Origin of the sequence: Dankookia sp. GCM10030260, from assembly GCF_042666655.1 — a bacterium.
Lineage (GTDB): Bacteria > Pseudomonadota > Alphaproteobacteria > Acetobacterales > Acetobacteraceae > Paracraurococcus.
This window is the reverse complement of the sequence record NZ_JBHTDE010000001.1, coordinates 880344-935006: the sequence shown is the minus strand read 5'-3', so window position 1 is coordinate 935006 and position 54663 is coordinate 880344. Positions and strand designations below refer to the sequence as shown.

Here is a 54663-nt window from a genome sequence, read left to right as displayed (position 1 = left end):
GGCGTTCACCACCTGCAGCAGGGTGGCGTCCGCGGCCGGGCGGCGGATGCCGGTGGCTTGGGCGCGGCCATCCAGCAACAGGCCGAAGCAACGGGTATTCGGGTCGCTCCAGTGCTCGGCATCCATCTCGGTGCCGTCGGGGCAGAGCCAGGTCGCGTCCTTGGTCCCGGTGACCTCGTCATGCGCCCCGGTCAGGAAGCGCGCGCGGCGCAACACCGCGAAGCCCTGGCGCAGCGCGATCAGCTTGCGGGCGAAGCCGGCAAGGCCCTGCCCGGCCGCGTCGATCCCGGTCCAGTCGACCCAGTTGAGCGCATTGTCCTGGCAATAGGTGTTGTTGTTGCCCTGCTGCGTGCGGCCGAATTCGTCGCCGGCCAGCAGCATGGGCGTTCCCTGGGCCAGCAGCAGCGTCGCCAGCATGTTGCGCTTCTGCCGCTCGCGCAGCGCCAGGATCTCCGGGTCGTCGGTCGGGCCTTCGACGCCGCAGTTCCAGGACAGGTTGTGGTCGTGGCCGTCGCGGTTGTCCTCGCCGTTGGCCGCGTTGTGCTTCTCGTCGTAGGAGACCAGGTCGTTCAGCGTGAAGCCGTCATGCGCCGCGATGAAGTTCACGCTGGCCCAGGGCTTGCGGCCGCGCCGGTTGAACTTGTCGCCCGAGGCGGTGAGGCGCGCGGCGAGCTCGGCGGCCTGGCCCTCGTCGCCCTTCCAGAAGGCGCGCACGGTGTCGCGGAAGCGGTCGTTCCATTCCGCCCAGCCCGGCGGGAAGCCGCCGACCTGGTAGCCGCCAGGGCCGATATCCCAGGGCTCGGCGATCAGCTTGGCGCGGGACAGCACCGGGTCCTGCCGGCAGGTGTCGAGGAAGCCGCCGCCCTCGTCGAAGCCATGCGTCTCGCGGCCGAGGATGGTGGCGAGGTCGAAGCGGAAGCCGTCGACCCGCATCTCGGTCGCCCAGTAGCGCAGGCTGTCCGTGACCAGCTGCAGCACCCGCGGATGCGAGAGGTTGAAGGTGTTCCCGGTGCCGGTGTCGTTGATGTAGTAGCGTGGGGTGTCGGGCAGCAGCCGGTAGTAGCTGGCGTTGTCGATGCCCTTGAACGAGAGGGTCGGGCCCTTCTCGTTGCCCTCGGCGGTGTGGTTGTAGACGACGTCGAGGATGACCTCGAGGTTCGCATCGTGCAGCCGCGCCACCATCTCCTTGAACTCGGAGAAGGCGAAGGCCGGGTTGCGGGCATAGCGCCGGGCCGGCGCGAAGAAGCTGATGGTGTTGTAGCCCCAGTAGTTGGTCAGCCCCTTGTCCAGCAGCTGGCTGTCGTTGACAAAGCTGTGGATCGGCAACAGCTCGACGGAGGTGACGCCGAGCCCGCGGAGGTAGGCGACCACCTCGGCCGAGGCCAGCCCGTCATAGGTGCCGCGCATGTCCTCGGGCAGGCCGGGATGCAGCTTGGTGAAGCCCTTCACATGGGTTTCGTAGAAGATCGTCCGTTCCCACGGCACCTGCGGGCTGCGCTCGCGCCCCCAGGTGAAGGCGGGGTCGATGACCCGGCAGCGCGGCATGTGGTGGATGCTGTCGCGGGTGTCGAAGGTCAGGTCGTCGCCGGTCTCCAGCTTGTAGCCGAACAGCTCCGGCCCCCAGGTCAGGTCGCCGACGATGGCGCGGGCATAGGGGTCGAGCAGCAGCTTGTTCGGGTTGAAGCGGTGGCCAACCTCCGGCGCGTAGGGGCCGTGCACCCGGTAGCCGTAGATCGTCCCGGGCCGGGCTTCCGGCAGATAGCCGTGCCAGACCTCGTCGGTGTACTCGGGCAGTTCCAGCCGTTCCAGCTCCTGCTCCCCGGCATCGTCGAACAGGCAGAGTTCGACCTTGGTGGCATTGGCGGAGAACAGCGCGAAATTCACCCCCAGCCCATCCCAATTGGCGCCGAGCGGAAAGGGCGAGCCCTCCCGGATGCGTGTGCGCCGCATCACGCGCGGCTTTCCTATCTCCGAACCCGCATCCATCGTCGAGGCCCCTCCGGCTTTGCTGCGTGACAACAAAGCCGGGGCGTCTTCGTTTCCGCGGTGCAGCGGCGAAACCTGACTCCGCCTATTCCTCGAAAAACGGGGTCTCCTCTGCCGGCGCGCCGCGCAACCGCAGGTCGAACCGGAAGGTGCGCATTCCCTCCAACTCGCCATCCGGCCGTGCCACCAGCCCGGCCCGCCGCGCCGGAGGCACCAGCGCCAGCACCGGGTCCGCCGCATTGGCCGCGGCGAAGTCGGGGAAGAACAGCGCCGTCCCCAGCATCCGCATCAGGCCCGACGCCATCACCACCAGGTCGACATGCGGCGCGCGCGGCCCGGCCGCCTCGGTGAAGCCGCCCGGCAGCACCGTGCGGAATTCGTAAGCCCCCGCCGCATCCGTCCAGGCCCGGCCCCAGCCGAGGAAGTCCGGGTCGGCCAGCGCCGCCTCCGGGTCCGCCGGGTGGGCGAAGCGGCCGGCGGCATCGGCCTGCCAGGCTTCCATGATGGCATTGACGCAGGGCACGCCGCCCTCCCGCGTCACCGTGCCGCGAAGCACGATGCGCTCGCCGCGCGCGGTCGGCGCCGCCTCCGGCGTAACCCGCGTCAGGTCGTTGTCGCCCGGGCGGAAGAAGGTCTGCGGGAAGAAGGGCCCGATGGTATGGGCGGAGGTGGGGAGACGCCGGGTCATCGCCGCCGCCTCACGCCTGCACCGGCGTCGCGGCCCGGCCGCGCAGCACGATGTCATGGGCATAGCCGAGCCAGCCGAGCCCGACCTCGACCGGCGGGATCGGCCGGGCGATCAGCCGGTCCCGCGCCGCGGCGTCGGGCACCGACATGAAGATGCGGTCGAGCGGGTTCAGCGGGTCGCCGGGGAAGTACATCTGCGTCACCAGACGCGACAGCGTGGCCGGGCCGAGCACCGAGAAATGCACATGCGGCGGCCGCCACCAGGCGCCGGGAGCCGGCACCGGGTAGGCGCCGGGGCGGATGGTGAAGAAGCCGTATCGGCCTTCGTCATCCGTGCGGATTCGGCCGTTGCCGATGAAATTGGGGTCCAGCGGCGCGTCGCGCGTGTCGTTCGCATGGAAGTAGCGGCCGGCGGCATTGGCCTGCCAGAGCTCGACCACCGCGCCGCGCACCGGCCTGGCATCCTCGTCCAGGATGCGGCCGGCGATGTGAATCAGCTGGCCCATCGCCAGGCGGCCCGGCCCGGCCACCGCCAGGTTGTCGTCGCCGCAGGGCAGCTTGCGCCACAATGCGACCGGTCCGGTCACCTCGGTCCGCAGCGCCGGGCGGCGGATCGCCGGCTGGGCCGGGGTGTGGCTGAAGGTGTTGGCATAGCCCTCGATCGGCACCGCGGGCTGGATGCCGGCGGGCCAGTGGTCGAAGCGGTCGGGCAGCGTGGCGCCGTCCATGGGTCGGATCCTCCCTTTCCCGCCAGCCTAGCGCCTCGGCGGGCGGCGCGGGATAGTCCCGAGACGGGAGGACATGGAATGGAACAGCGGATCGTGGCGCGCGGGCCGGCGCGGATCGGCTATCTGGCGGCGGGCCGGGGGCCGGCGGTGCTGCTGCTCGCCTCGCTCGGCCGCGGCGCCGAGGATTTCGCCGAGGTCGCCCCGCTGGTGGCCGCCGCCGGCTTCCGCGTGCTCTGCCCGGACCCGCGCGGCATCGGCCGATCCGTGGGGCCGATGGCGGGGCTGACCTTGTACGACCTGGCCGAGGATGCCGCCGCGGTGCTGGACGCCGAGGCGACGGGCCCGGCCGTCGTCGCCGGCCATGCCTTCGGCAATTGGGTCGCACGCGCCCTGTCCGCCGCCCGGCCGGATCTGGTCCGCAGCGTGGTGTTGCTGGCCGCCTCGATCAGCCAAGCGCTCGACCCGGCGGTACGCGCTTCGATCGACGGTAGCTTCGACCCGAGGCTGGGCGAGGCCGAAAGGCTGGCGCATCTGCAGCGCGGCTACTTCGCCCCGGGCCATGACGCGCGGGTCTGGCTATCCGGCTGGCATCCATCGGTGGCCCAGATGCAGAGGGCGGCGACCGCCGCGACCGACGAGCGGTGGCGTCGGGTGGCGGAACGCCACCCGACGCATTATGTCGCTGCCGCCGCCGACACCATCGCGCCGGTACCGACGCGGGACGCGTTGCGGGAGGCACTGGGCGGGCCGGTCGGCCTGACCGTCATCGCAGAGGCCGGCCATGCGCTGCTGCCGGAGCAGCCGGCGGCGACGGCGGGGGCGCTGGTCAGGTTCGCTATCGAGCAGAGCTAAGGAAGGTTGGGGAGGGAATGGCATTCCCTCCCCAACCTTCCTTTTTGCGGGCTTGGCACCTGCCGCGCGGCGAGTGCCAAGCCCGGAAAGACAGAGGAGAATCCAGGCAGGGTACTTCCTCCCTGGCCTTGCCTCCCCCTACCGACAAGCACCGAACGCCTTACCCGCCCGGCGGCGACAGCGGACCCTGGCCGGGACCGGCCTGCATGCCGGGGACCGCACCGGGCTGCGCGCCTTCCGGCAGGGAGGTGAAGGGCTTGCCGGCCATCATGGCGGGCCGGCTGTTCACCACTACGCCGGGCGGCAGCGGCCGGAAGGCGGGGCCGGCATTCATCCCTGGCACGTGACCGACGATGGAGCCCCATGGCAGCGGCGTGAAAGGCTTGCCCGCATCCATCCGATCGGGATCGGCCAGGGTGTTCTGATGGGTTTCGACCGGGTCGCCGTTGCGGTCGAGCCAGACGGGCATCGGCACCACCGCGCCGGCCTCGCGCGGCCGGATGGCCGGCGGCGCCGCATCCGGCACCGCGGCGGGGGCCGGGGTGGCGGCGGGCGAGGTATCGGTGTTCGCGGCGCTCTGCGCCCAGGCGGGCGCGGCGAGCAGGGTCAGGCAACCGGCGATGACGGCGGCCCGGGCTTTCGGGATGGGCATGGACGCTCCTCGCTGTCTCGGTCCCGGCCTGGCCGGAACGGTCTGGGTAGAACCCGGCGCGGGCGCCGCGGTTGCGCCTGGGCGGCCCGACTTTCCGCCGCCCGGGGGGCGCGATACACCGGGAGAAACATCCTGGGGAAACGCGCGAATGGCCTTCCGAGTCGGCTACCTCTCCCATGTGCCGCACCCGTCCTTCCTGGACACCGCGGCGCAGCATCCCGAACTGGAGATCATCCGGATCCCGCTGGACCAGCCGGAGGCCGCGGTGCTGGAGGCGCTGCGCGGGGTGGATGGCTACTATTGCATGGCGTCCCGCGACGAGCTGCCGAAGCCCTTCCACGTCACCGCGGCCTTGCTGGCGCAGCTGCCCGGGCTGCTGATGGTCGGCAGCACCGGCGCCGGCTACGACCCGATCGACCCGAAGGCCTGCACCGAGGCCGGCGTGCTGCTGGTGAACCAGGCCGGCGGCAATGCCGAGGGTGTCGCGGAGCATGCGGTTGGCATGATGCTCGCCCTGCTGAAGCGGATGCCGGAGGCGACCGCGGCGATGCGCGAGGGCCGCGCCAAGGACCGCAGCGCGCTGATGGGGCGGGAGCTGCGCCACCGCACCGTCGGGCTGGTCGGCATCGGCAACGTGGGCACGCGGGTGGCGGAGATCGTTCGCCTGGCCTTCTCCTGCCGCGTGCTGGCCTGCGACCCCTATCTGGACGCGGCGACCATCGAAGCGCGCGGCGCCCGCAAGGTGGAAATGGCGGAGCTGCTGGCCGAAAGCGACGTGGTCAGCCTGCATCTGCCGCTGTCGCCCGAGAGCCGCAACCTGATGGACGGCGCGTCCTTCGCGCGGATGCGGCCGGGCGCGATCTTCGTCACCACCGCGCGCGGCAACATCCACGACGAACCCGCCTTGCACGAGGCGCTGCGCAGCGGCCATCTCGGCGGGGCGGGGCTCGACGTGTGGGAGCAGGAGCCGCCGGACCCGGACCATCCGCTGCTGGGCATGGCGAATGTCATCGTCACCCAGCACACCGCGGGGGTGACGCATGAAAGCCGCGCCAACATCACCCGCATCGCCGCCCTGGCCTTCGCGGATGCGGCCAAGGGCAGGCTGCCGCCGCGGATCATCAACCCCGCGGTGATCCCGCGCTTCGCAGTGCGCTACGCGGAGAAGCTCGGGCGCAGCATCGCCTGAGCGCCGTCGCCGAGCCTTGCGCCGGCGGCGGTGGCGTCGCAGCATCCCGGCGACGCGAGGCATGGGGGCGGGCTATGGTCGATCTGGTCATCACCGGGGATTGCGTGGTCACGCCGCACAGCATCGGCCCGGCCGACGTGGCGATCGCCGGTGGCCGGGTGATCGCGGTGGCGGAACGCGGCGCCTTCCCGATTTCGGCCGGCGCAAGGCTGGTGGACGCCACGGGCAAGATCGTCATGCCCGGCGGCATCGACCCGCATACCCACTGCCTCTGGCCCGTGGTGGTGCCGAGCGGCGAGCCGACCCTGACCCAGGGGCCTTCGGTGGTGGGCAAGGCGGCGCTGTTCGGCGGCACCACCACCATCATCGACTTCACCCGGGTGATGCACGGCCAGACCGTGCAGGGCGCGATCGAGCAGCGCATCGCCGCCTGGACCGGCGACGGCTGCCCCTGCGACTGGGCGCTGCACACCATGGTGGAGGGCGACCTCGGCCCCGATGTGCCCGGCCAGCTCGGCGAGGCAATCGAGGCCGGGCATGCATCCGTCAAGATCTTCACCACCGACATCACACCGTCCCGCAAGGGACGCATGGTCGATTTCGGCGACATCTGGGAGGTCTTCCAGGTGCTGGCGAGGAAGGGCGGGCTCGGCGTCATCCACGCCGAGGACAACGACATCGTCATGCACATGTACGCCAAGCTGTTCCGCGAGGGCCGCGCCGGCTTCGAGAACATGGCGGAAGTTCACAACACCCTGTCGGAGGACCTGTCCTTCCGTCGCGTGCTCAAGCTGGCGGAGCACGTCCCCGGCACGGCGCTGTACATGCTGCACGTCTCGGCCGGCAACGGCGTCCGCGCGATCCGCGAGGCGCGCAGCAAGAACCTGCCGATCTATGGCGAGAGCCTGCACCAGTACATGCTGTACACGCAGGAGGACTACAAGCGGCCGAACGGCCAGATGTACCACACCTACCCTTCCCTCAAGTCGCAGGCCGACCAGGACGAGCTGTGGCGCGGCGCCATGGACGGCACCATCGGCTGCATCGCCACCGACGAGCTCTGCTGCTCGCTGTCCGTGAAGACCCAGGGCAACCGGATCGACGACACCACCGGCGGCAATTCCGGCGTCGAGCCGCGCGTCGCGCTGATGTATTCCGAGATGGTCGGCAAGCGCGGCTTCACCCTGCGGCAATTCGTCAACGCGGTCTCGACCAATGCGGCACAGGTGATGGGGCTGTATCCGCGGAAGGGCGCCATCGCGCCGGGCGCCGATGCGGATATCTGCATCCTTGACCCCGCGCTGAAGCGCACCGTGCGGGCCGAGGCGATGCACGAGGCCGACTACTCGCCCTGGGAAGGCCGCCAGGTCGATGCCTGGCCCTGCATGACCATCCTGCGCGGCAAGGTGGTGGTCGAGGGCGACCGCTGGCTGGGCGATGCCAAGGGTGGCACCTGGCTGCCGCGCCGCATCCCGGCCGAGATTCGCGCCGGCGCCGCGCTGTAGCGCATGACGCCACCGGAGCTGCGCGACCTGGTCGCCGACAGCCTCGCCTTGTGGGAGGTACCGGCGCGGCCGAAGGTCGCCGGTGCGGGTGTGGCGCTCAGCGCGCCCGACGGGGCGCCGCTGTCCATCCGGCCGGCCGATGCCGCCGACCTGCCGATCCGCTGGTGGCTCGAACGTCCAGGCCAGCGCCGCCCCTGCACCTCCGTGCTCGGCCTGCTGCGCACGCTGCGCAACGCGGTCGGCGCCGGCGAGGGCGAGGCCCGCCGGCTGCGGGTGGCGCGGCCGGAACCATGATCCCGATCTCGGTCGTCACTGGCTTCCTCGGCGCCGGCAAGTCCACCCTGCTGCGCCGCATCCTGCGCGATCCCGCCTGGGCCGACAGCGCCGTCATCGTCAACGAATTCGGCGAGATCCCGCTCGACCACGACCTGATCGCCGCCAGCGAGGAAAGCTTCGTCAGCGCCTCCACCGGCTGTCTCTGCTGCGTGGTGCGGGACGACCTGACGCAGACGCTGCTCGACCTGCTGCAGCGGCGGGAGGCCGGCGCGGTGCCGCGCTATGCCCGCGTGCTGATCGAGACCTCGGGCCTGGCCGACCCCGCGCCGATCCTGCATGCCCTGATGACGAACGAGGCGCTCGGCGCGACCCATGCGCTGAGCAGCGTGGTCACGCTGGTCGATGCGCTGCACGGCGCGGCGACCCTGGCGCGGCACCCGGAGGCGCAGCGGCAGGTGATGCTGGCCGACCGCATCCTGGTCACCAAGCCCGACCTGGCCGCAACGCCGACGGATGCGATCCGCGCGCTGAACCCGGCGGCGCCGCTGCGCGAGGCGGTACAGGGCGCGGCCGACCCGGACTGGCTGTTCGCCGCCGCGCCACGCCCTGCCGACTTGCCCGACTGGGCGGCGCGCCATACCGCCGGCCTTGCCTCCATCGTCATCGAGCGCGAGGCGCCGGTCCCGGCCCTGGCGCTGACGCTTTGGCTGCAAGGTCTGGCGGAGCATGCCGGCGCCCGCCTGCTGCGGCTCAAGGGCCTCGTCGCCCTGGCCGAGCAGCCGGACCGCCCTGCCGTGCTGCACGCCATCCAGCACATGGTGCACCCGCTGGAATGGCTGGAGGCCTGGCCGGGCGCCGACCGCCGCAGCCGCATCGTGCTGATCGGCGAGCGCATCCCGCGCCACTTCCCGGCCCGGCTGCTGGCGGCGATCGAGGCCGAGGTGATCTCAACCCGGAGCTAGCGCCTCCGCGACGATGCCGTTGTCCGCCGTCATGCCGAAGCCCGGCTTCCGGGTGATGGCGCCGGCGGTGAACATCGCCATCTCCAGCCGGGTGAAGGCCTCCTCCGGGTAGAAGGGGTCGGCGGTCCAGAGGCCGACCGCCTCGTAGCGCGCGAGGCAGCGCGCCAGCAGCGGCTGCGGCATGTCGGGGAAAAACTCCGCGATGCAGGCCGCCAGAGCCTCGGGCGGGTTCGCCGCGACCCAGGCCAGGGTCCGCGCCAGGCCGCGCAGCATCGCCTTGAACTCGGTGCGCTTCGATTGCAGCAGCGCGGTGGTGGTGGTGAAGGTGGTGTAGCCGGTCACGCCGCGACCGGCCGCCGCGTGCCACACCGCGGCGCCGGCCTCCTCCGCCTGGGTCACGAAGGGCTCGAACAGCTGCGCCACGTCCAGGCGCCCTTCCAGCACCGCGGCCAGGTTCGCCGCCATGCCCTGGTCCGTCACCCGGCGGATTGTCGCCGGGTCCAGCCCCGCCCGGCGGATATCCTCCTGCAGGGTCCACCAGGGCGTCGGCACCTCCGACACCGTGCCCAGGGTCAGCCCCGCCAGGTCGCCCAGCGCGAAGCCCGGCCGCGGCGCGCGTCCGACCAGGAAGAACGGATCGCGCATCACCACCGCGCCGAAATTGCGCAAGGGGCTGGCCGGGTCGGCCTCATGCGCCAGCAGGATGCGCATCGGCCCGCCCCAGGCGAGGTCGGCGACGCCGGCCAGCACCGCATCCTTGGCATTGGCCGGGATGGTGCCGGTGCGCAGCGTCACCGCGACGCCTTCCGCCGCATAGTCGCCGCGCGCCAGCGCCGCATAGAAGGGTGCATAGAAGACGGCGCGGAAAGGCTCCTGCAGGGTGATGGGGGACATCGCGGATTCCTATGCCTTCGCCTATCGTGGCGCGCGGCTTGCAATGCCGGCAAGCCCGCCCGGATACTCGCCTCATGCCAACCCGCCGCGTTTTTCTTGCCACGCCCTTCCTGGCTGCCTCCGCCCTGGCGCAGGACCGCTTCCCCAGCCGCCCGATCCGGCTGGTGATCCCGGTCGCGGTCGCCGGCGTGACCGACATCGTCGGCCGCATCCTGGCCGATTCCATGAGCCCCCTGCTCGGCCGCCCGGTGGTGCCGGAGAACATCGCCGGCGCCGGCAGCACGGTGGGCGCCCAGGCTTTCCAGCGCGCCCCGGCGGACGGCCATACGATCTTCCTCGGCACCAACAACCATGCGGTGATGAAGACCATCTACCCGCAATTCCCGCATGACCCGGTGGCGGATTTCATCCCCGTAGCGCTGGTCGCGCGGCAGCCCTTCGTCCTGGTGGTGCATCCGGACGTGCCGGCGCGCGACGTGCCGGAACTGCTCGCCTGGCTGCGGACGAAGGGCGATGCGGCGAATTACGGGGCGGCCAACCCGGGCGGCAGCAACCACATGGCCGGCGAATTGCTGCGCCAGCGCGCCGGTGTCGGCTTCACCATCGTGCCCTACCGCGCCGCCGCGGCTTCGGTGCAGGATGTCGTCGCCGGCCGGCTGCAACTGACCATCGACAGCCCGACCATGCTGCTGCCGCTGATCCGCGACGGGCGGGTGCGCGGCCTGGCGGTCTCCACCGCCGGGCGCTCCGCGGTGGCGCCCGAGCTGCCCTCGCTGGCCGAGGCCGGGGTCGCCGGCTACGACATCACCATCTGGCAGGTGCTGTTCGCCCGCGCCGGCACCCCGCCCGAGGTCGTGGCGACGCTGAGCGATGCCGCCCGCCGCGCGCTTGCGGACCCGGCGGTGCAGCAACGCCTGGCCGCTGCCGGCTGCGAGGGCTGGCCCGACACCTCGCCTGCCGCGGCAGGGGCGCTGGTACGGGCGGAGATCGCCCGCTGGACGCCGATCGTCGCGGCGATGAACCTCAATCCTGGCTGACTTGCCGGGCCGGGCCGCCGGGTGTCAATTGCCGGCCCGCAACCCAACAGGGGAGGAAACGGGGCGCAGGCCCCGGCAGCATGATGGACCCGGCCCAGCTTTTCTCGCTCGGCGGCGCGACCGCGCTCGTCACCGGCGCCTCCGGCGCGCTCGGCGCGCATTTCGCCCGCGTGCTGCACGCAGCCGGCGCGAATGTCGTTCTCGCGGCGCGGCGGACGGAGGCGCTGGAGGCGCTTACCGCCGAACTCGGTGCCCGCGTCGCCGCGGTCCCGCTGGACGTGACCGACGGCGCCGCCGTCGCCCGCGCCTATGACGCGGCCGAGGCCGCCTTCGGCGCGCCTTGCGACATCATCGTCAACAATGCCGGGATCGCGGTATCCCGGCCCGTCCTGCAACAGACCGAGCAGGACTGGGACAGCGTGCTGGACGTGAACCTGCGCGGTTGCTTCCTGGTGGCGACCGAGGGCGCGCGGCGCCTGGTCGCGGCGAAGCGCGGCGGCAGCATCGTCAACATCGCGTCGATCGGCGGCCTGCGCATCCTGCAGGGCGTGGCCGGCTACACCGCGTCGAAGGCCGGGCTGGTGCAGCTGACGAAGCAGATGGCGGTCGAGCTGGCCCGCCACGGCATCCGCGTCAACGCGCTCTGCCCCGGCTATGTCGAGACACCGATCAACACCGAATTCTTCGCCTCCGAAGCCGGGCAGGCGGTGGTCAGGCGGGTGCCGCAGCGCCGGCTCGGCCAGCCCGAGGACCTGACCGGCCCGCTGCTGCTCCTCGCCTCCTCCGCCGGCACGCACATGACCGGCGCGGCGCTGGTGGTGGACGGCGGCCATTCCGTGAACCCGCTCTAGATCGGATCGCCGGAGGTCGGAACGACCGAAGGCGTGACTCCGGTCGCCAGAACACAGGACGACGCATATGGACTTCGCCCTTTCCCCCGAAGCCGACGAGCTCCGCCTGCGCATCCGCGCCTATGTCGAGGAGCGCATCATCCCGCTGGAAGCCGACCCGGCGAGCTACGATGCGCATGAGAACATCGCCAAGCCGCTGCTCGACACCTTGCGGGCGGAGGTCAAGGCCAAGGGCCTCTGGGCGCTCGGCATGCCGCAGGAACGCGGCGGCGGTGGTCAGAATATGGTCACGCTGGCCGCCTGCTACGAGGAGATGAACCGCTCCATCTTCGGGCCGGTGGTCTTCCACGGCGCCGCGCCGGACGACGGCAACATGCGCCTGCTGAACATGGTGGGGACCGAGGCGCAGAAGGAGCGCTGGCTGCAGCCGATCATCGACGGCACGGTGCAGAGCGCCTTCGCCATGACCGAGCCCGACGGCTGCGGCAGCGACCCCTCGATGACCTATACCCGGGCCGAGCGCGTCGGCGACCGCTGGCGCATCTACGGCCGCAAGCACTACATCACCGGCGCCGAGACGGCGAAGCACTTCATCCTCATGGCCCGCACCGGGGAGGACGACCGCAACGGCCTGACCGCCTTCCTGTTCCATGCCGACCAGCCGGGCTGGCGCATCCTCCGCCGCATCCCGATCATGGGGCCCGAGGAGCACGGCGGCCATTGCGAGCTGGAATTCGACGGGCTGGAGATCACCGACGACAACGTGCTGATGAAGGTCGGCGACGGGCTGCGCGCCACCCAGATCCGCCTCGGCCCCGCCCGGCTGACGCACTGCATGCGCTGGACCGGCATGGGCCGCCGCGCGCTCGAGATCGCCATGGCGCGGATCGAGACCCGCAAGGCTTTCGGCGCCACCCTGATCGACAAGGAAAGCGTGCAGCAGATGATCGGCCAGGCGGCGATGGAGCTCGATATCGGCCGGCTGCTGACCATGCGCGCCGCCTGGCTGCTGGACAACGGCAGCCTGGCGCGGAAGGAGGTCTCCATGGCCAAGGTCGTGGTCGCCGATGCGCTGCACAAGGCGGTCGATACCTCGCTGCAATTGCTTGGCGCGCGCGGCTATTCCAAGGACACGCCGGTGGAGTGGATGTACCGCTATGCCCGGCAGGCGCGGCTGGTGGATGGCGCATCCGAGGTGCATCGGATGGTGCTGACCAATTTCCTCCGACGGCAGGGCAAGGACTTCTTCAACTGGGGTGCCTGGCGTGGATGAAGCCGCCCGCGCGCGGCTCGCCGCCTGGCTGAGCACGGCGGCGGGCGCGCCGGTCGTCATCACCGGCATGGTGCTGCTCTCGGGCGGCGCGGTGCAGCAGAACTGGGCGCTCGACGCGACGCTTGGCGGCTCGCCGCAGCGCTGGGTGCTGCGCACCGACAATGCCGCGGTGCTCGCCGTCTCGCATTCGCGCACGGCGGAATTCGCGTTGCTGCAGGCGGCGCATGCCGCCGGCGTCGCGGTGCCGGCGCCGCTGTTCTGCTGCACCGCGCGCGACGTCACCGGCGCGCCCTTCTTCGTCATGCAGCGGGTGGAGGGCATCGCCGCCGGCCACCGCCTGGTCCGCGCCGCGCAGGGCAACGCCCTGGCGGACGGCCTCGGCCGCGAACTCGCCCGCATCCATGCCATCCGGCCGCCGCGCACCGACCTGCCCTTTCTCGGCGAGCCGCCGGCCGATGCGCACATCGCCTTCATCGCCGCGCAGCGCGCCGCACTGGACACCGCCGGCACGCCGCGGCCGGTGCTGGAATGGGGGCTGCGCCACCTGGAACGCACCGCGCCGCCGCCAGGCGAGACCGTGCTGAACCACAATGATTTCCGCACCGGCAACTACATGGTGGAGGGCGACCGGGTCTCCGCGGTGCTCGACTGGGAGTTCGCCGCCTGGGGCGACCCGCATGCCGACCATGGCTGGTTCTGCGCGCCCTGCTGGCGCTTCGGCGCGCTGGCGCAGGAAGCCGGCGGCATCGGCCCACGCGCGGCCTTCTATGGCGGCTACGAGGCCGCCAGCGGCCGTGCCGTGCAGCATGACCGCGTGCTGTGGTGGGAATTGGCCGCCACCATCCGCTGGGCCGTCGTCGCCGCCGACCAGGCCGGTCGGCACCTGTCCGGCGACACCAGCCTCGAGCTCGCGCTGACCGGCCATATCGTGCCGGAACTCGAGATGGACGTGCTGCGCATGACGGGAGTCGCCTGATGCTGGAACGCCCGGATGGCGGCAACCTGCTGGACACCGCGCGCGAGGTCTTGCTGAAGGAGCTGCTGCCGCATCTGCCGGAGGCGCAGCGCTTCCACGCGCGCATGGTGGCCAATGCCATGGTGATTGCCCGGCGCGAGGCCGTGGCGGACCAGGGCCCGGCGCTGGCCGCGCTGCGCGCGTGCATGGACGCGCCCACGGCCGACCCCGGCGACCTGCTGCAACGCCTGGCGCACGCCATCCGCGCCGGCGCCCATGACCCCGGCGCACCCGCCCATGCCCCGGTCGCCGCGGCGCTGCTCGCGCTGACGCGGCTGCGCTGCGGCATCAGCGCGCCCAAGGCACTCGGCAAGGCGGGCTAGGAGAATTCCGATGGACGACCCGAACACGCTGCCGCAACTGGCCGCCAACCACGTGCCGCTCTCGCCCATCTCCTTCCTGCAGCGGGCGGCGCGGATCTACCCGAAGCGCGTCGCCGTCATCCATGGCGCGCGGCGCATCACCTATGCTGAGATGGCGGATCGCAGCCGCCGCCTGGCCTCGGCACTGCGCGGCGCCGGCATCGCGCCGGGCGATGTCGTCGCCGTGCTGGCGCCGAACATCCCGGAGATGCTGGAGGCGCATTACGGCGTGCCGATGGCCGGCGCCATCCTGCTGACCATCAACATCCGGCTCGACGCCGCGGCGATCGGCTTCATCCTGCAGCACAGCCAGGCCAGGCTGCTGCTGGTGGACCGCGAATACACCGGCGTCGCCGGCGTGGCCCTGGCCGGGATGGCGGCGCCGCTCCCTGTCGTGGACATCGTCGATTCCGAAGCCCCGGAAGGGCCGGCGCTGGGCCCGATCGACTACGAGGCCTTCCTCGCCGCCGCCGACCCGCAGCAGCCGCCGCGCCTGCCCGAGGACGAGTGGGAGGCGATCGCGCTCTCCTATACCTCGGGCACCACCGGCAACCCGAAGGGCGTCGTCACGCATCATCGCGGCGCCTACCTGAATGCCTGCGGCAACGCGCTGGCCTTCGGGCTGAACCCGCGCAGCGTCTATCTCTGGACGCTGCCGATGTTCCATTGCAACGGCTGGACCTACACCTGGGCCGTCACGCTGCAGGGCGGCACGCATGTCTGCCTGCGCAGCGTGCGCCCCGACGCGATCTTCGCCGCCATCGCCGAGCACGGCGTGACCCATATGTGCGCCGCGCCCGTGGTGCTGACCATGCTGATCCACGCGCCCGATGCGGTGAAGCGCCGCCCGGCCGAGCCCGTCGCCATCGCCACCGGCGGCGCCGCGCCGCCCTCCCCCGTCATCGCGCAGATGGAGCAGATGGGCTTCGCGGTGACGCATCTGTACGGCCTGACCGAATGCTATGGCCCGGCCACCATCTGCCTGTGGCAGCCAGGGCTGGAGGAGATGCCGCTGGCCGACAAGGCCGCGTTCATGGCGCGCCAGGGCGTCAATCATCCGATGCTGGAGCAGGCGACGGTGCTGGATCCCGGCACCATGGCGCCGGTCGCGCGCGATGGCGCGACGCTCGGCGAGGTCATGCTGCGCGGCAATACCGTGATGAAGGGCTACCTGCGCAACCCGGCAGCGAATGCCGAAGCCTTCCACGGTGGCTGGTTCCACACCGGCGATCTCGGCGTGGTGCACCCGGACGGCTATATTGAGGTCAAGGACCGCGCCAAGGACATCGTGATCTCGGGCGGGGAGAACGTCTCGACGCTGGAGGTCGAGGAAGTGCTCTACGCCCACCCCGCCATCATGGAAGCGGCCGTCGTCGCGCAACCCGACGAGAAATGGGGCGAGGTACCGCATGCCTTCGTCACCCCCGCGCCCGACAAGGACCCGCCGACCGAGGCCGAGGTGATCGCCTGGTGCCGCGAGCGCCTGGCGCATTTCAAGTGCCCGAAGCGCGTCAGCTTCGGCCCGCTGCCGAAGACCAGCACCGGCAAGATCCAGAAATTCGAACTGCGGCAGCGCCTGCGATCGGTGTAGCCTGCCCGGCAACACCCTGGGAGGAACGAATCGATGCGCGTCGCCCGCCGCTCGCTGCTGGCCGCCCCTGCCCTGCTCGCGCTGCCGGCGCGCGCGCAGTCCTGGATGCCTGACCGGCCGGTGCGCATCCTGATCCCCTATACACCGGGCGCGATCAACGATTCGCTCGGCCGGCTGATCGGCGAACGCTTCCAGGATTTGCTGGGCCAGCCCGGGCTGGTGGAGAACCGGCCGGGCGCCAGCGGCTCGCTCGCCCTGGCGGCGACGGCACAGGCGGCACCGGATGGCGGCACCATCGTCGTCGCCAACACCGCCAACCTCTGCATGAACCCCTTCCTGTTCGCCAATACCGGCTATGATTCGCGCAAGGACCTGGCGCCGATCGCGGTGGTGGCGCGGGTGATGAACGCACTGGTGGTGCGGGCGGACAGCCCGATGCGCAGCGTGGCGGACCTGGTCGCGGCGGCGAAGGCGAAGCCCGGGCAGCTCAGCTTCGCCAGTTCCGGCGCCGGCAGCAGCCCGCATCTGGCAGCCGAGCTGTTCAAGGTGCGCACCGGCATCGACATCACCCATGTGCCCTACCGCGGCAGCGCGCCGGGGCTGGCGGACCTGCTCGGCGGCCGGATCACCCTGGCGATCGACAACCTGCCGAACGTCCTGCCGCATGTGCAGGACGGCCGGCTGCGCGCCCTGGCCGTGACCGGGACCGAGCGCGACCCGGCCATGCCCGATGTGCCGACCTTCGCCGAGGCCGGCTTTCCCGGCGTCGAGGTCTATGTCTGGTTCGGCTTCGTCGGCCCCGCCGCGCTGCCCGCGCCGATCCGCGACCGGCTCGCGGCCACCATCATCCGCATCGCCGAAAGCCCCGGGACGGCGGAGCGCATCCGTCGCGCCGGCGCCACGGTCTGGACCCGCGGGCCGGCGCAGATGGCAACGCTGATCGAGGACGAGTTGCAGAAATGGGGCACGGTGATCCGCGCCGCCAACCTGCGGGTGGAATAGGGAGGCGCCAGCATGCCCGAGTCGGAACCGAACGAGACCCAGCGCCTGCTGGTCGAGCTCAACGCGTTGCTGCGGCTGAAGACCACGGTCATCGGCATGAAGCTGTTCGAAACGGCGGCGGAGATGGAGGCGATCCCGCGTATCCGCCGGCCGAAGACCAAGCATACCACCGACCAGATCGTCTCGATGGCATCGCGGCTCGGCTGGACCGTGGGCATCACCGCGGCCGACCTGGTCGGCGCGCAGTGCCAGGCGGTGATCGGCCTGGCGCCGCAGGACCAGGACTGGCGGCGGGGCGAGAAGTATGTCGGCGTCTGGCACGGCACGCAGCAGGATGCCCAGGCCCGGCAGGAAGCCTTGACCTGCGTGCCGCATGGCCGCTTCCAGGCCATGGCGGTCAGCCCGCTCGACAGCGGCCGGCTCGACCCGCCGGACATCGCCATGGTCTATGCGACGCCGGGGCAGATGATCATCCTCATCAACGGCTTGCAGTACCGCAACTACCGCAAGTTCGAATGGTCCGTGGTGGGCGAGACCGCCTGTGCCGACAGCTGGGGCCGCGCGCTGGCGACCGGCGAGCCGAGCCTCTCGCTGCCCTGCTTCGCCGAGCGGCGCTATGGCGGCGTGCCGGACGAGGAGATGCTGATGGCGCTGAAGCCGGCCGACCTGCGGCAGGCGGTGGACGGCATGAAGGCGCTGGCGAAGAACGGCATCCGCTACCCGATCCCGCCCTACGGCATCCAGAACGATCCCTCGGCCGGCATGGGCATCAGCTACGCCAAGGGCTGACGGAGCCGCTCCCGCATCGCCCGCGCGCGCTGCACCACTGGCCCGGCTTCCGCCGCGAAGGGCGCGAGCGCGGCGTCGAGCACGCCGCGCGCCTCGGCGGCACGGCCTGCCCCATCGAGCAGCGCGGCGAGCGATATCGCCGCATGCAGGCCGAACAGCCCGGCCCGCTGCGCCGTGGCCCGGGCCACGGCCGCGCGCAGCTCCGCTTCGGCCTCCGCCGCCCGGCCGGCACGGCCGAGGATCTCGCCGCGCTGGCGCAGCAGCACCGCGGCCTCCCAGGCGGCACCGCTCTCGGCCATCAGCGCGAAGGCCTCCGTCATGCGCTGCAGCGCGCCGCCGGTGTCGCCGGCCCGCGCCATCAGTTCCGCCTCCATGCCGAGGTAGTTCGGCACGAAGGTCAGCGCCTCCGTCGCCCGGTTCCAGGCCACCGCCTCCCGCACCAGGGCGAGGCCGCCTTCGATCTCGCCGCGGCGGCCGAGCAGCAGCCCGACGATCGCCTTCGCCGCCATCGCCAGGTATTCGATGTCGTGCTCCTCGCAGAGCGCGATGGTGGTGCGGAGCCGGGCGATGCAGGCCTCCTCCGCCCCGGTGTCGTAATCATAGCGCCCGAGCGCGTAGTGCGCGTTGGCGATGGCGAAGGGGAAGGCGGCAGCCTCGGCCGCGGCCAGCGTCGCCTCGAGGTCGCGCCGCGTCTCGCCCAGGCGCCCCATGAAGGTGCGCGCCCAGGCGGCGTAGCAGCGCGTGCTGATCACCGTGGCCTGCAGCGCCAGCCCGTAGCGCCGGTCGCGTTCGGTGCGCGCGTCGTAGTCCAACCCCCGCTGCAGGCTTTCCAGCGCCGCGGGGAAGCGTCCGAGGATGAATTGAGAGTGCCCCATCGCGCTCCAGGCGATGGCCAGGCCACCATGCGACTCGCGCGCCTCGGCGTAGTCCAGCAGCGCTTGCGCCCGTTCCAGCGCCAGGCCGATATGGCCGCGCATCCAGGCATGGCTCCACTGGCCGTGCATGGCGTTGCGCAATTGCGGCTGGCCTGGCAGCGTCTCCGCCAGGTGGCGGGCGCGGTCGTAGGCCCGGCCGGTCTCCAGCGCGCTGTGGCCGCGCAGGCTCAGCAGCGCGTTGCCGACCAGCAGCTGCATGTCGAGCTCTACCTGCGCATGCGCCGGGTCCTCCGGCAGGGCCTGCAGCAGGGCGATGCCGCGGCGCAGCTGCGCCAGGGCTTCCTCCATCGCGCCACGGCGCATCGCCTGCTGCGCCCCGCGCTGCCACCAGGTCACCGCCTGGTCCGGCTGCATCGCCTCGCTGCGGTGATGCGCGATGACCTGCGGCTGCGCCGCCGCGCTGTCCGGGAAGCGCGATTCGATGATGTCGGCGACCCGCGCATGCAGCGCCCGGTAGCGTTCCCGCGGCAGCATGCCCAGCGCGGCATCCTGGATCAGCGCATGGCTGAACCGGTAGGTGCCGCCGCGCCGTTGCAGCACGCGGGATTCGACCAGCCGTTCCAGCATCGGTGCGAGCTCCGCCGCGTCGCGGTCGAGCACGGGGCCCAGGAGGGCGGCATCGAATTCACGGCCGATGACGGAGGCGACCTCGGCCACCGCCCGGGCCTCGCCCAGCCGGTCGAGCCGCGCCAGCAGCGAGGCGTGCAGCGAGACCGGCACGCTGGCGCGGTCCGTCGTGCGATGCGGCGCACGGTCCCCGGCGCCGCCGCCTTGGGCGATCTGCTCGGTGACGGCTCGGGTCAGCTCCTCCAGGAACAGCGGCACGCCGTCGGCGCGGCGCAGGATGTCGCGGGCGATCGCCGGCGGCAGCGGTACGTCGCGGGCGATGCCGCGCACCAGCTCCGCCGCCTCGGCCTCGGCCAGCGGCGCCAGGGCCAGGCGCTCGACCCCCGGCAGGCCGAGCCAAGCCGGGACGAATTCCGGCCGCGCGGTGACGACGGCGAGCACCCGCAGCCGCGGCACCTGGTCCATCCACAAGGCGAGGAGTTCGCGCGTGGTCGGATCCGCCCAATGCGCATCCTCCAGCACCATCAGCACCGGCCGAAGCCGGGTGGTGGCGGCCAGCCCCTGCGCCAAGGCCTGCAGCAGCCGCTCCCGCCGCCGCTGCGGCGGCATCGGCGGAATCGAGCCCAGCCCATGTCCCTGCAGCGAAAGCTGCTCGGCGATCAGCGCCAGGTCCACCGCCGGCAGGTCGGGCAGCAGGTTGCGCAGCTTCTCGACCCGCTGCGCCGGGCCATCCGAGGGATGCATCCGTCCGTCGCGTTCCAGCTGCTGCAGCACCGGCTGCAGCGGCATCCCCTGCTGATGCGGCGCGGCGAAATAGCGCAGCGCGATCCTGCCCTCGGCCTCCTTCAGCAGTTGCGCCACCAGGCGCGACTTGCCGATGCCGGCCTCGCCCGAGACCAGCACCGCCCGCCCCTCGCCTGCCTGGGCCGAGCGCCACAGCGCCAGCAACCGGTCGAGCGCCGCGGCGCGGCCGAGCATCGGCAGCACGCTGCCGGCGGCGCGGGCGGCGAAGCGGTCGGCGCTGCGCGAGACACCGAGCACCTGCCAGACCGGGACCGGGTCGGGCCAGCCCTTCATCGGATGCGCGCCGAGATCGCGGAATTCGAACAGCGCGCCGACCTGCCGCTTGACGCTCTCGGACAGCAGCGCGGTGCCGGGTTCCGCCAGCGCCTGCAACCGCGCGGCCAGGTTCGGCGTCTCGCCGAAGACGTCGAGGTTGCGCGGGTCGCCGGTATCGGCGACGTCGGCGATGACCACCAGGCCGGTCGAGATGCCGATGCGCACCGCCAGGCGCTGGCCCGTGCGCATCGGCAGCGCCGCCACCGCGTCGAGGATACCGAGCGCTCCGCGCACCGCCCGCTCGGCATCGTTCTCCTGCGCCATCGGGTAGCCGAAATAGACCAGCACGCCATCGCCGACGAGGCGGCCGAGATGTCCGCCATGCGCCGCGACCACGTCCGCGGTGACGCGATAGAAACGGGCGATCGCCTCGGTGAACTCCTCCGGGTCCGTCCCGGCGGCCATGGCGGCGGAGCCGACCACGTCGCAGAAGAGCACGGTCATCGGCCGCAACTCGCGGGAGCGCGGCGCACCATGCCGCGGCGACACGGCACCGCCTTGCTGGCGCAGGCCGCATTCGCTGCAGAACCGCGCGGAGGCCACGAGCGCGGCGCCGCAACCGGCGCAGGTCACCTGCGCGGCCGGACCGTCGGTCCCAGAATTGCGTTCCGCCGGCTGTGCCAATGCGACGGTGCCTCTCTCCAATGCGCCGGGCCGCGTCGCAGGAGTCAGTCATCGTCGGCTGCTGGCCCGACGGTACCGTCTCGTTGCCTTGCTGGGCCGATTCGCTTCGCCGCTTATGCCATGCGGCGCCGGCCCTCGCCATGCCGCGCCGGCACCGGCGCCGAATTCCAGCGGGACGCGCAGGCCGCGGCCAGCGGGCACGCCAACGGCGAGAGCCCGCCCGGCGCAACAGCCGGCCCGGTGCCGCGTTGTGCCGAACCCATCCGGAGCACGAGGAACGCATGCCCCCATCCGATCCAATCGCCCCGCCCGGCTTCCCCGGGCCGGAAATTCCGCCGATGCCGCCGGGCCCGGCTTCGCCGTCGCCGGGGCCCAGCCCGTTGCCGCCGGGACCGGGGCCGGAACTGCCGCCGCAGAATCCGCCCGGCCCGCGCGAGATGCCGCCGCCCCAGGCAGGACAAGGCTAGCCGGGCAAGGCTGATCCGGCGGCGCATCTTCCGCTGCCGGGACCGGCGGCGACGCATCCCAGCGGCGCCGCCGGCGTTGTCCCCGCGCCGGCGGTGATCGCATCGCCGGCACCAACGGGAGCAAATGGAAGGACAGCTTCATGGCGGGTTCCAGCGGCGAGGCGCCGCAGGGCGGCAACCGGAACAACAATCCGGGCAACTTCGCCAACAACCGGGAAAAGGCATCGCGGGCCGGCCAACTCGGCGGCTCGCGCCAGGGCGCAGCGAGCAATCCTGGCAATTTCGCCAACAACCGCGACCGGGCGCGCGAGGCCGGGCATCTCGGCGGCGTGCACCAGGGCAAGGCGAACAATCCTGCGAATTTCGCCAACGATCCGGCCAAGGCGCGCGAGGCCGGTCATATCGGCGGCACGCATCAGGGTCGGCAGAACAATCCGGCCAATTTCGCCAACGACCGCGGCAAGGCGAGCGAGGCGGGGCGCCTGGGCGGGCAGCAGCGTGGCAATGCGCGCAACGGCCAGGCGGAATCCGCAAGCGGCAGCGCCAAGGACTGACGTCCCGGCGCTGGCAATGCGGGCGGCGGCTGCTAGTCTCCCTCCAGATGGAGGGAACGAATGGGACCGCTCAAGGGCCTGCGCATCCTGGAATTCGCCGGTATCGGGCCTGGCCCGTTCTGCGGCATGCTGCTGGCCGATCTCGGCGCCGAGGTGGTGCGCATCGACCGGGCCGAGGGACCGCCCGGCGCGCGGGAGGATTTCACCGGTCGTGGCCGCCGCTCCATCGCCCTCGACCTCAAGTCCCCGGCGGCGATCGAGGCCGCGCTGCGGCTGGTCGAGGGCGCCGATGCGCTGATCGAGGGTTTCCGCCCCGGGGTGATGGAACGGCTCGGCCTTGGGCCCGAGCTTTGCCTCGGGCGCAACCCGCGGCTCGTCTACGGCCGCATGACCGGCTGGGGGCAGGATGGACCGCTGGCGCAGTCCGCCGGGCACGACATGAACTACATCGCGCTGACCGGCGCGCTCTGGGCGATCGGCCGGCCGGATGAGCGGCCGGTGCCGCCGCTCAACTTGGTCGGCGATTACGGCGGCGGCGGCATGCTGCTGGCGGTCGGCCTGCTGGCAGCGCTGCTGAGCGCGAAATCCACCGGCCGCGGCCAGGTGGTGGATGCCGCCATGGTGGACGGCGCGGCGCTGCTGATGGCGCCGATCTATGCCATGAAGGCACGCGGCCGCTGGCGCAACGAGCGCGGCGTCAACATGCTGGACGGCGCGGCGCCCTGGTATGACACCTATGCCTGCGCCGATGGCCGCTGGCTCTCGGTCGGGCCGATCGAGCCGCAATTCTTCGCCCTGCTCTGCGAAAAGCTCGGTCTGGACGCGCGGGATTTCCCCGACCGCATGACTCCGGCCGCCTGGCCCGGGCTGAAGGCGAAGCTCGCCGGCATCTTCCTGACCCGGACGCGGGACGACTGGGCGGCGCTGTTCGCCGGCACCGATGCCTGCGTCGCGCCGGTGCTGGACATGGAGGAGGCGCCGGCGCATCCGCACAACGCGGCGCGCGGCACCTTCGCGGTGCGGGACGGCGTGGTGCAGCCCAGCCCGGCGCCGCGCTTCAGCGCAACGCCCGCCGGGATCGGCGGCCCGCCGCCGCTGCGCGGCGAGCACACCGAGGCGGTGCTGCGCGACGCCGGCTTCTCGGCCGCCGAGATCGACACGCTGCGCGCCGCCGGCGCGATCTGACGCATCGCAGGGAGAGACGCCATGGACACGATTCCCGCTTCGGGCAGCGCCCGCCTGACCGGCCCGCGCACCGTCTACAACACTGACCACGAGATGTTCCGCGACCAAGTGCGCCGCTTCTTCGAGAAGAACGTGGTGCCCCACCACCGCCAGTGGGAACGCGACGGCATCGTCTCGCGCGAGGTGTGGCGGCAGGCGGGCGAGGCCGGCATCCTCTGCCCGATGCTGTCCGAGGAATACGGTGGCGCCGGCGCCGATTTCGGCTACAGCGCCATCGTCATCGAGGAGATCGCCCGGACCAATTGCACTGGCCCCGGCTTCCCGCTGCATTCCGACATCGTCGTCCCCTATATCGAGGATCTGGCGACGCCGGAGCGCAAGCGCGAATGGCTGCCGAAGATGGCCTCCGGCGAGATCATCGGCGCCATCGCCATGACCGAGCCGGGCATGGGCAGCGACCTCAAGGCCATGCGCACCACGGCGAAGCGCGACGGCGACCACTATGTCATCAACGGCTCCAAGACCTTCATCAGCAACGGCCAGTTGGCCGACCTCGTCATCCTCTGCGCGAAGACCGATCCGGCGGCGGGGCGGAAGGGCATCTCCCTCATTTGCGTCCCCGCCGGCACGCCGGGCTTCACCAAGGGGCGGAACCTGGAAAAGATCGGGCTGCATGCACAGGACACCTCGGAGCTGTTCTTCGAGGATGTGCGGGTACCGGTCGAGAACCTGCTCGGCGAGGAGAACAAGGGCTTCTCCTACCTCATCCGCAACCTGCCCCAGGAACGCCTGGTGATTGCCGTGCGTGCGGCGATGGGGATGGAGGTGATGCTGCAGAAGACCGTGGACTACGTGAAGGAGCGCCAGGCCTTCGGCCAGCCGGTCATCGACTTCCAGCACAACCGCTTCAAGCTGGCCGATGCCAAGGCGCAGGCGGCGATGTACCGGGTCTTCGCCGACCATTGCCTGGCGCTGCACCTGCGGGGCGAGCTGACGGTGGAGCTTGCCGCCACCGCCAAGCTGCTCGGCGCCGAGATGCAGAACAAGCTGTTCGACGATTTCCTGCAGCTGCACGGCGGCTACGGCTACATGGCGGAGTACGAGATCGGCCGCGCCTGGGCCGATGCCCGCGTCGGCCGCATCTACGGCGGCAGCAGCGAGGTGATGCGCGAGATCATCGGCCGGACGCTTTGACGAAGACGCCGCGAATGATCGCCTCCCGCCGCGCCCTGCTGGGCGCGGCAGCCGCAGTCGTGGCCCCGACCGTCCTGCGTGCCCAGCCTCGCTTCCCTGACCGGCCCATCACCGTGCTGGTCCCCTTCCCGCCCGGTGGCGCCACCGACGTGCAGATGCGTGGCCTGGCGGAAGCGGCAACCCGCGCCTTCGGCCAGACCGTGCTGACCGAGAACCGCCCCGGCGCCGGCAGCACGCTGGGCGCGGCGGCGGTGGCGCGGGCCAAGCCGGACGGCTATCTCGTCTCGCAGATGACCCTGCCGGCGCTGCGGCTGCCCTTCATGCAGAAGATGGCCTACGATCCGCGGCGCGACTTCACGCCGGTGCTGCACCTGACCGGCTACACCTTCGGTGTGCTGGTCCGCGCCGACAGCCCCTGGAAGACCTGGCCGGAACTGGTGGCGGATGCCCGCGCGCGGCCGAACAGCCATCGCTGGGGCAATACCGGCGCCAACGGCACGCCGCATCTGACCATGATCGACCTGGCCGAGCGGGAGAAGCTCGAGGTCGAGCACATCCCCTTCCGCGGCGAATCGGAAGGCACCACCGCCCTGCTCGGCGGCCATATCGAGGTGCAGGCGGCCGGCACCGGCAGCGCGCCGCTCGTCGCCGACGGCAAGCTCCGCTACCTGAATGTCTGGACCCGCGACCGCGTGGCGCGCTTCCCCGAGGTGCCGACGCTGCTGGAGCTCGGCTACAAGGACATGGTCGTCACCTCGCCCTACGGCCTGGTGGCGCCGGCCGGGCTCGACCCGGCGATCCTCGCCGTGCTGCACGAAGGCTTCCGCCGCGCGCTGCACGACCCCGCGCATCTCGCGGTGCTGGCGCGGTTGGACCAGCCGGTCGAATACCTGGACAGCGCCGACTATGCCCGCAGCATGGCCGCGACGATCGACCTCGAGGAAAAGCGCGTCGAACGGCTCGGGCTGCGCAGCGGGTAAGCGGCAGCGGCATCCTGTGCGCCGCGCCACAGCCACCGGCCGCGGCGCGGCGCATATCGCCTGCAGGCAATCCGCCATGCAGGAGAACGACAATGGTCCCGGCCTTCAAGCGGCGACGGCACCAATGGGAAGACGCTGCCGCCGTCGTGCTGGTCATCGGCTATATCGGCGGCTTCCTGGCCGCGATGGAATTCGCCCTCGCCCGGCTGGTCTTCCTCAGCAGCTTCTGAGCCGGGCGGGCCATCGGTAGGCAGGCCACGTGAGCCACGGTTTCAGATGATCCAGCCGCGGACGATCATGTCCCCGCCGGCAGGTAGCGCTCCTTCAGGATCCGCCGCAGCAGCTTGCCGGCCTCGCTCCGCGGCAATTCCTCGGCCACCTCCCAGCTGCGCGGCCGCTTCATCCCGGCGAGGCGGTCGCGGCACCAGCCGTCCAGCGCGGCGGCCTCCAGCGCCTTGCCGTGACGCGGCACCACCACGGCATGCACCTGCTCCCCCATCTCCGGATGCGGGACGCCGACCACCGCAACCTCCGCCACATCCGGGTGCTGCGCCAGCACCGCCTCGATCTCCGCCGGATAGAGGTTCACCCCGCCCGACAGGATCAGGTCGGCCCGGCGGTCGGACAGGAACAGGAAGCCGTCCTCGTCCAGCCAGCCCAGGTCGCCCAGCGTCGCCCGGCCGCGCGCGTCGTAGCAGGCGGCCGTCTTCTCCGCCGCGTTGTGGTAGGCGAAGCGCGGCGCGCCGCTGAAGCGGATGGTACCGGTCTCGCCCGGAGGCAGATCGGCGCCGTCCTCGCCGGTGATGTGCACCGCCACGCCGTTCACCGGCCGGCCGACGCTGCCCGGCTTGCGCAGCCAGTCCTGCGGCGAGATCACCGTGGTCCCGATCCCCTCCGACCCGGCATAGTATTCCCAGAGGATCGGCCCCCACCAATCGAGGATCGCCCGCTTCACCGCCTGCGGGCAGGGCGCCGCCGCATGGATGGCGGTGCGGTGGGAGGAGAGGTCATGCGCCCGCCGTACGTCCTCGGGCAGCGCCAGCACGCGCACGAACATGGTCGGCACCCATTGGCTGTGGGTGATGCGGAAGCGCTCGATCGCCGCCAGGCACTGGGCCGGATCGAATTTCTTCAGCACCACCACGGTGCCGCCCTCGGTCAGCGTGCGATAGACATAGCGGTTGGGCGCGGCGTGGTAGAGCGGCGCGGGGCAGAGATAGACCGTGTCCTCGCCGAAGCCGTAGAACGACTTCCACGTCATGTCCCATTCCGGCGCGTCGCGGTCGGCATGGGGGATCAGCGGCCGGCGGATGCCCTTCGGCAGGCCCGTGGTGCCGGAGGAATAGAGGAATTCGCGGCCCATCGGCCGCTCCGGCAGCGGCGCCGCCGGGTCCTGCGCGGCAACGCCGTCCTCGTAGCTGGCATAGCCGGGGATGCCTTCGGCCAGCGCGTAGCGCGGCCGGTCGCCGACCGCGCCCTCCGCCACCAGGTCCTGCGCCAGTGCCGCCAGGGCCGGGCTGGCGATCAGCAGCGTCGCGCCGCTGTCCTGCAGCACATAGGCGACCTCGTGCGGCCGCAGGTGGATCGACAGCGGCGTGTAGTAGAGGCCGGCGAGCCGGGTCGCCTCGGCGATCTCCAGGAACTCCGGCCGGTTCTCCAGCAGCAGCGCGATGCCGTCGCCGGGTCGCAGGCCGAGGCCGATCAGCCAATGCGCCACCTGCCGCGCCCGCGCATGCAGCTGCGCATAGGTGATGGCCTGCCCGGACTCGGGGAAGTGCGCGGCGATCTTTTCCGGTTGGCGATCCGCCCAGTAGGCCAATTGCGGCATGCGCGTCCTCCTCTTGCCGGCAGGGTGGCGGCAGCCAACCCCGGACGTCAATGCGGCCATGCGGGCCGGAAATTGCACGGGACACCCGCGGCGGCTGTGGCATGCTGCGCTTCCGCGCCACGCCGCGGAGTCCCATTGGGGGAGGAGAAATTCCATGTCCACCATCAGCCGCCGCGGCCTGCTCGGCGCGGCTGCCGCAACCGCGGCCGCATCCCTGCTGCCGGGCCTGCCTGCCATGGCCGCCGCACCCTTCCGCAACGTGCTGCCGCCCGCCTGGCAGCGGTTCAGGATCGGTGAGTTCGAGGCGACCGTCGTGTCCGACGGATTGTTGCCGATCGGCAAGCCGGAGCCGGCCTTCCCGTCGGCCCCGGTCGCCGAACTGCGCAGCCTCCTGACCAGCAATTTCCTGCCGCTCGACGATACGCCGCTCGAACAGAACATCCTCATCCTCAACACCGGCCGGCAACTCATCCTCTTCGATACCGGCATGGGCGAGAGCATGGGGCCCGCGAGCAAGATGTTCGGCCCCACTGCGGGACGCATGCTGCAAAACATGCGCGCGGCCGGCATCGAGCCGGAGCAGATCGACCTCGTCGTGCTGACCCACGCGCATTGCGACCATTGCTGGGGGCTGGTGGATGCCAGCGGCAACCGCGTCTTCCCGAACGCGCAGGTCGCCATCAGCGAGACCGACCTGAAGTTCTGGACCGACGACGCCAACAAGAAGGGACCGGAATTCATGGTCACCTTCATCGACGGCGCCAAGAAGAACCTCCTGGCCTATCGTGACCGCATGGTCATGGTGAAGGACGGGCAACCGGTCGCGCCCGGCGTCGTCGCCATCGCGACGCCCGGCCATACGATGGGGCATCATTGCTACGCCGTCACCTCGGGCAACACGACCGTCGTGAATACCGGCGACCTGGCGCATCATCCGGTCCTGCTGCTGCGCCGGCCGATGTGGGAATTCGCCTATGACAGCGACCCCAAGCTGTCGGCGCAGACCCGCACCCGCATGCTCGACCGGCTGGCGACCGACAAGCACCAGATCCTGTCCTACCACTTCCCCTGGCCCGGCCTCGGGCGGGTGGTGAAGGAAGGCGAGGGGTTCGGCTGGTACGCGACGCCGATGAACGTCTCCGTGCTCTGATGGCCGCGGCGGCGCTTCCCGAACTGCGCGAGGCGGAGGCGCCGCCCGAAATCGCCGCGATCTATGCGGCCTTGCGGGCGGCCAGCGGCGTGCCGCTGGTCAACCTGATCCACCGGCACCTCGCCACCCTGCCCGGCGTGCTGCCCTGGGTCTGGCAGGCGATCCGCCCGCCGCTGGAGGATGGGCGCCTCGCCGGCGCGCGGGACAGGCTGGCGGCGGCGCTGCCGCTGCCGGCCACCACGCCGCTGCCGGACGGCGCGCTGGACGCGGCGGAGCGCCGGGATGTCGCCGCGCTGGTCGAGACCTACAACCGCGGCAACCTGACCAACCTGATCCTGCTGACCGCGCTGCGCCGCGCGCTGGAAGGCGCGCCCACCGAACCCGGCCCGCCGCCGCCGGCGATCGCCGCCTTGCCCATGCTGCCGCCGCCGCCACCGCTGCCGAAGCTGGCCGAGTTGCCGCCGCCATTGGCCGCGGCGGTGCTCGGCCTGGCGGCGCGGCATGGTGCGGGCGGCGTGGTACCCAGCCTCTATCTTCATCTCGCCCACTGGCCGGCCATCCCGCCGGCGCTGCCCGGCTGGCTCGGCGCCGCGCTCGACCCCGCGGCGATCGCGGCCGGGCGGGATGCCGCGGTGCGGCTGGCGGAACGCGAGGGCGATGCGCTGCGGCCCGCCCTGGCGCTGCAGGGCGAGGTGCCGGACGGCCGGCATGCGGCAGTGCTGACCGTGGTCGGCCACTTCACCCGCCAGGTCATTCCGGCAATGGTGCCGATTGGCCTCGCGCTGCGCCGGGTCCTCGCCCAGGGTTGAAGAGGGCGCACGCAGCGGCCTGCACGGCAGCATTGTATACTGACGGTCCGCCTAATGGGAGGAGGCCACCGCCCTGCCCAACTTTGCCGTGTCGCAGGACGCCACCGGCACAGCACCCCTCCTCGCGGACTTCGAACGCGGCTGGGTTGTGCTGCCGCGGGTCGTGATCGGCGGCAGCGCCGCGTCCCCCATCATCATCGATGTCGTGCTGCTGCATCCCGCGCGGGGCGTGGCGCTGCTGGAAGCGTCGCCGCGCTGGACACCGGATGCGCCGGCGCGGCTGCGGCAGCGGCTGGCGCAGGGGCATTTCGCGGCGATCTTCGCCGGTTACTTACCGGTGGTGCATGCGCCCCTGCCGCGCGACGCACTGGACGCGCTGCCGCAATTCCTGGCCGCGGCCTTCGCGGCGCAGCCACCGCTCGAACTGGCCGGCGGCGATGGCTGGATGCCGGCGGTGCGACGCGCGCTGCAGGCGGGGGCACCCGATCCGGCGCCCAGGTCCATGCTTCGTGGCCGGGTCGCCGGGCTTGCCGGACTTGCCCTGGCCGGGGTGCTGGGGGCGGTCTTCCTGATGCAGCGGCAGGCCTCGGTGCCTCCGGGCGATCTCGCCGGCGTGCCGGCAAGCCTGGCGACCGGGGCGGAGGTCCCGATCGAGGCCGCGGCCAGCAACGCCCCGCGGAGTGCCGAGCGGAGGCAGGCAGAGATCCTGCACACCGTGCTGAACCTGCCTGACCCCACCCAGATCGCCGCGCCATCGGCCGAGGACGCCAGGGCCGTCGACAGTGCCGAGGCATTGCCGCCCGCCGTGCCACCGCCGCCCGCCGTGCCTGCCACCCCGTCAGACCCGCCGGCGATCGCCGCGTTGCCGGGGCCGCCCCTCGCCGATCGGCCGGCCCCGGACCGTGAGGCGGCCGCCGCGTTGTTCCAGCCGGTGGCTGAGCCGGCGAATCCGACCGCGGCAACCTCGCCGCCGGGAGCCCCGGAACCGGCAGGGGCAACCCTGCCACCCGCGCCCCCCGAACCTTCTCTCGTGCAGGAGCCGACGGTGGCCGCGTCTCCGACCTCGGAGCCGGTGCCGGCAGCTTCGTCGCCCGTGGCCCCCGAGCCCTCCCCGGCGCAGGAGCCGACGGTGGCGACCTCGCCGCCCGCGGCCGAGGACCCGTCTCCGACCACGGGACCGGTGGTCGCAAACCCGCCGTCCCCGGCTCCCACGCCCTCTCCGGCGCAGGAACCGACGATGGCGACCTCGCCGCCGGCGGCCGAGGATTCGTCTCCGACCCCGGGACCGGCGGTCGCAACCTCGCCGCCACCGCCTCCCGCGCCCTCTCTGGCGCAGGAACCGACGCTGGCGACCTCGCCGCCTGCGGCCGAGGACCCGTCTCCGACCCTGGGGCCGGCAGTCGCAAACCCGTCGCCCCCGCCTCCCATGCCCTCTCCGGCGCAGGAGCCGACGGTGGCGACCTCGCCGCCTACGGCCCGGGACCGATCCCCGGCGCCGGATGCGGCGGTGGTGACCGCGCCGACGGCGCCCCCCGAGCCTGCCGCCATGCCGGAACCAGCGGTAGCAGCCTCACCGCCTGCGGGCCCGGACCCAGCCCCGGCAGCAGCAGCCGCAACCCCACCACCCGTGCCCCCGTCCCCGGCGCAGGCGGGCGCGGCCTCGCCGCCGGCGAACCCGGTTCCATCCCCCGCGCCGGAGCCGGCCCTGGCGACAGCGCCGCCGCGCCGGCCGCCGGCCGATCCGGCGCTGCTCGCCGGCCTGCTGCGGCGCGGCGATGCGCTGCTGGCACTCGGCGATGTCTCCGGCGCCCGCCGCTTCTACGAACGTGCGGCGGAGGCCGGCAGCGCCGCCGCGGCGCGGGCTGCCGGACGGACGCACGACCCGGCGGTGCTCGCCGGCCTCGGCGCACGCGGCATCCGTCCCGATCCGGCGGCCGCGGCCGAATGGTACCGCCGCGCCGACACCCTCGCTGCCCAGGAGCGCCCATGACCCTGCCCCGCCGCAGCCTGCTGATGGGCGCCGCCGCTGCCGGCCTCGCCGGCCCCGCCCTCGCCCAAGGCATCACGCCGACGCTGAACGCGCTCGCCCTCCGGGCCAATGCCGGTACGGTCGGCATCATCTCCGGCGGACCGGACGGCACCTATGTGCGCATCGCCGCCGACCTGGCCGCGGTGCTCGACGACGGCGACGCGCTGCGGGTGCTGCCGATCATCGGCAAGGGCTCGCTGCAGAACATCGCCGATATCCTGGTGCTGCGCGGCGTCGACATCGGCATCGTCCAGTCCGACGTGCTGGCCTTCGCCCGGCGGGAGAGGCTGCTGCCGGGCGTCGACAGCCTGATCCAGTACATCGCCAAGCTCTACGACGAGGAGGTGCATGTCCTGGCCCGGCAGGACGTCGCGCGGATCGAGGACCTGGCCGGCAAGCCGGTCAATGTCGACGTCCGCGGCAGCGGCACGGCGATGACCGCCTCGCTGCTGTTCGATGCGCTCGGCATCCCGGTAGCCGCCACGCACGAGCCGCAGGACACCGCGCTGGAACGGCTGCGGCGCGGCGAGATCGCCGCGCTGGTCTATGTCGCCGGCAAGCCGGCCCGGCTGTTCGGCGGCATCCCGGCCGAGAGCGGGCTGCGGCTGCTGCCGGTGCCGGCGACGCCGGCGCTGCTGGAGACCTACCTGCCCGCGGAATTCCGCTCCGCCGACTACCCGGCCCTGGTGCCGGAGGGCGGCACGGTCGAGACCATCGCGGTCGGTGCCGTCATGGCGGTCTATGCCTGGCCGGCCTCGACCGAACGGCACCGCAAGGTCGCCCGCTTCGTCGAGGCCTTCACCGCCAAATTTCCCACCTTCCTGCAGCCGCCTCGGCATCCGAAATGGCGCGAGGTGAACCTGGCCGCCCAGGTGCCGGGCTGGACCCGCTTCACGCCGGCCGCTCCCACCCGGCCGCGCCCCTTCGCGGAACGCTGACGCCGGACGGAACGTACACCCGACCGGGTGACCGATGGAGAGAGCACGCGCATGCCCAGCATCACCGCCAAGGACGGCACGGAGATCTTCTACAAGGACTGGGGCAGCGGCCCGGCGGTGGTCTTCTCGCATGGCTGGCCGCTCAACGCCGATGCCTGGGACGAGCAGCTGGTCGCCATCGCCTCGGCCGGCTTCCGCGCCATCGCGCATGACCGCCGCGGTCATGGCCGGTCCGGCCAGACCTGGGACGGCCACCACATGGACGAATATGCCGACGACCTGGCCTCGCTGATCGAGACGCTGGCGCTGCAGGACGTCAGCCTGGTCGGGCATTCGACCGGCGGCGGCGAAATCACCCGCTATGCCGGCCGGCACGGCACCGGGCGGATCGGCCGGATGGTGCTGCTGGGCGCGGTGCCGCCGCAGATGGTCAAGTCCGCGACCAATCCGGAAGGCCTGCCGATGGAGGTCTTCGACGCCATCCGCGCCGGCGTCGCCGGCGACCGCTCGCAATTCTACCAGGACCTCAGCGGGCCCTTCTACGGTGCCAACCGGCCGGGGACGAAGGTCTCCCAGGGGCTGCGCGACGCCTTCTGGCTGATGAGCATGCAATGCGGCCTCAAACCCGCGCTCGACTGCATCAAGGCCTTCTCCGAGACCGACTTCACCGAGGACCTGAAGCGGATCGACCGGCCGGTGCTGGTGGTCCATGGCGACGACGACCAGATCGTGCCGATCGACCGCGCCGGGCGGGCTTCGGCGAAGCTGCTCAGGCATGCGGAGCTGAAGGTCTACGAGGGCGCGCCGCACGGCATCGCCAGCACCCACCGGGACCGCTTCAACGCCGACCTGCTGGCCTTCCTGAAGGCGTAGCGTCGGCGATCCGCCCTACCCCATATCCTCCAGCCCCAGCGCCCGGATGCGCCCGCGCTCCTCGTCCCAGCCGGGCCGGTCCTTGACGTTGAGGAAGAGGTGCACGCGGCGCTCCAGCAGCGCCTCCAGCTCCCGCCGTGCCGACTGGCCGATCGCCTTCACCTTGGCGCCGCCATCGCCGATCAGGATCGCCTTCTGGGTGGCGCGGCCGACATAGATGGTGCAGTCGACGCGGACGCTGCCGTCCTTGCGCTCCTGCCAGTTCTCGGTCTCGACCGTCGCATGGTGCGGCACCTCCTCATGCGTCTGGCGCAGGATCTGCTCGCGCACGATCTCCGCCACCAGCATGCGGTTGGGCAGGTCGGAGAGCTCGTCCTCGGGGAAGAGATAGGGGCCGGGGGGCATGTCGGCCGCCATACGCTCCAGCAGCCGGTCGAGCCCACGCGATTTCTCGGCGGAGATCATGAAGGTCTCCTCGATGGTCAGCATGGCGTTCAGCTCGGCGGCCAGCGGCAGCAGCCGCGGCGGTTCGACCAGGTCCACCTTGTTCAGTGCCAGCCAGATCGGCTTCGGCGACTTCGCCAGGCGTTCGACGATGGCGCGCACCGCATCGGTCAGCCCGGCCCGGGCGTCGACGATCAGCAAGGTACGGTCGGCATCCTGCGCCCCGCCCCAGGCGGCGGCGACCATCGCGCGGTCCAGCCGGCGGCGCGGCTGGAAGATGCCGGGGGTGTCCACCAGGATGATCTGGGCGCCGGCATGCATCACCACGGCGCGGATGCGGAATCGCGTGGTCTGCGGCTTGGGCGAGACGATCGTCACCTTGCTGCCGGCCAGCGCATTCACCAGCGTCGACTTGCCGGCATTCGGCGCGCCGACCACGGCGACCAAGCCGCAGCGCGTCGGTCCCGGTGCGGGGCGGCTGTCCTCGGGGGGGTGGGGCAGGTCCTGGTCCTCGTTCATGTCCGTGTCAGCCCCAAGAGCCAGGCCTCCGCCGCCGCCTGCTCGGCGGCCCGCTTGGTCGCACCCGCCCCCTCCGCCGCGCGGCCCGCCGCGGCGACGACCACCTTGAAGACCGGGCTGTGCGGCGGCCCCTCGGTGGAGGTGAGGGTATAGACCGGCAAGCCGAGTCCCCGCCCCAGGGTCCATTCCTGCAGCCGGCTTTTCGCCGGCAGGGGCGGCTTGTGGTGGCCTTCCAGCAGGTCGTGCCACTCGCGGCGGACCAGCCCGCGCGCCGCATCCAGCCCGGCATCGAGGTAGAGCGCGCCGAGCACCGCCTCCAGCGCATCCGACAGGATGTTCACCCAGGTGCGGAAGCCCTGCTGCCGGTAGCTCTCCGGCATCTTCAGGGCGGCGGCGATCTCCAGCCGCTCGGCGATGCCGGCCAGGGTCTCGGCCGAGATCAGGAAGGACAGCCGCTTGCCGAGGTCGCCCTCACGCTCGCTCGGGAATCGCTCGATCAGCCATTCCGCCATGAGCAGGCCGAGCACCCGGTCGCCGATGAATTCCAGGCGCTCGTTCGAGGAAAGCCGTGCCCCTTGCGTGGAAGAGGAATGGGTCAGCGCCTGCCGCAGCAGCTCCGGCCGCGCGAAGTCGTGCCCGAGCTTGGCGGCGAGGGCGGCGTGGGCGGCCTCCTCGCTCATGCAGGCTGGCTCATCGAACGCCGGAGAAGAGCCGGTTCCAGCGGATCGCCATCGGCCAAGTCCATGGCTTGAACAGGCTGGCCTGCAAGCCGTCGATCGAGAAGAAGATGAATTCCGCCCGGCCGACCAGGTTGTCCACCGGAATGAAGCCGACGGCGTCGAGGTAACGGCTGTCCTGGCTGTTGTCGCGGTTGTCGCCCATGCCGAAGACATGGTTGGCCGGGATGCGGAATTCGATGGTGTTGTCGGCGCTGCCCTGGTCGGTGCATTCGAGGATACCGTGCACCCGGCCCTCGGGCAGGGTCTCCCGGTAGTACTTGGCCGGCTCGCGGTAGCAGCGGTCGAGCTCGGAATCCCCCACCAGCTCGCGCTTCACCGGCTGGCCGTTGACATGCAGGATGCCGCCCTTGACCTGGATGCGGTCGCCCGGCAGGCCGACGATGCGCTTGATGTAGTCCTGGCTGGGGTCGCGCGGCAGCTTGAAGACGGCGACATCGCCGCGCTTCGGCACGGACCCGAAGATGCGGCCGGAGAACAGGTTCGGCCCGAACGGCATCGAGTAGCGGGAATAGCCGTAAGAGTACTTGGAGACGAAGAGATAGTCGCCGACCAGCAAGGTCGGGATCATCGAGCCCGAGGGAATGTTGAAGGGCTCGAAGGCGATGGTCCGGATACCGATGGCGATCAGGCCGGCATAGAGCATCGTCTTGACGCTCTCCAGCCAGCCGCCGGACTTCTTCTTCGCCATGGATGTGCTCAAGGAAAACCACCGCAGGGTTGGGCGCCCGCGGAGCGGCCCCCAAGCAGGGTCGGCGCGTCAGGCGCCGGGATGAAGCCTGCCGGGGGGTGGGGTGTCAAGGAATGGACCGTGGCGGTCCATTTGCCGCCGGCTAGGGCATGAAACTGCCGCCGCCGACATCGATGGTGGCGCCGGTCAGGTAGCCGGCGGCGTCCGAGGCGAGGAAGGCGGCGACCTCGGCCACGTCGGCCGGCGTGCCGACCCGGCCCATCGGCACCTGCGCCAGGAAGGCGGCATTGGCCGCATCGGTGGTGCCGCGGGCCATCGGCGTGTCGATCCGGCCGGGGGCGATCGAGTTCACCGTGATCCCGTCCGGGCCGCACTCCACGGCCAAGCTGCGGGCGAAGCCCATCAGCCCGGTCTTGGCGGCGGCGTAATGGGCGCCGGCGATCTGGCTTTTCGCCCGCGCGGCCTGGCTGGTCAGCATGATGATCCGCCCCCAGCGCCGCACCCGCAGCGGCGGCAGGCAGGCCTGCGAGACCAGGAAGGCGCCGGTCAGGTTGACCGCCAGCACCCGGCGCCATTCCTCGGCCGGCATGTCGCGGATCTTCCGCGCCCGGCCATCCGCCGCCTTGGGCGAGATGCCGGCATTGTTCACGACGATGCCCAAGCGCTGCCAATCGGCGCCGAGGGCGATCGGCAGGGCGGCCACCGCCTGCTCGTCGGCCACGTCGAGCCGGATGGCGCGGGCCTCATACCCCTGGGCGCGGAGGCCGGCGGCGGTGGCCTCGACCTCGTCGATCACGTCGGCCAGCACCACGGGGTGGCCGTTGGCGGCGAGCTTCGCGGCGATGCCGGCGCCGATGCCGCGGGCGGCACCGGTGATCAGGGCGAGGCGGTGCTGCGGCGCGGTCATGGCGTCAGGATCACCTTGCTGGCGGCGCGCTGGCGGGCGAGCTCGAAGCCCTCGATCCCGCGGTCGAGCGGCAGGCGGTGAGTGATCATCGGGCGGAACGCCTCCGGGTCGCGGGAGAGATGCGCCAGGACGCGGTCCCAGGTGCGGCGCTCGGCGCCGTGCGAGGCGCGGAGTTGGTGGCGCATGCGGACGAAGTCGGTCAGCGGCAAAGTGAGCGGGGCGGCGTGGATGCCGGCGGCGACGATGACGCCGCCCTTCTTCAGCACCGACATGCCCTCGACCAGGGTCTGCGGCACGCCGGTCGCCTCCAGCACCACGTCGACGGCGCGGCCGCCGGTCAGCGCCAGGACCTGGTCCTGCAGCGGGCCGTCGGCGACATCGACCAGCTCGGTGAAGCCCAGCGCCCGCAGCACGTCGAAGCGCGGCGCATCGGCGCGGCCGGCGACGATGACCCGGGCGGCGCCGGCCAGCCTTGCGAACAGGGCGATGGCCTGGCCGATGGTGCCGGGGCCGAGCACGAGGACCGTGTCTCCGAGGCCGACCGCCCCGGTCAGTACCGCCTCGGCGCCGACGCCGAGCGGTTCGGTCAGCGCCGCCACTTCGGCATCCAGCCCTTCCGGCAGGGCGACGCAGCAGCGCGACGGCACCCGGACCTCGGCCTGGAAGCCGCCGTCCCGCGTCAGGCCGATACCCTGGCGGTTCAGGCAGTTGCGGGTGTCGCCGGTCCGGCAGTTGGCGCAGGCGCCGCAGAAGACGAAGGGGATGACGGTGACCCTGTCACCCTCGGCGAAGCCGGAGCCGGTGCCGTTGCGGATGATGGTGCCGGCGAATTCGTGCCCCATGCTGAAGGGCAGGTGCGGGACCATGAACTCGTAGCCCGCCGTCCATTCGTAGGCATGGACGTCGGAGCCGCAGATGCCGACCGCATCGACCCGCAGCACCACCTCTCCCGGGCCGGGCGGCGGCGGGTCGGGGACATCCTGGAATTCGAGGCCGAATTCGGCCCGGGTCTTCCTCAGCGCCAGCATCAGAAGGGCTCCGGATAGTGGCCGGCATAGAAGGAGATCGGCGGCTTGGCGTCCGGGTCGGTCACCATGTCGATCAGCGTCGGGTGGCCGGCGGCCAGGGCGGTCTCCAGCGCGCCGCGGATCTCGCCGCTGTGCTCGAGCCGGACGCCCAGCACGCCGCAGGCCCGGGCGATGGCGGCGTGGTCCACCGCGGTGAAGTTGACCGCCTTGGTGTGCTCGCCGAATTTCACCTCCTCGGCATGCTTCTGGTAGCCGAGGATGCCGTTGTTCAAGACGATGGTGACGATCGGCAGCGCCATGCGCCGCAGGGTCTCCAACTCGGCCCAGGAATGGGCGAAGCCGCCGTCGCCGCAAAGGCAGACCACGCGGGCGCCGCTGCCCGCCTCCTCCGCCGCGATCCGGGCGCCGATCGCCATCGGCAGGCCCCAGCCAAGGCCGGCGAGGCCACGCGGGGTCAGGAAGCGCTGGCCGGGGCGCTTGGCGGTCAGGTAGTTGGCGATCCAGATCGAGGAGTAGGAGGCATCGGCGACGACGATGTCCTCCGGCCGCAGCATGGCATCGAGCTCGGCCATCAGCCGTTCCGGCCGCAGCAGCTTCGCGTCGCGGGTGGTGAGGTCAGCGATGGTGTGGCGCCAGCCGGTGAGGGCGCTGGCGATCTCGGCTTCAAGGCCGGGGCGGGCGGCGACGTGGGTCGAGAGGTCGCGGGCCTTGAGCGCCTCGCCCAGCGCGGCGAGAGTCAGCTTGGCGTCGCCGACCAGGCGCATCGCCTCGTAGTTGCGGCCCACCTCCATCGGATCGGCGTCGAGGTGGATGAAGCGGGTATTCGACGAGAACAGCTTCCAGCTGTCCGTGCCGTTCTGGTTGGTACGGTTGCCGACGAGCAGCACGACATCGGCGCGGTCGACGATCGGCCGCATCTCCCCGGTGCGGGAGCCCTGCCCCATGACATAGCCGATGACGCCGAGGCTGAGCGGATGGGTCTCGTCCACCCCGCCCTTGCCCATGACGGTGGTGCCGACAGGCAGATGCGCCGCTTCCTGCAAGGCAGCGAGTTCCGCCGCGGCGCCCGAGAGGTGGATGCCGCCGCCAGCGACCACCAGCGGGTGCTTCGCCGCGGCCAGCGCATCGGCCGCGGCAGCGATCGCCGCCGGATCGGCCACGGTCCGGTCGAGCGGGATCCGGCCAAGCGACATCGCCCGCGGCCGCAGCAGGGAGGACATCGCCGCCGCGGGGTCGGTCAGCAGGTCGGCCGGCACCAGCAGCACCACCGGGCCCGGACGGCCCGAAGTCGCCGCGGTGAAGGCCATGTCCACATAGTCGTCCAGCCGGTCGGCGCGATCGATCCGCCGTACCCACTTCGCCACCGGGGCGAACATGTTGAGGTGGTCCAACTCCTGGAAGGCATTGCGGTCGGTGGTGTCGCGGCTGACCTCCTGCACCAAGGCGAGCACCGGGATGCTGGCCTTCAGCGCCTCGGCCAGCGGCGGCACGAGCAGGGTGGCGGCCGGGCCGTTCTGCGCGGTGACGACGCCGACCTTGCGGGAGATCCGCGCATAGCCGTCCGCCATGGTCCCGCCGGCATTCTCCTGGCGGTAGACCTTCTGGTCGATGCCGACATGCGGGGCGGCGAGGTGGAAGGCGCTGGGCAGCGACTGGCCGAAGGTCAGGGTCACGCCATGGCGGCGAAAGGCCTCGGCGAGGCGGAGCGCGACGGTGGCGTTGGTGGCGTGTCCGGCATGGTCCGGCATGGCGTTTCCCCTGGGCTTTGGCGGCAGGGTAGCATCGCGGGCGCCAGGGGGAAGCCGGGGCGGGTTTGCCCAGGGTGGCCGGGCACCTATGCTGCCGCATAGCAGGAGCTGAGGGGGCCTGGTGCCGGACAGACAGAAGCGCCGCGGCCCAGACCTGGTCGGGATAATCGGCCTCGCCGTCGTCCTGGCCGTGCTGGTCGGGGCCTATTTCCTGTTCCCCGTGCTGCAGCGGTCGATGAGCTACCAGGACTGCATCGCCTCGGGCCGCATCACCGGTTGCTGAGGCAGCCTCGTCTCATGAGCCAGGCCGCTTGGGCGAGGTGCTGCCTGCCGATGCTGCTGGCTTCGGCGGGCAGATCGCGCCGGTCTCGCCGATCTGCAGATCCGCGCCAGCCCTCTCCGCGCCCGCGGCGGTCATCAGGCACCCGCGTTGCCACACGCCGCGCCGTGCCGGCCCTCGCAGGGAGGCGTACTCGCCCGGGCCATCCGCCAGGCCATCGCGGAACTCGCCATCGAAGCGAGCGCCATCGGCGAACACCAGGACTCCCTGGCCGTGCGGCTTGCCGTCGCGCCACTCACCTTCGTAGCGGCGGGCGCGGACGCGGATGCGCCAGGCTCCCGGCGGGATGCCCGCCACCGCCTCCCGGCCATCGGCATCGGGCGCGAAGACACGAATGCCGAAGCCGTCCGGCCGGCCGGCACGCCAAGTGCCCTCGTGACGGTCGCCGTTCGCCGCAATGGCCTCCCCCGGCCCGTCGAGGCGGCCATTCCCGTAAAGTCCGTGGGCCGAAGCCTTGCGTAGCCGGCTGCCCTCCCGCCAGTGCCATTCGGCACGTCCACGGCCGGTGGCCGGCCCGTCCGGGCAAGCAGCGCTCGCCGAGGTCACGCCGTTCGGTGACACCGCCGTCCAGGTCACCATCTCGTCGAAGCGGGGTGCGGCATTCCAAAGCCAACAGCCGGAAGCACCGTCAACCGTCCAGCCTGGACGGCCGGGGGCAGCGAGATCGGCCGCGTGCGGGGCCGGGCGAGCTGCCGGCGCCGCCGGATGCGGTCCGGAGTCCGGCGTCCCGGCGCAGCCAACCAGAAGCAGCATGACGGGACAAAGCCCGGTGCTCCACCGAATCCCCATGGCGGCGTCTCTCCTCCCGGCCAAGGACAGGCTACAGCGGTCTGCGTTCGAAAATGCACGCCGCATCGGTCTGGCGTGATGCTCTCGGCGTAGGTTCGGGCCTCCTTGCGCTCGCGCCCTTCGCCATCCGGTCTCCGAACCTGCCGGCGGCGGTATCGTCGATCCGTGCGGACCGGCGCGGTCGGGGCACCCGCCTCACGCCGCGTCGTGGAAGATCACGCCGAGGGTGAAGCGCTCCCCCGACCGTATCCGGCTGACGCCGTGCCGCAGGTTCACGCGGTAGACCCCGCGCGTGCCCTGCACCGGGCGGTGGTGGACGGCGAAGACCACCGCCTCCCCCTGGGCCAATGGCACCACCTCGGCGCGGGACTGCATGCGGGGGCGTTGCTCGGTCAGGACGAATTCGCCGCCCGCGAAGTCGCGGCCGGGCTCGGACAGCAGGATGGCGACCTGCAGGGGGAAGACCTGCTCCCCATACAGGTCCTGGTGCAGGCAGTTGTAGTCGCCCGGGCCGTAGCGCAGCAGGAGGGGCGTCGGCCGGGTCTGCCCGGCAGCGTGGCATTGCGCGGTGAAGCCGGCGAGGTCTTCCGGGAAGCGGCGCGGCAGGCCCATCGCCGCATGCCATGCATTGGCGACCGGCGCGAGGCGCGGATAGAGCCCGGCCCGCAGCCCGCCGACCAGAGCGGGCAGCGGGTTGGCGAAATACCGGTACTCGCCGCGGCCGAATCCGTGCCGCGCCATGACCACGCGGCTGCGGAACCCGTCCTCCTCGGCATAGAGCGCGGCAAGCGCCGAGCATTCCGCCGGCGTCAGCAAGGGGCCGGTCGCGGCCGCGCCATGGGTGTCGAGGTCGGTGGCGATGCGCGCCCAGTCGAGCGCGGCGATGCGGTCCAGGATGCTCATGCCGCCGCCATGGCACATCCGCGCACCGGGCGCCTACCGCCGGGTGACTTGGCTCACGCCGATGGCGCCCGCAGCAGCAGCGGCCGGCCGAGCGCCCAGCCCAGCACCACCAGCACCGCCGCCGCCCCGCCATGCCAGACCAGAACCATCAGCATCGCATCCAGGTGATGGAACAGGCTCAGCCCGGCCGAGCACAGCGCCGCCGAGGCAAGCCCGCCCAGCAGCAGCACCGGCAGCGGCCGCACCGGCCCGGCATGCCGCAGCAGCAGGTACAGCGCGACCGTCAGCGGCGTGCCCATCAGCAGGATGAACCGCAGGCAGCCCCAGCTGGTGCCCATGGTCCAGGCCGCGGGGCCCATGCGCCCGAGATCGGCGAAGCACCCCCAGCCCAGGCCGCCCAGCCACAGCACCAACGGCGCCACCGGCAACAGCGCCCAGGCGGCCGGGCGGTCCGGCCGCGCCAGCATCGCCGCGGCCAGCGCCGCCGCCAGGCCGGTGGCGATCGAGGCAAGGAACTGCGCCTGCTCCTGCGGCAGCGCCATGCGCTCCGCCAGATCGTGCCGCAGCCCCTCCGCCGCCGCCGCCAGCCCGATCACCAGCACCGCCAGGGCGCACCACAGCAGCGCCTGCAGGCCGGGCGGCGGCAGGCGGCGGACCGGTTGCAAGCCGGTCGCCAGCCGGTCGATCAGCTGCTCGCTCTCCACTCAGTCCTCCACGCCCAGGCGCCTGCGCAGCGCCTTCACCGCCCGATGCGTCGCCACCTTCAGCGCGCCCACCGACATCCCCGATCGCGCGCTGGCTTCCGCCAAAGGCAGGTCCTCCAGCTTCGCCAGCCCCAGCGCGGTGCGCTGCGCCTGTGGCAATTCGGCGACCGCGGCGCGCAACTCGGCCGCGGCCACCTTCGCCTCCCCCTGGTTCGCCCCGGGGGCGGCCAAGGTTTCGCCGAAATCGTCGATCGGGGTCTCACGGCCCTGGCGGCGGCCGCTGCGGCGCAGCCTGTCGATCGCGCGGCGCTCGCAGATCGCCACCAGCCAGGGCCGGATCGGCCGCGCCGGGTCATAGGCATGGCGCAGCCGGTGGATGGTCAGCAGGGCGTCCTGCACCGCATCCTCGGCCTCCGCCGCATCGCGGATGCGGCGGCGGGCGACGCCGCGCAGCAGCGGCAGCGCGGCACGGAGCAGGGCGTCATAGGCCCTGGCGTCGCCGGCCTGCGCCGCGACCATCCAGGCCTCCCATTCGCCCTCCCCCGCCATGGGTCGTGCTATGCCACCAAGGCAGGCCGCTTCGCCCGCCAGGCATGCGCCGTCTCATAGGCCTGCCCGGCGCGGAAGACGGTCGACTCGGCGAAGGGCTTGCCGACCAGTTGCATCGCCACCGGCAGCCCGCCCTCGCCGAAGCCGGTGCAGAGCGTCAGGGCAGGCCAGCCAGTGACGTTGAAGGGCATGGTGAAGTTTGGCTTCTCCAGGAAGGCCCATTTCGGCACGGCGTCGATCCGCGGCGCCTCGCCCGGCGCGGATGCGGTAAGCAGGATGTCGAGATCGGCGGTCGCCGCCAGCGTCGCGGCGATCAGTTCGCGCCGCTTCTTCTGCGCCGCCAGGTAGTCGCCGGCCGAGAGCAGCCCGCCCGCCACCAGCCGGTCGCGCAGCAGCTCGCCATACAGGGAAGGGTCGCGGCGCATCCATTGCTCGTGCACCGACCAGGCCTCGGCGAGCAGGATCAGCCAGCCGCAGGCGTTGTAGTCGGCCAGGCTCGGCAGGGTGACGTCGCGCACCACGGCGCCTTCGGCCTTGAAGAAGGCCGCCGCCGCCTCGATGCCGGCGAGGGTCGCCGGGCTGACCGGGTTGTCCTGCTCGTGGAAGTGGCGGACCAGGCCGATGCGGAGGCCGCGCACGCCGCGGCCCAGTTCGGCGCGGAAATCGGGCACAGGGCGGTCGGCGGAGGCGGGGTCGGCGGCATCGTGCCCGGCCATGGCCTGCAGTAGGATGGCGCAGTCCTCCACCGTCCAGGCCATCGGCCCGGTATGGTCCAGCGACTGCGCCAGGGGCAGCACCCCGGCGCGCGAGCAGAGCCCGTAGGTCGGCTTGATCCCGGTGATGCCGCAGAGCGCCGCCGGGCCGCGGATCGACCCGCCGGTATCCGACCCCGTGCCGCCGAGGATCATGCCGGTGGCGACCGCAGCACCCGTGCCGGAGGAAGACCCGGCGGGGAAGTGGTCGGGATTCCAGGGGTTGCGCGCCGGCGGCCAGGGCAGGTCGAAGCTGGGGCCGCCGAAGGCGAATTCATGCGTCGACAGCTTGCCGAGCATGACCACCCCGGCCTCGGCCAGCAGGCGGACGGTGGTCGCGTCCTCGGCCGGCACATGGTCCTTCAGCACCTTGGAATGTCCCGTCGTGGGAATCCCCGCGGTGCCGTAGATGTCCTTGTGGGCGAAGGGAATGCCGTCCAGCGGGCTGCGCGGGCCATCCTTCATGATGCGCGCCTCGGCCGACCTGGCCTGGCCGCGGGCGCCGGCGGCATCAAGCCGGATGAAGGCGTGCAGGGTGCCGTCCAGCGCCTCGGTGCGGGCGAGGCAGGCCTCGGTCAGTTCGACCGGCGAGAGGGTCTTCGCGGCGATCGCGGCGGCGGCCTCGGCGATGGTCGGGATCATCGGCCGGGCTCCGTCGAGAAGGTGGTGGCGGGCTCGGCCTCGGCAGCCGGCGCGGGGGAACGCACCAGGCGCTGCATCGCCTCGATCCCGCCCCAGGCAGCATGGATGCCGGCCTTCTGTGCCGGCGTCAGCGTCAGGCCGGCGCGCGCGACCAGCGCGTCGAACTCGGCTTGGGTGGTCTCGGACGGCATCGGCAATCCCCCAGCAGCGGATGATGCGGTGCAGTATGGCGGGATTCGTGGCGCCGGGAAGCCGCCGTTGGCCGGCCGGTTGCGTGCCGTGCGCGACGAAGGCTAGGCTGGACGCGGAAACGGATGCGGACCGGGACACCGGCCGCAGGCGAACGGGCGCGCACAGCCCGACGGGGGAGCAAATCCATGAAGCTGGGCGACGCCATCGCTGAGATCATGAAGCGCGAGGGAATTGAGATCCTCACCGGCTATCCGGTGAACCATCTCATCGAACATGCCGCCGCCGCCAACATCCGCCCGGTGATGGTGCGGCAGGAACGCATCGGGCTGCACATGGCCGATGCGATCTCCCGCGTCACTTCCGGCCGCAAGATCGGCGCCTTCTGCATGCAGCATGGGCCGGGCAGCGAGAATGCCTATGGCGGCGTGGCGCAGGCCTATGGCGAGAGCGTGCCGATCCTGGTGCTGCCGATGGGCTATGCCCGGCGGATCGCGCATATCGACCCGAATTTCAACTCGACCATCGCCATGCGCGGCATCACCAAGAGTGCCGAGCCGATCGTGCTGGCGGCCGAGGTGCCGAACATCTTCCGCCGCGCCTTCACCCGACTGAAGAATGGGCGCGGCGGTCCCGTGCTGGTCGAGATCCCGACCGACATGTGGAACGAGGAGGTGCCGGAGCCGCTTGACTACATCCCCGTCATGGCGACGCGCTACGGCCCAGACCCGGCCGAAGTGAAGCGCGCGGCGGCGCTGCTGGCCGCGGCGAAGCGCCCGGTGATCTATGCCGGCACCGGGGTGCACTGGGCCGAGGCCTGGCCGCAGCTGAAGGCGCTGGCGGAATTGCTGGCGGCACCGGTCACCACCAGCCTCGGCGGCAAGTCCAGCTTCAACGAGGACCATCCGCTGTCGCTCGGCTCGGGCGGCCTGGCGATCCCGCAGCCGGTGCGGCATTTCCTCGACAAGGCCGACCTCATCTTCGGCATCGGGTGTTCCTTCACCGAGACCAATTTCGGCGTGAAGATGCCCAAAGGTCCGAAGATCATCCACGCCACGCTCGACCCGATGCACCTGAACAAGGATGTGCGGGCCGATCTCGGGCTGATCGGCGACGCGGCGCTGACCCTCGACGCGTTGCTGGCCGAACTGGCCAGCCTGGTGCCGGCCCCGCGCGATGCGGCGCCGGTCGCGGCCGAGATCCAGGCGCAGCGGGAGCCCTGGCTGGCGCAGTGGATGCCGAAGCTGGCATCGCAGGACGCGCCGCTGAACCCCTATCGCGTGCTGTGGGACCTGCAGCACACGGTGGACCGCGACAACACCATCATCACCCATGACGCCGGCAGCCCGCGCGACCAGCTTTCGCCCTTCTGGCGCGCGACGACGCCGCTGTCCTACCTCGGCTGGGGCAAGACCACGCAGCTCGGCTACGGGCTCGGCCTCGCCATGGGCGCCAAGCTGGCGGCGCCCGACAAGCTCTGCATCAATGTCTGGGGCGATGCCGCCATCGGCTTCACCGGCATGGACTTCGAGACCTGCGTGCGCGAGCGCATCCCGATCATGTCCATCCTGCTGAACAACTTCTCCATGGCGATCGAGCTGAAGGTGATGCCGGTCTCCACCGAGAAATACCGCAGCACCGACATCTCCGGCGACTATGCCGCCATGGCGCGCGCCTTCGGCGGCTATGGCGAACGCGTCACCGACCCGGCCGAGATCATCCCGGCGATCCGCCGGGGGATCGAGAAGACCCAGGCGGGCATCCCGGTGCTGCTGGAGTTCATCACCTCCAAGGAAACCGCCGTCTCGCGCCTCTGACCGGGCCGGGACAACCAGAGAGACAGGACGGGCGGCCCCGCGGCGCGCCCGATCGGGGGAGGCAGAATGGCGACGGTTGACATCCGGAATGTCCGCAAGTCCTTCGGCAATTTCGAAGTGCTGCATGGGGTGAGCGTCGACATCTCGGACGGCGAGTTCGTGGTGCTGGTGGGGCCTTCGGGCTGCGGCAAGTCCACCCTGCTGCGCATGCTGGCGGGGCTCGAGAACATCAGCGCCGGCGAGATCGCCATCGGCGGAAGGGTGGTGAACCTGGTCCCGCCGAAGGACCGCGACATCGCCATGGTCTTCCAGAACTACGCGCTCTACCCGCACATGACGGTGCGGCAGAACATGGCGTTTTCCATGAAGCTGGCGAAGGCGCCGGCCGCCATCATGGAAGCCGAGGTGCAGCGCGCCGCCGCCATCCTCGGCCTGGGCGAGTTGCTGGACCGCTATCCGCGGCAGCTCTCGGGCGGCCAGCGGCAGCGCGTGGCGATGGGCCGCGCCATCGTCCGCCACCCGCAGGTCTTCCTGTTCGACGAGCCGCTCTCCAACCTCGACGCCAAGCTGCGCGTGCAGATGCGGGCCGAGATCAAGGAGCTGCACCAGCGGCTGAAGGTGACCACGGTCTACGTCACCCACGACCAGATCGAGGCCATGACCATGGCCGACAAGATCGTCGTGATGAACGGCGGCAACGTGGAACAGGCCGGCCCGCCGCTGGAACTATATGACCGCCCGGCCAATCTCTTCGTCGCCGGCTTCATCGGCAGCCCGGCGATGAACCTCATCCGCGGCCGCATCGGCCATGGCGGGTTCGAGGCCGAGGGTGGCGCGCTGCTGCCGCTGCCGCCCGGCGCCGGCGGCAATGCCGGCGTCTACGGCATGCGGCCGGAGCACATCATGCTGACGCCGGATGGCGGGCTGGAGGCGACGGTGACCCTGGTCGAGCCGACCGGGTCGGAGACCCAGGTCATGGCACGGCTGGGCGACACGCCGATCCACTGCACCTTCCGCGAACGCATCACCGCGGGGCCGGGCGACACCATCCGCATCATGCCGGACATGTCGCTGGTCCACCTGTTCGACGGCGGCACCGGCCGCCGCATCAGCCAATAGCAACCACCACCATCCGGGAGACCCAGGAATGACCCTCATCACCCGCCGCAGCGCTCTCCAGCTCGGCGTCGGCGCCGCGGCGCTGTCCGCCGGCGGCGCCTTCGCCCAGACCCGCGTCACCGCCGCCAGCGCCACGCCGCCGAGCCTGCCGATCGAGAAGGGCGCCACGCTGCGCATGCTGCGCCCGGTCCGCTTCGTGCAACCGGACGAGGACATCTTCCGCGCCGGCGCTAGCGCCTTCACCAAGGCGACCGGGGTCGAGGTCCGCGTCGACTTCGTCGGCTGGGAGGACATCACCCAGCAGACCGCCGTCACCGCCAATACCGGCGCCGGCCCCGACATGATCATCGGCTTCGGCGACGCGCCGCACATCTACGCCGACAAGCTGGTCGAGCTCTCCGACGTCGCCGAATACCTCGGCAAGAAGTACGGCGGCTGGATGTTCGTCGGCGAGAAGTACGGCAAGAAGCACGGCACCAACAATTGGATCGGCCTGCCCTTCGGCGGCACCGCCGGCCCGCTGGTCTGGCGCAAGTCGGCGATAGAGGGGATCGGGCTGAAGACCCCGCCCTCCGACCTCCCGGGATTCCTCGATATGTGCAAGAAGCTGAAGGCGGCGGGCAAGCCGGCCGGCTTCGCGCTGGGCAATGCGGTGGGCGACGGCAACGGCACCGCCAACTGGCTGCTCTGGTCACACGGCGCCTCGATCATCGACGAGGAAGGCAAGGTCTCGATCAACAGCCCGCAGACGATTGCGTCGCTGACCTACCTGAAGGAGCTGTATCCCACCTTCGTACCAGGCACGCTGGCCTGGGGCGACATCAGCAACAACCGTGCCTATGCGGCGAACGAGCTGTCGGTCACCTCGAACGGCGTCTCGCTGTATTTCTCGCTGAAGAACGACCCGGCGACCGCGCCGATCGCCGCCGACACCGAGCATTCGCCCATGCCGGCTGGCCAGGCCAGCAGCTGGCCGAGCGCGCCGCTGACGCTCAACGCCATGGTGTTCAAGCACAGCCGCTACCCCAATGCCGCCAAGGCCTTCCTGCAGTTCATGCTGGAGCAGGAGCAGTACGAGCCCTGGCTGAACGCCAATCTCGGCTACTGGGCGCATCCGCTGGCGGCCTACAAGGATGCCGCGGTCTGGACCAGCGATCCGAAGATCGCGATCTTCCGTGACAGCATGAACAACAGGTTCTGGAACGGCTACAAGGGTCCGATCTCGGAAGCCTCCGGCCAAGCCAACGCGGAGTACCTGACGGTGCAGATGTACGCCGCCGTCGCCTCCGGCCAATCGACGCCGCAGGAAGCGGCGCGCGAAGCCGAACGCCGTGCCCGCCGCATCTTCCGCCGCTAGGGCGGCATAGCTAGGGAGGAAGGGCCAGATGTCCGTCACCACCGCCCCGGAATGGATCCGCCAACGCCGGGAGCCCGGCTGGCTGGTCCGACTGTTCGACTACAAGCCCTTCCTCGTTTTGGCCTGCATGCTGCCGGCGGTGGGGCTGCTGCTGGTCTTCCTTACCTACCCCTTGGGCCTCGGCATCTTCCTGGCTTTCACCGATACCACGATCGGCCGCAGCGGGGTCTGGGTGGGGCTGGAGAATTTCCAGTACCTGCTGGAAGACAAGCTCTGGTGGAACGCAGTCTTCTTCAGCGTCTTCTACACGGCCGTCGCCACGATCGGGAAATTCGGCCTCGGCCTGTGGCTGGCGCTGCTGCTGAACCAGCACGTGCCGTTCAAGTCACTGCTGCGGGCCATCATCCTGCTGCCCTGGATCGTGCCGACGGTGCTGTCGGCCATCGCCTTCTGGTGGATCTACGACCCGCAGTTCAGCATCCTCTCCTATCTTTTCGTCGATGTCCTGGGCTGGCGCACCACCAATATCGACTTCATCGGCAGCGCTTGGCCGGCCCGCTTCTCGCTCATCGCCGCGAACATCTGGCGCGGCATTCCTTTCGTGGCGATCTCGCTGCTTGCCGGGCTGCAGACCATCTCGCCCAGCCTCTATGAGGCCGCGCTGCTCGATGGCTCGACCGCCTGGCAGCGCTTCCGCTTCATCACCTTCCCCATGCTGCTGCCGATCCTGGCGATCGTCATGACCTTCAGCATCATCTTCACCTTCACCGATTTCCAGCTGGTCTATGCCATCACCCGCGGCGGCCCGGTGAACTCCACCCATCTGCTGGCGACCCTGGCCTTCCAGCGCGGCATCCCCGGCGGCCAGCTGGGCGAGGGTGCCGCCATCGCCGTCTCGATGATCCCCTTCCTCGTCGCCGCCACGCTGTTCAGCTATTTCGCCCTCGCCCGGCGCAAGTGGCAGCAGGGAGAGTCCAATGACTGACGCCGCCGCCACCGCGACGCAGGGCAATGCCGCGACCGCCCAGCCCGAGGCGATGTCCTGGGACAGCAAGTCCCGCCGTGTGGTCATGCTGTACGTGCCGCTGGCCTGCTTCGTGCTGATCCTGCTCTTCCCCTTCTACTGGATGGGGATCACCGCCTTCAAACCGAATGCCGAGCTCTACGACTACAAGACCTACAACCCCTTCTGGATCGGCTCGCCGACCCTCGACCACATCCGGCACCTGCTGTTCAACACCGCCTATCCGCGCTGGCTGGTGACGACGATGACGGTGTCGATCTGTGCCACCATCCTGTCGCTCTTCGCCAGCACGCTGGCGGCCTATGCGATCCAGCGCCTGCGCTTCCGCGGCAGCCAGTATGTCGGGCTGGCAATCTACCTTGCCTACCTGGTGCCGCCGTCCATCCTGTTCATCCCGCTGGCGACCATGGTCTTCCAGCTCGGGCTGTTCGACACGCCGATGGCGCTGATCCTGACCTATCCGACCTTCCTGATCCCCTTCTGCACCTGGCTGCTGATCGGCTACTTCAAGTCGATTCCCTACGAGCTGGAGGAATGCGCGCTGATCGACGGCGCGACGCGCATCCAGATCCTGATGAAGATCACCCTGCCGCTGGCCGTCCCCGGCCTGATCTCGGCCGGCATCTTCAGCTTCACGCTGTCCTGGAACGAGTTCATCTACGCCCTCGCCTTCATCCAGAGCAGCGAGAGCAAGACGGTGCCGGTGGCGATCCTGACCGAGCTCGTCTCGGGCGACGTCTACCAGTGGGGCGCGCTGATGGCGGGCAGCCTGCTGGGCTCGCTGCCCGTGGCGATCTTCTATTCGTTCTTCGTCGACTACTACGTGTCGTCCTTGACCGGCGCGGTGAAGGAATAGCGGCGCCGCGGCTTGCACTGCAGCCGATCCGGCATCAAACATAAGCCGCTGGGATATCTGTATTTTCCTGCATGCCTGTTCAACTGAACAAGCATGCAGGTGTCCCGGCGAACGGCAAGGGATGGATCGGCATGCAGGACATGGGGCGCCGCGGCGCCGTTGGGCTTCTCGCCACCGCAGCGACGATGATGATCGGCAGGGCACAGGCGGCGGTGGACCTGTCCCGGCAGACGCCGATCGAGATGGTGGTAGACCTCGGCACGCCGGACGCGCCGCTCGCCTTCTCGCCCTCGAAGCTGCGCTTCGAGACCGGCAAGCTCTACAAGCTGGTGCTGCGCAACCGCGGCACCGAGGCGCACTACTTCACCTCGGATAATTTCGCCGCCAGCGTCTGGACCCGCAAGGTGCAGCTGACCCAGCGCGGCGCCGATGGCAAGGACGCGGTGCTGGCCGAGATCAAGGGCAGCATCCGCGAGATCGAGGTCTATCCCGGCCACAGCGCCGAGTGGTGGCTGGTGCCGGTCCAGGCCGGCCGCATCACCGACCTGCGCTGCGGCATCCGCATGGCGGACGGCAAGACCCATGCCGAGCACGGCATGCAGGGCGAGATCACCATCGAATAGCGCGGCTGGGCGCCGCATCGCTGCGGCGCCCTTCCCGGCTACAGCTTCCGCCCGAGCGCCGCGACATAGCCGCGGTTGTAGGTCGGCGTCAGCCAGACCTCGTTCATCGTGACGCTCGCCGGCAGGGTCGCGGCGTAGAGGATCAGCTCGGCGCAATCCTCCGGCTGCAGCATGCGGTCCAGGTCCTCCTGGCTCAGCGGGTTGGGCCGCTTCTTCAGGATCTCGGTGTTGACCTCGCCCGGGCAGAAGGCTGTGCTGCGGATGTTGTTGACGCATTCCTCCATGTTCAGGCTGTGGCTCATCGCCACCACGCCGTGCTTGGCGGCGTTGTAGCCGGCGCCGCTCATCGGCCCGACATTGCGCCCGGCCATCGAGGCCGTGTGGATCATCACCCCGCCGCCCTGGGCCCGCATGATCGGCAGTACCGACCGCGCGACATAGAAGGCGGAGGACAGGTTGCCGTGGATCAGCTGGTCGATCCCTTCCGGGGTGAGATTCTGCCAGCTCCGCGCCGTCACATTCAGCCCGGCGTTGCTGACCAGCACATCCAGCCGCTTGAGCGTCGCGCCGATCCATTCGGCGACACGCTGAACCTCGGCCGCCTGCATCAGGTCGGCCGCCTGCACATGCGCGGTGCCGCCCTTGGCGCGGATGCGCTCCGCCACTTCCTCCAGCCGGTCCTTGCGGCGGCCGGTGACCACCACCGTGGCGCCCTCGGCGCCGAAGCGCTCCGCGACCGCCTCGCCGATGCCGCTGCCCGCCCCCGTCACCCAGGCGATCTGGCCGTCCAGCTTCCCCATGGTCCCCTCCTATGCTTGGCCGGCAAGGCTACCCCCCCTGCGGCGGCTTGTGGATAGGCGACCGGCATGCTTGGTTTCGGTCGGGACGGAAGCGGAGGAAGCGATGAAGATCGCCCGGGTCGAGACGCTGCGCGCGGATGCCGGCTGGCGTCTGTTCTCCTTCCTCAAGGTCACCACCGATGACGGGCTGGTCGGCTGGTCGGAATACAGCGAGAGCTTCGGCTCCGCCGGCCTCTCCTCGGTCATCGATGCGCTGTCGCCCCTGATCATCGGCCGAGATCCCTGCCGGTGGGAGGAGGTGACGGCCTGGCTGCAGGTGATGACCCGCCAGTCGCGCGGCGGGCTGAACCAGCAGGCGATCGCGGCGATCGAGAATGCATTGCTCGACATCGCTGCCCGCGCCCGCGGCATCTCCGTCGCCGCGCTGTTCGGCGGCCCGATCCGCGAGCGCATCCCGGTCTATTGGTCGCATTTCGCCAGCTACCGGGCCCGCAATGCGGCGCATCTCGGCGTGCCGCCGGTGCGGACCCGCAGCGATGTGGCGCGCCACGCGGCCGAGGTGAAGGATAGAGGCTTCAAGGCGCTGAAGACCAACATCCTTGTGCCTGGGTCCGACGGCAACCTGTTCCAGTACTCCCCCGGCTTCGGCCGCCATAGCGGCTGGCCGGAGCTGAATTGGGACAACCGGCTGCTGGCCGAACTCCGCGCGCATCTCCGCAGCATCCGCGACGCGGTCGGGCCCGACATGGGCATCCACCTCGACACCAACTTCCACTTCAAGACCGAAGGCTTCCAACGGGTGGCGGAGGCCGTCGCGCCCTTCGACCTGACCTGGCTGGAGATCGACATCCACGACCCGCAGGCGCTCGGCACCATCAAGCGCATGGCGCCCTGCCCCATCGCCAGCGCCGAGACGCTGCACGGCCGCCGCGATTTCCGCCCCTACCTCGAGCAGTATTCGATGGATGTCGGCATCGTCGACGTCATCTGGAACGGCCTGGGCGAGTCGATGAAGATCGCTTCGCTCTGCGACGTCTACGAGGTCAACTGCGCGCCGCACAATTTCTACGGCAACCTGTGCAGCGCGATCAGCGCCACCTTCTCGGCCTGCATCCCGAATTTCCGGGTGATGGAGATCGACATCGACAGCGTCGCCTGGCGCGATGAATTCACGACGCCGCCGACCATCGAGAATGGCGACCTGGTCATGCCGACCGGGCCGGGCTGGGGCGTCGAGGTGAACGAGGCCGCGATCCGCGCGCGGCCCCCCAAATAAGAGGGACACAGGAATGGCCAAGTACAGGATCGTCACGCCCGCCGGCGCCAGCTTCACCGTGGCCGGCGGCGGCTATGCGCTGGAGAGCGAGGCGCTGGCCGGGATGGATGCCGAGATCGTCGAGGCGCCGACCGACACCGCCGGCTTCATCGCCGCGGCGAAGACCGCGGACGCGATCTATGGCAAGGGCATCGCCATCACCCGCGAGATCATCGACGCGCTGGAGAACTGCAGGGTCATCTCGCTCGGCTCGGTCGGCGTCGACAGCGTCGACGTGAAGGCGGCGACCGCGCGCGGCATCCCCGTCACCAACGTCCCCGACACCTTCATCGAGGAGGTCGCCGACCACGCCATGATGCTGCTTCTGGCCGGCTTCCGCCGCCTGCTGGAGCAGGACCGCATGGTGCGCGAGGGCCGCTGGAAGGAAGGCCGCCCGGCCCTGCTGAAGATCCCCCGGCTGATGGGCATGACGCTCGGCTTCATCTCCTTCGGCCGGGTCGCCCGGGCGGTGGCCAAGCGCGCCGCGCCCTTCGGCCTGCGCATGATCGCCTACGATCCCTTCGTCGAGGAGATGACCATCTCCGACCACGGCGTGCTGCCGGCGACCCTGAACGAGGTGATGTCGCAGTCGGACTTCGTGTCCATGCACGCGCCCGCGCGCCCCGAATGCACCCACATGCTGCGGGAGGAGCACTTCCGGCTGATGAAGCCCAGCGGCATCTTCGTCAATGTGGGCCGTGGCCCGACGGTGCACGAGGAATCGCTGATCAAGGCGCTGCAGGAAGGCTGGATCGCCCATGCCGCGCTCGATGTGCTGGAAGTCGAGCCGCCCAGCCACAACAACCCGCTGCTGCGGATGGAGAACGTGACGCTGACCGCCCATGTCGCCAGCGCCTCCGCCCGGTTCGACGAGGCCCGCAAGCGCCGCGTCGGGCATGAGTTGGCCCTGGTCCTGTCCGGCAAATGGCCGATGAGCTGCGTCAACCCGTCCGTGCTGCAGGATACCGCCTTGCGTCGTTGGCAGCCCATCGGCATGGGTCGCGGGCCGAATTCCTGAAGGAGACTCCGCAATGACCACCAAGTATGCCGTTGTCACCGGCGCCGGTTCCGGCGTCGGCCGGGCTGCCGCCTTGGCCCTGCTGGCCGATGGCTGGACCGTGGCACTGGCGGGACGCCGGGCCGACGCGTTGGCCGAAACCGTCGGCCTCGCCGGCAATGCCGGGCCGCGCGCCCTGCCCGTCCCGACCGATGTCGGCGACCCGGCTTCGGTCAATGCGCTGTTCGACAGGCTGAAGGCCGATTGGGGCCGGCTCGACTTCCTATTCAACAACGCCGGCGGCAATGTTCCAGCCGGGCCGATCGAGGAGCTGAAATACGAGGACTGGGCGCGGGTGGTGCAGGTGAACCTCACCGGCTCCTTTCTCTGCGCCCAGGCGGCGTTCCGGATCATGAAGACCCAGGACCCGATCGGCGGCCGCATCGTCAACAACGGCAGCATCAGCGCGCATGTGCCGCGGCCGAACAGCGTCGCCTATACCTCGACCAAGCATGCCATCACCGGCCTGACCAAGACGCTGGCGCTGGATGGCCGGGAGTTCGACATCGTCTCCGGCCAGGTCGATATCGGCAATGCGGCGACGCCGATGACCGCCCGAATGGCGAAGGGGGTCAAGCAGGCCAACGGCGAGATGAAGGTGGAGCCGACCTTCGACGTCGCCCATGTCGGCAGCACCATCGTCATGATGGCCAACCTGCCGCTGGATGCGAACATCCAGTTCGTCACCATCGCCGCGTCGAAGATGCCCTGGATCGCCCGCGGCTGAACCCTGCCGGTTGCAGCCGCGCCGGTCAGCGCGGCTGCAGCGCCCTGACCAGTTCCTGCTTGGTCATGCGCGACCGGCCGGGGATGCCGCGCTTCGTCGCCTCGGCATAGAGCACCTCGCGCG

The 54663-nt window shown here is 71.0% G+C and carries 54 protein-coding genes (2 of these 54 running past the window's edge); 33 read left to right on the top strand and 21 right to left on the bottom strand.

Annotated features, from left to right (window positions below; translation table 11 throughout):
• The 3 genes from glgX to ACFQS7_RS04525 all read right to left on the bottom strand — a co-directional run.
• On the bottom strand, nucleotides 1-1950 hold the 5' portion of the coding sequence (glgX, locus tag ACFQS7_RS04535; RefSeq protein WP_380065828.1) for a glycogen debranching protein GlgX. Its footprint begins 255 nt before the window's first position; 1950 of the gene's 2205 nt are visible here — the first part of the coding sequence; it begins with the start codon at nucleotides 1948-1950; its stop codon lies beyond the left edge, outside the window.
• A 121-nt stretch (nucleotides 1951-2071) separates the two neighbouring features.
• A complete protein-coding gene (gene pcaG / locus ACFQS7_RS04530; RefSeq protein WP_380065827.1) occupies nucleotides 2072-2674 on the bottom strand; it encodes a protocatechuate 3,4-dioxygenase subunit alpha in 603 nt (200 codons plus the stop codon).
• Between the two features lie 10 nt (nucleotides 2675-2684).
• A complete protein-coding gene (locus ACFQS7_RS04525; protein ID WP_380065826.1) occupies nucleotides 2685-3401 on the bottom strand; it encodes a protocatechuate 3,4-dioxygenase subunit beta in 717 nt (238 codons plus the stop codon).
• A gap of 78 nt (nucleotides 3402-3479) precedes the next feature.
• On the opposite strand from ACFQS7_RS04525, the gene ACFQS7_RS04520 reads away from it, so the two are divergent.
• Nucleotides 3480-4253, top strand: coding sequence for an alpha/beta fold hydrolase (locus tag ACFQS7_RS04520; RefSeq protein ID WP_380065825.1), 774 nt, complete (start codon nucleotides 3480-3482; stop codon nucleotides 4251-4253).
• Nucleotides 4254-4413: 160 nt separating this feature from the next.
• Here the strand turns inward: ACFQS7_RS04520 and ACFQS7_RS04515 are convergent, their stop codons facing one another.
• A complete protein-coding gene (locus ACFQS7_RS04515; RefSeq protein WP_380065824.1) occupies nucleotides 4414-4905 on the bottom strand; it encodes a hypothetical protein in 492 nt (163 codons plus the stop codon).
• Nucleotides 4906-5053: 148 nt separating this feature from the next.
• On the opposite strand from ACFQS7_RS04515, the gene ACFQS7_RS04510 reads away from it, so the two are divergent.
• The 4 genes from ACFQS7_RS04510 to ACFQS7_RS04495 all read left to right on the top strand — a co-directional run bounded on the left by ACFQS7_RS04510 (nucleotide 5054) and on the right by ACFQS7_RS04495 (nucleotide 8837).
• The gene (locus ACFQS7_RS04510) at nucleotides 5054-6094 is read left to right on the top strand and encodes a hydroxyacid dehydrogenase (protein ID WP_380065823.1); all 1041 of its coding nucleotides are present in this window, start codon (nucleotides 5054-5056) and stop codon (nucleotides 6092-6094) included.
• Between the two features lie 74 nt (nucleotides 6095-6168).
• Entirely contained in the window at nucleotides 6169-7599 is a 1431-nt protein-coding gene (locus ACFQS7_RS04505; protein ID WP_380065822.1) for an amidohydrolase family protein, read from the top strand.
• Between the two features lie 3 nt (nucleotides 7600-7602).
• Entirely contained in the window at nucleotides 7603-7893 is a 291-nt protein-coding gene (locus ACFQS7_RS04500) for a hypothetical protein (RefSeq protein ID WP_380065821.1), read from the top strand.
• Nucleotides 7890-8837, top strand: coding sequence for a CobW family GTP-binding protein (locus tag ACFQS7_RS04495; protein ID WP_380065820.1), 948 nt, complete (start codon nucleotides 7890-7892; stop codon nucleotides 8835-8837). The genes ACFQS7_RS04500 and ACFQS7_RS04495 overlap by 4 nt, the downstream gene beginning before the upstream one ends.
• Here ACFQS7_RS04495 and ACFQS7_RS04490 read toward each other — a convergent pair.
• Nucleotides 8823-9731 carry an ABC transporter substrate-binding protein gene (locus ACFQS7_RS04490; RefSeq protein WP_380065819.1) on the bottom strand — a complete coding sequence of 303 codons (909 nt, stop codon included), beginning with the start codon at nucleotides 9729-9731 and terminating at the stop codon, nucleotides 8823-8825. The genes ACFQS7_RS04495 and ACFQS7_RS04490 overlap by 15 nt on opposite strands.
• A gap of 74 nt (nucleotides 9732-9805) precedes the next feature.
• On the opposite strand from ACFQS7_RS04490, the gene ACFQS7_RS04485 reads away from it, so the two are divergent.
• The 8 genes from ACFQS7_RS04485 (at nucleotide 9806) to ACFQS7_RS04450 (ending at nucleotide 17651) form a co-directional block, all read left to right on the top strand.
• Nucleotides 9806-10768 (top strand): Bug family tripartite tricarboxylate transporter substrate binding protein, encoded by a 963-nt coding sequence (locus ACFQS7_RS04485; RefSeq protein WP_380065818.1) that lies wholly within the window; start codon nucleotides 9806-9808, stop codon nucleotides 10766-10768.
• Between the two features lie 80 nt (nucleotides 10769-10848).
• Nucleotides 10849-11619: an SDR family NAD(P)-dependent oxidoreductase gene (locus ACFQS7_RS04480; protein WP_380065817.1), complete on the top strand. Its 771-nt coding sequence runs from the start codon at nucleotides 10849-10851 to the stop codon at nucleotides 11617-11619.
• Nucleotides 11620-11686: 67 nt separating this feature from the next.
• Nucleotides 11687-12892 carry an acyl-CoA dehydrogenase family protein gene (locus tag ACFQS7_RS04475; RefSeq protein WP_380065816.1) on the top strand — a complete coding sequence of 402 codons (1206 nt, stop codon included), beginning with the start codon at nucleotides 11687-11689 and terminating at the stop codon, nucleotides 12890-12892.
• On the top strand, nucleotides 12885-13868 hold the full coding sequence (locus ACFQS7_RS04470; protein WP_380065815.1) for a phosphotransferase family protein: 984 nt from the start codon (nucleotides 12885-12887) through the stop codon (nucleotides 13866-13868). The genes ACFQS7_RS04475 and ACFQS7_RS04470 overlap by 8 nt, the downstream gene beginning before the upstream one ends.
• Nucleotides 13868-14230, top strand: a complete 363-nt coding sequence (locus ACFQS7_RS04465; protein ID WP_380065814.1) for a DUF6285 domain-containing protein — start codon at nucleotides 13868-13870, stop codon at nucleotides 14228-14230. Before ACFQS7_RS04470 ends, ACFQS7_RS04465 begins: the two co-directional genes overlap by 1 nt.
• 10 nt (nucleotides 14231-14240) lie before the next feature.
• Nucleotides 14241-15860, top strand: a complete 1620-nt coding sequence (locus ACFQS7_RS04460; protein ID WP_380065813.1) for an acyl-CoA synthetase — start codon at nucleotides 14241-14243, stop codon at nucleotides 15858-15860.
• A 33-nt stretch (nucleotides 15861-15893) separates the two neighbouring features.
• Entirely contained in the window at nucleotides 15894-16862 is a 969-nt protein-coding gene (locus ACFQS7_RS04455) for a Bug family tripartite tricarboxylate transporter substrate binding protein (RefSeq protein WP_380065812.1), read from the top strand.
• Between the two features lie 12 nt (nucleotides 16863-16874).
• Nucleotides 16875-17651 carry a DUF169 domain-containing protein gene (locus ACFQS7_RS04450; protein ID WP_380065811.1) on the top strand — a complete coding sequence of 259 codons (777 nt, stop codon included), beginning with the start codon at nucleotides 16875-16877 and terminating at the stop codon, nucleotides 17649-17651.
• Here ACFQS7_RS04450 and ACFQS7_RS04445 read toward each other — a convergent pair.
• The gene (locus ACFQS7_RS04445; protein WP_380065810.1) at nucleotides 17636-20716 is read right to left on the bottom strand and encodes an AAA family ATPase; all 3081 of its coding nucleotides are present in this window, start codon (nucleotides 20714-20716) and stop codon (nucleotides 17636-17638) included. The genes ACFQS7_RS04450 and ACFQS7_RS04445 overlap by 16 nt on opposite strands.
• Nucleotides 20717-21503: 787 nt before the next feature.
• On the opposite strand from ACFQS7_RS04445, the gene ACFQS7_RS04440 reads away from it, so the two are divergent.
• The 5 genes from ACFQS7_RS04440 to ACFQS7_RS04420 all read left to right on the top strand — a co-directional run bounded on the left by ACFQS7_RS04440 (nucleotide 21504) and on the right by ACFQS7_RS04420 (nucleotide 25506).
• Nucleotides 21504-21917, top strand: coding sequence for a general stress protein (locus ACFQS7_RS04440; RefSeq protein WP_380065809.1), 414 nt, complete (start codon nucleotides 21504-21506; stop codon nucleotides 21915-21917).
• Between the two features lie 60 nt (nucleotides 21918-21977).
• A complete protein-coding gene (locus tag ACFQS7_RS04435) occupies nucleotides 21978-23102 on the top strand; it encodes a CaiB/BaiF CoA transferase family protein (protein WP_380065808.1) in 1125 nt (374 codons plus the stop codon).
• A gap of 21 nt (nucleotides 23103-23123) precedes the next feature.
• Nucleotides 23124-24296, top strand: coding sequence for an acyl-CoA dehydrogenase family protein (locus tag ACFQS7_RS04430; protein WP_380065807.1), 1173 nt, complete (start codon nucleotides 23124-23126; stop codon nucleotides 24294-24296).
• A 14-nt stretch (nucleotides 24297-24310) separates the two neighbouring features.
• On the top strand, nucleotides 24311-25276 hold the full coding sequence (locus ACFQS7_RS04425; protein ID WP_380065806.1) for a tripartite tricarboxylate transporter substrate binding protein: 966 nt from the start codon (nucleotides 24311-24313) through the stop codon (nucleotides 25274-25276).
• 92 nt (nucleotides 25277-25368) lie between these two features.
• Nucleotides 25369-25506: a hypothetical protein gene (locus tag ACFQS7_RS04420; protein ID WP_380065805.1), complete on the top strand. Its 138-nt coding sequence runs from the start codon at nucleotides 25369-25371 to the stop codon at nucleotides 25504-25506.
• A gap of 65 nt (nucleotides 25507-25571) precedes the next feature.
• Here ACFQS7_RS04420 and ACFQS7_RS04415 read toward each other — a convergent pair whose 3' ends face one another.
• Nucleotides 25572-27104: an AMP-binding protein gene (locus ACFQS7_RS04415; RefSeq protein WP_380065804.1), complete on the bottom strand. Its 1533-nt coding sequence runs from the start codon at nucleotides 27102-27104 to the stop codon at nucleotides 25572-25574.
• 154 nt (nucleotides 27105-27258) lie between these two features.
• Between ACFQS7_RS04415 and ACFQS7_RS04410 the strand changes: the two genes are divergently transcribed.
• The 5 genes from ACFQS7_RS04410 (at nucleotide 27259) to ACFQS7_RS04390 (ending at nucleotide 32903) form a co-directional block, all read left to right on the top strand.
• On the top strand, nucleotides 27259-28254 hold the full coding sequence (locus tag ACFQS7_RS04410) for an MBL fold metallo-hydrolase (RefSeq protein WP_380065803.1): 996 nt from the start codon (nucleotides 27259-27261) through the stop codon (nucleotides 28252-28254).
• A complete protein-coding gene (locus tag ACFQS7_RS04405) occupies nucleotides 28254-29063 on the top strand; it encodes a hypothetical protein (protein WP_380065802.1) in 810 nt (269 codons plus the stop codon). The genes ACFQS7_RS04410 and ACFQS7_RS04405 overlap by 1 nt, the downstream gene beginning before the upstream one ends.
• A gap of 88 nt (nucleotides 29064-29151) precedes the next feature.
• Complete coding sequence (locus tag ACFQS7_RS04400; protein ID WP_380065801.1) at nucleotides 29152-31053, top strand: hypothetical protein; 1902 nt, start codon at nucleotides 29152-29154, stop codon at nucleotides 31051-31053.
• Complete coding sequence (locus ACFQS7_RS04395; RefSeq protein ID WP_380065800.1) at nucleotides 31050-32030, top strand: TAXI family TRAP transporter solute-binding subunit; 981 nt, start codon at nucleotides 31050-31052, stop codon at nucleotides 32028-32030. The genes ACFQS7_RS04400 and ACFQS7_RS04395 overlap by 4 nt, the downstream gene beginning before the upstream one ends.
• Before the next feature lie 51 nt (nucleotides 32031-32081).
• On the top strand, nucleotides 32082-32903 hold the full coding sequence (locus ACFQS7_RS04390) for an alpha/beta fold hydrolase (RefSeq protein WP_380065799.1): 822 nt from the start codon (nucleotides 32082-32084) through the stop codon (nucleotides 32901-32903).
• Between the two features lie 15 nt (nucleotides 32904-32918).
• Here ACFQS7_RS04390 and era read toward each other — a convergent pair whose 3' ends face one another.
• The 6 genes from era to ACFQS7_RS04360 all read right to left on the bottom strand — a co-directional run bounded on the left by era (nucleotide 32919) and on the right by ACFQS7_RS04360 (nucleotide 38977).
• Nucleotides 32919-33866, bottom strand: coding sequence for a GTPase Era (era, locus tag ACFQS7_RS04385; protein ID WP_380065798.1), 948 nt, complete (start codon nucleotides 33864-33866; stop codon nucleotides 32919-32921).
• Entirely contained in the window at nucleotides 33863-34546 is a 684-nt protein-coding gene (gene rnc, locus ACFQS7_RS04380) for a ribonuclease III (protein WP_380065797.1), read from the bottom strand. The genes era and rnc overlap by 4 nt, the downstream gene beginning before the upstream one ends.
• Nucleotides 34547-34556: 10 nt before the next feature.
• Complete coding sequence (lepB, locus tag ACFQS7_RS04375) at nucleotides 34557-35294, bottom strand: signal peptidase I (RefSeq protein ID WP_380065796.1); 738 nt, start codon at nucleotides 35292-35294, stop codon at nucleotides 34557-34559.
• 142 nt (nucleotides 35295-35436) lie between these two features.
• Nucleotides 35437-36201, bottom strand: coding sequence for an SDR family oxidoreductase (locus ACFQS7_RS04370; RefSeq protein WP_380065795.1), 765 nt, complete (start codon nucleotides 36199-36201; stop codon nucleotides 35437-35439).
• The gene (locus ACFQS7_RS04365) at nucleotides 36198-37229 is read right to left on the bottom strand and encodes a zinc-binding dehydrogenase (protein ID WP_380065794.1); all 1032 of its coding nucleotides are present in this window, start codon (nucleotides 37227-37229) and stop codon (nucleotides 36198-36200) included. The genes ACFQS7_RS04370 and ACFQS7_RS04365 overlap by 4 nt, the downstream gene beginning before the upstream one ends.
• Nucleotides 37229-38977, bottom strand: coding sequence for an acetolactate synthase catalytic subunit (locus tag ACFQS7_RS04360; protein WP_380065793.1), 1749 nt, complete (start codon nucleotides 38975-38977; stop codon nucleotides 37229-37231). The genes ACFQS7_RS04365 and ACFQS7_RS04360 overlap by 1 nt, the downstream gene beginning before the upstream one ends.
• Nucleotides 38978-39098: 121 nt before the next feature.
• Between ACFQS7_RS04360 and ACFQS7_RS04355 the strand changes: the two genes are divergently transcribed.
• On the top strand, nucleotides 39099-39260 hold the full coding sequence (locus tag ACFQS7_RS04355; protein WP_380065792.1) for a hypothetical protein: 162 nt from the start codon (nucleotides 39099-39101) through the stop codon (nucleotides 39258-39260).
• A 12-nt stretch (nucleotides 39261-39272) separates the two neighbouring features.
• On the opposite strand, the gene ACFQS7_RS04350 is transcribed toward ACFQS7_RS04355, so the two are convergent.
• The 6 genes from ACFQS7_RS04350 to ACFQS7_RS04325 form a co-directional block, all read right to left on the bottom strand.
• Nucleotides 39273-40070 (bottom strand): hypothetical protein, encoded by a 798-nt coding sequence (locus tag ACFQS7_RS04350; RefSeq protein WP_380065791.1) that lies wholly within the window; start codon nucleotides 40068-40070, stop codon nucleotides 39273-39275.
• A 231-nt stretch (nucleotides 40071-40301) separates the two neighbouring features.
• Nucleotides 40302-41009 carry a 2OG-Fe(II) oxygenase gene (locus ACFQS7_RS04345; protein ID WP_380065790.1) on the bottom strand — a complete coding sequence of 236 codons (708 nt, stop codon included), beginning with the start codon at nucleotides 41007-41009 and terminating at the stop codon, nucleotides 40302-40304.
• Between the two features lie 53 nt (nucleotides 41010-41062).
• Nucleotides 41063-41713, bottom strand: coding sequence for an NrsF family protein (locus ACFQS7_RS04340; protein ID WP_380065789.1), 651 nt, complete (start codon nucleotides 41711-41713; stop codon nucleotides 41063-41065).
• Complete coding sequence (locus ACFQS7_RS04335) at nucleotides 41714-42262, bottom strand: sigma-70 family RNA polymerase sigma factor (protein WP_380065788.1); 549 nt, start codon at nucleotides 42260-42262, stop codon at nucleotides 41714-41716.
• 8 nt (nucleotides 42263-42270) lie between these two features.
• Nucleotides 42271-43656, bottom strand: coding sequence for an amidase (locus ACFQS7_RS04330; protein ID WP_380065787.1), 1386 nt, complete (start codon nucleotides 43654-43656; stop codon nucleotides 42271-42273).
• Nucleotides 43653-43847, bottom strand: coding sequence for a hypothetical protein (locus ACFQS7_RS04325; protein ID WP_380065786.1), 195 nt, complete (start codon nucleotides 43845-43847; stop codon nucleotides 43653-43655). Before ACFQS7_RS04325 ends, ACFQS7_RS04330 begins: the two co-directional genes overlap by 4 nt.
• 186 nt (nucleotides 43848-44033) lie before the next feature.
• Here ACFQS7_RS04325 and ACFQS7_RS04320 point away from each other — a divergent pair, with 186 nt between their 5' ends.
• The 6 genes from ACFQS7_RS04320 (at nucleotide 44034) to ACFQS7_RS04295 (ending at nucleotide 50641) form a co-directional block, all read left to right on the top strand.
• The gene (locus ACFQS7_RS04320) at nucleotides 44034-45662 is read left to right on the top strand and encodes a thiamine pyrophosphate-requiring protein (protein WP_380065785.1); all 1629 of its coding nucleotides are present in this window, start codon (nucleotides 44034-44036) and stop codon (nucleotides 45660-45662) included.
• A 66-nt stretch (nucleotides 45663-45728) separates the two neighbouring features.
• Nucleotides 45729-46781 (top strand): ABC transporter ATP-binding protein, encoded by a 1053-nt coding sequence (locus ACFQS7_RS04315; RefSeq protein WP_380065784.1) that lies wholly within the window; start codon nucleotides 45729-45731, stop codon nucleotides 46779-46781.
• Nucleotides 46782-46809: 28 nt separating this feature from the next.
• Nucleotides 46810-48138, top strand: coding sequence for an ABC transporter substrate-binding protein (locus ACFQS7_RS04310; RefSeq protein ID WP_380065783.1), 1329 nt, complete (start codon nucleotides 46810-46812; stop codon nucleotides 48136-48138).
• Nucleotides 48139-48166: 28 nt separating this feature from the next.
• Nucleotides 48167-49123 carry a carbohydrate ABC transporter permease gene (locus ACFQS7_RS04305; protein ID WP_380065782.1) on the top strand — a complete coding sequence of 319 codons (957 nt, stop codon included), beginning with the start codon at nucleotides 48167-48169 and terminating at the stop codon, nucleotides 49121-49123.
• Nucleotides 49116-50018, top strand: a complete 903-nt coding sequence (locus ACFQS7_RS04300) for a carbohydrate ABC transporter permease (protein ID WP_380065781.1) — start codon at nucleotides 49116-49118, stop codon at nucleotides 50016-50018. The genes ACFQS7_RS04305 and ACFQS7_RS04300 overlap by 8 nt, the downstream gene beginning before the upstream one ends.
• A 131-nt stretch (nucleotides 50019-50149) precedes the next feature.
• Entirely contained in the window at nucleotides 50150-50641 is a 492-nt protein-coding gene (locus tag ACFQS7_RS04295; protein WP_380065780.1) for a hypothetical protein, read from the top strand.
• Between the two features lie 38 nt (nucleotides 50642-50679).
• Here the strand turns inward: ACFQS7_RS04295 and ACFQS7_RS04290 are convergent, their stop codons facing one another.
• Nucleotides 50680-51441, bottom strand: coding sequence for an SDR family oxidoreductase (locus ACFQS7_RS04290; protein ID WP_380065779.1), 762 nt, complete (start codon nucleotides 51439-51441; stop codon nucleotides 50680-50682).
• 103 nt (nucleotides 51442-51544) lie between these two features.
• On the opposite strand from ACFQS7_RS04290, the gene ACFQS7_RS04285 reads away from it, so the two are divergent.
• From ACFQS7_RS04285 to ACFQS7_RS04275, 3 genes are read left to right on the top strand one after another with little or no spacing between them, the layout of a single operon-like run.
• Nucleotides 51545-52717 (top strand): mandelate racemase/muconate lactonizing enzyme family protein, encoded by a 1173-nt coding sequence (locus ACFQS7_RS04285; protein ID WP_380065778.1) that lies wholly within the window; start codon nucleotides 51545-51547, stop codon nucleotides 52715-52717.
• Nucleotides 52718-52730: 13 nt separating this feature from the next.
• Nucleotides 52731-53774, top strand: a complete 1044-nt coding sequence (locus ACFQS7_RS04280; protein WP_380065777.1) for a C-terminal binding protein — start codon at nucleotides 52731-52733, stop codon at nucleotides 53772-53774.
• Between the two features lie 13 nt (nucleotides 53775-53787).
• Nucleotides 53788-54540 carry an SDR family oxidoreductase gene (locus tag ACFQS7_RS04275; protein ID WP_380065776.1) on the top strand — a complete coding sequence of 251 codons (753 nt, stop codon included), beginning with the start codon at nucleotides 53788-53790 and terminating at the stop codon, nucleotides 54538-54540.
• Nucleotides 54541-54565: 25 nt separating this feature from the next.
• On the opposite strand, the gene ACFQS7_RS04270 is transcribed toward ACFQS7_RS04275, so the two are convergent.
• Nucleotides 54566-54663, bottom strand: the 3' portion of a protein-coding gene (locus tag ACFQS7_RS04270) for a DUF6496 domain-containing protein (RefSeq protein ID WP_380065775.1). It continues 220 nt past the right edge of the window; only the last 98 of its 318 coding nucleotides appear in the window; the start codon falls outside the window, past its right edge; it ends in the stop codon at nucleotides 54566-54568.

Bases quoted from the DNA above. Each gene is read 5' to 3' on its own strand.
- ACFQS7_RS04330 (WP_380065787.1), bottom strand. From the start codon at position 43,656: ATGATCCCGACCATCGCCGAGGCCGCCGCCGCGATCGCCGCGAAGACC.
- ACFQS7_RS04480 (WP_380065817.1), top strand. From the start codon at position 10,849: ATGATGGACCCGGCCCAGCTTTTCTCGCTCGGCGGCGCGACCGCGCTC.
- ACFQS7_RS04420 (WP_380065805.1), top strand. From the start codon at position 25,369: ATGGTCCCGGCCTTCAAGCGGCGACGGCACCAATGGGAAGACGCTGCC.
- ACFQS7_RS04520 (WP_380065825.1), top strand. From the start codon at position 3,480: ATGGAACAGCGGATCGTGGCGCGCGGGCCGGCGCGGATCGGCTATCTG.
- lepB (WP_380065796.1), bottom strand. From the start codon at position 35,294: ATGGCGAAGAAGAAGTCCGGCGGCTGGCTGGAGAGCGTCAAGACGATG.
- ACFQS7_RS04525 (WP_380065826.1), bottom strand. From the start codon at position 3,401: ATGGACGGCGCCACGCTGCCCGACCGCTTCGACCACTGGCCCGCCGGC.
- ACFQS7_RS04510 (WP_380065823.1), top strand. From the start codon at position 5,054: ATGGCCTTCCGAGTCGGCTACCTCTCCCATGTGCCGCACCCGTCCTTC.
- ACFQS7_RS04305 (WP_380065782.1), top strand. From the start codon at position 48,167: ATGTCCGTCACCACCGCCCCGGAATGGATCCGCCAACGCCGGGAGCCC.
- ACFQS7_RS04350 (WP_380065791.1), bottom strand. From the start codon at position 40,070: ATGCTGCTTCTGGTTGGCTGCGCCGGGACGCCGGACTCCGGACCGCAT.
- ACFQS7_RS04285 (WP_380065778.1), top strand. From the start codon at position 51,545: ATGAAGATCGCCCGGGTCGAGACGCTGCGCGCGGATGCCGGCTGGCGT.
- ACFQS7_RS04475 (WP_380065816.1), top strand. From the start codon at position 11,687: ATGGACTTCGCCCTTTCCCCCGAAGCCGACGAGCTCCGCCTGCGCATC.
- ACFQS7_RS04515 (WP_380065824.1), bottom strand. From the start codon at position 4,905: ATGCCCATCCCGAAAGCCCGGGCCGCCGTCATCGCCGGTTGCCTGACC.
- ACFQS7_RS04320 (WP_380065785.1), top strand. From the start codon at position 44,034: ATGAAGCTGGGCGACGCCATCGCTGAGATCATGAAGCGCGAGGGAATT.
- ACFQS7_RS04455 (WP_380065812.1), top strand. From the start codon at position 15,894: ATGCGCGTCGCCCGCCGCTCGCTGCTGGCCGCCCCTGCCCTGCTCGCG.
- pcaG (WP_380065827.1), bottom strand. From the start codon at position 2,674: ATGACCCGGCGTCTCCCCACCTCCGCCCATACCATCGGGCCCTTCTTC.
- ACFQS7_RS04295 (WP_380065780.1), top strand. From the start codon at position 50,150: ATGCAGGACATGGGGCGCCGCGGCGCCGTTGGGCTTCTCGCCACCGCA.
- ACFQS7_RS04370 (WP_380065795.1), bottom strand. From the start codon at position 36,201: ATGACCGCGCCGCAGCACCGCCTCGCCCTGATCACCGGTGCCGCCCGC.
- ACFQS7_RS04415 (WP_380065804.1), bottom strand. From the start codon at position 27,104: ATGCCGCAATTGGCCTACTGGGCGGATCGCCAACCGGAAAAGATCGCC.
- ACFQS7_RS04485 (WP_380065818.1), top strand. From the start codon at position 9,806: ATGCCAACCCGCCGCGTTTTTCTTGCCACGCCCTTCCTGGCTGCCTCC.
- era (WP_380065798.1), bottom strand. From the start codon at position 33,866: ATGAACGAGGACCAGGACCTGCCCCACCCCCCCGAGGACAGCCGCCCC.
- ACFQS7_RS04300 (WP_380065781.1), top strand. From the start codon at position 49,116: ATGACTGACGCCGCCGCCACCGCGACGCAGGGCAATGCCGCGACCGCC.
- ACFQS7_RS04410 (WP_380065803.1), top strand. From the start codon at position 27,259: ATGTCCACCATCAGCCGCCGCGGCCTGCTCGGCGCGGCTGCCGCAACC.
- ACFQS7_RS04435 (WP_380065808.1), top strand. From the start codon at position 21,978: ATGGGACCGCTCAAGGGCCTGCGCATCCTGGAATTCGCCGGTATCGGG.
- ACFQS7_RS04325 (WP_380065786.1), bottom strand. From the start codon at position 43,847: ATGCCGTCCGAGACCACCCAAGCCGAGTTCGACGCGCTGGTCGCGCGC.
- ACFQS7_RS04490 (WP_380065819.1), bottom strand. From the start codon at position 9,731: ATGTCCCCCATCACCCTGCAGGAGCCTTTCCGCGCCGTCTTCTATGCA.
- ACFQS7_RS04405 (WP_380065802.1), top strand. From the start codon at position 28,254: ATGGCCGCGGCGGCGCTTCCCGAACTGCGCGAGGCGGAGGCGCCGCCC.
- ACFQS7_RS04310 (WP_380065783.1), top strand. From the start codon at position 46,810: ATGACCCTCATCACCCGCCGCAGCGCTCTCCAGCTCGGCGTCGGCGCC.
- ACFQS7_RS04505 (WP_380065822.1), top strand. From the start codon at position 6,169: ATGGTCGATCTGGTCATCACCGGGGATTGCGTGGTCACGCCGCACAGC.
- ACFQS7_RS04395 (WP_380065800.1), top strand. From the start codon at position 31,050: ATGACCCTGCCCCGCCGCAGCCTGCTGATGGGCGCCGCCGCTGCCGGC.
- ACFQS7_RS04280 (WP_380065777.1), top strand. From the start codon at position 52,731: ATGGCCAAGTACAGGATCGTCACGCCCGCCGGCGCCAGCTTCACCGTG.
- ACFQS7_RS04430 (WP_380065807.1), top strand. From the start codon at position 23,124: ATGGACACGATTCCCGCTTCGGGCAGCGCCCGCCTGACCGGCCCGCGC.
- ACFQS7_RS04345 (WP_380065790.1), bottom strand. From the start codon at position 41,009: ATGAGCATCCTGGACCGCATCGCCGCGCTCGACTGGGCGCGCATCGCC.
- ACFQS7_RS04365 (WP_380065794.1), bottom strand. From the start codon at position 37,229: ATGCTGGCGCTGAGGAAGACCCGGGCCGAATTCGGCCTCGAATTCCAG.
- ACFQS7_RS04390 (WP_380065799.1), top strand. From the start codon at position 32,082: ATGCCCAGCATCACCGCCAAGGACGGCACGGAGATCTTCTACAAGGAC.
- ACFQS7_RS04465 (WP_380065814.1), top strand. From the start codon at position 13,868: ATGCTGGAACGCCCGGATGGCGGCAACCTGCTGGACACCGCGCGCGAG.
- ACFQS7_RS04450 (WP_380065811.1), top strand. From the start codon at position 16,875: ATGCCCGAGTCGGAACCGAACGAGACCCAGCGCCTGCTGGTCGAGCTC.
- ACFQS7_RS04445 (WP_380065810.1), bottom strand. From the start codon at position 20,716: ATGACCGTGCTCTTCTGCGACGTGGTCGGCTCCGCCGCCATGGCCGCC.
- ACFQS7_RS04500 (WP_380065821.1), top strand. From the start codon at position 7,603: ATGACGCCACCGGAGCTGCGCGACCTGGTCGCCGACAGCCTCGCCTTG.
- ACFQS7_RS04440 (WP_380065809.1), top strand. From the start codon at position 21,504: ATGGCGGGTTCCAGCGGCGAGGCGCCGCAGGGCGGCAACCGGAACAAC.
- ACFQS7_RS04495 (WP_380065820.1), top strand. From the start codon at position 7,890: ATGATCCCGATCTCGGTCGTCACTGGCTTCCTCGGCGCCGGCAAGTCC.
- ACFQS7_RS04460 (WP_380065813.1), top strand. From the start codon at position 14,241: ATGGACGACCCGAACACGCTGCCGCAACTGGCCGCCAACCACGTGCCG.
- ACFQS7_RS04275 (WP_380065776.1), top strand. From the start codon at position 53,788: ATGACCACCAAGTATGCCGTTGTCACCGGCGCCGGTTCCGGCGTCGGC.
- ACFQS7_RS04335 (WP_380065788.1), bottom strand. From the start codon at position 42,262: ATGGCGGGGGAGGGCGAATGGGAGGCCTGGATGGTCGCGGCGCAGGCC.
- rnc (WP_380065797.1), bottom strand. From the start codon at position 34,546: ATGAGCGAGGAGGCCGCCCACGCCGCCCTCGCCGCCAAGCTCGGGCAC.
- ACFQS7_RS04425 (WP_380065806.1), top strand. From the start codon at position 24,311: ATGATCGCCTCCCGCCGCGCCCTGCTGGGCGCGGCAGCCGCAGTCGTG.
- ACFQS7_RS04290 (WP_380065779.1), bottom strand. From the start codon at position 51,441: ATGGGGAAGCTGGACGGCCAGATCGCCTGGGTGACGGGGGCGGGCAGC.
- ACFQS7_RS04360 (WP_380065793.1), bottom strand. From the start codon at position 38,977: ATGCCGGACCATGCCGGACACGCCACCAACGCCACCGTCGCGCTCCGC.
- ACFQS7_RS04315 (WP_380065784.1), top strand. From the start codon at position 45,729: ATGGCGACGGTTGACATCCGGAATGTCCGCAAGTCCTTCGGCAATTTC.